Source organism: Leifsonia sp. ALI-44-B (assembly GCF_001984125.1).
Taxonomy (GTDB): domain Bacteria; phylum Actinomycetota; class Actinomycetes; order Actinomycetales; family Microbacteriaceae; genus Okibacterium.
The window spans coordinates 690,187-746,896 of the sequence record NZ_MTQL01000006.1; the positions used below are offsets into that span (position 1 = coordinate 690,187).

Sequence of the window (56,710 nt, forward strand, 5' to 3'; positions counted from 1 at the left end):
GCGGCGTTGAGTGCGAACCGCGCCGGGTCGTCGACCTCGAGCACGAAGGCGCCGTCACGCGTGATGCCAACGGGGATCACGTCATAACGCGTGCGGTCAATTGCCGCCAGAACCCCGCCCGCCGTGGCGCAGCTGATGGAGTGCTCGCTGGAACGGCCGCCAAAGAGAACTGCCACCGTCGGCTTGGGGTTCATCGTTCGTCCTTTCGCCCTGAGGTTCATCAGAGTCGGTGGTGAGGTGGGGGGCGATGTCTTTCGGGTTGAGAGTACCGTTCAGCACCTGTTCGACCTGTTGGACGATCGGCATGTCGACGCCGATGGTTCGCGCGAGTTCGAGAATGGGGGCCACGGATGCCAGGCCCTCCGCCGTCTGCTGCATCTGCTTCACGACGGCGTTGAAGCTGTAGCCCTGGCCGAGCAGCCGGCCCGCCGTGTTGTTGCGGGACAGCGGGGACTGGCAGGTGGCGATGAGGTCGCCGAGCCCCGCGAGACCCGACAGCGTTTCGGCTTTTGCCCCGTGGGCGACCGCGAAGTCGGTCATCTCGACCAGGCCGCGCGTGATGATCGACGCCTTGGTGTTCTCGCCGTAGCCGACGCCGTCGACGATGCCGATGGCGACGGCGATGAGGTTCTTGAGCACGCCGCCGAACTCGGTGCCGATGACATCCGTGTTGACGAATGTGCGGAAGTAGCGGTTGCGCGCGAGCAGGGCCACGGCTTGGGCGGTCTCGAGGTTCGACGACGAGATGACGGCCGCGGTGGGCTGTTCCTTCGCGATCTCGAGGGCCAGGTTGGGCCCAGAGGCCACGGCGATGCGGGAGGGATCGATGCCGAGACCCTCTTCGAGCACCTGGCTCATGCGCAGGCCCGTGCCCTTTTCGACGCCCTTCATGAGCGAGACGACGATGGTGTCGGGGCCGATGAGCGGCTTGAGAGCGACCAGGTTGTCGCGCAGCGTCTGGCTCGGCACCGAGACGTAGATCTGCGCGGCACCGCGCACGGCGGCGGCGAGATCGCTTTCGGCGGTCAGGTTCTCGGGCAGCGTGACGCCCGGCAGGTAATCGCTGTTGCGGTGGCGCAGGCGGATGTCGTCGGCCAGCTCGGGGCGGCGCGCCCACATCGTGACACTGGTGCCGCCGTCGGCGAGGATCTTGCCGAAGGTCGTGCCCCAGCTGCCAGCACCGATCACGGCGACGCGTGTCGCGCCGGCGGGTTTACGACTCAAAGCGGCCCGTCTCCTTCTGGTTGTGCTTGGACGGGTCCCAGCGTTCGGCCGGTGCCTTCTCGCCGCGCAGCTGCTCGAGCAGCTTCGTGATGTCATCCATCACCGCGGAGGTCGCCTCGGTGAGCGTTGCCGAGTCGAGCGGGCGGCCGGCGAAGGCCGACAGGTCGACGGGTTCGCCGAGCAGCAGGTCGATGCGCTTTGGCGGGAAGAAGTTGATCTTCTTCGAGTAGCGCGCCATGACCTTCTGCGTGCCCCAGTGCGCGATCGGGTAGACCGGGATGTCGTGGGTCAGCGCAATGCGCACCGCGCCCGTCTTGCCGCGCATGGGCCACATGTCGGGGTCGCGCGTGAGCGAACCCTCGGGGTAGACGATGACGCCCTGGCCGGCCTTGACGAGCTGCGCCGCGGCAGACACGGGGTCGTTGCCGCGCGTCGAGCCTTCGCGTTCGACCGGGATCTGCCCCGCCTTCTTCAGCGTCCAGCCGAGGAGCTTGTTCTTGAACAGCCCCGCCTTGGCCATGAAGCGCGGCGCGCGGCCGATCTTCCACACCGCGAGGGCGACCACAATGGGGTCGATCTCGCTGTAGTGGTTGGGCGCGAGAATGAAGGGCCCGGTGCGCGGAAGCATCTCGGGGTTGCGGATCTTGAGCCGCATCATCGACCACGACACCGGCACCACGATCGCCGCGAGGGGCCACAGGAAGGACGGTTTCGCCTTCTCGGGGCCCGCTCGCAGTCGGCCGGGTCGAGGGTTCAGCTCGGACTTCTGGTCAGGCATGGGTTCAGCCTTCGAGAACGAAGTCGGCTCCCAGCTGTTCCAGCTTGGTGATGAACTTCTCGTAGCCGCGGCTGATGATGCCGACGTTCGAGACGGTGGAGGAGCCTTCGGCGCTCAGGGCCGCGATCAGGTGCGAGAAACCGCCGCGCAGGTCGGGCACCACGATGTCGGCACCGTGCAGCTTCGACGGGCCGGAGATGACGGCCGAGTGGTTGAAGTTGCGCTGACCGAAGCGGCACGCCTGGCCGCCCAGGCATTCCTTGTGGATCTGGATGGTGGCACCCATGTCGACCAGGGCGTCGACGAAGCCGAAACGCTGTTCATACACGGTCTCGTGCACGATCGAGACGCCCTCGGCCTTGGTCAGGGCGACCACGAGGGGCTGCTGCCAGTCGGTCATGAAGCCGGGGTGCACATCGGTCTCGATGACCACGGGGCGCAGCGGCGTGCCGGGGTGGTAGAAGCGGATGCCGTCGTCGTGGATCTCGAACTTGCCACCGACCTTGCGGAACACGTTGAGGAACGTGAGCATCTCGGCCTGACGCGCGCCGCCGACGAAGATGTCACCGTCGGTGGCGAGGGCGGCAGCGGCCCAGCTGGCCGTCTCGTTGCGGTCGAAGAGAGCGCGGTGCGTGTAGCCCTCGAGGCGGTCGACGCCCTCGATGCGGATGACGCGGTCGGTGTCGACCGAGATGATCGCACCCATCTTCTGCAAGATGTTGATGAGGTCCATGATCTCGGGCTCGATGGCGGCGCCACGCAGCTCGGTGATACCCGCCGCGCGCACGGCCGTGAGCAGAACCTGCTCGGTGGCGCCGACGCTCGGGTAGGGCAGCTCGACCTTGGTGCCCGACAGGCCGTTGGGGGCCGTCATGCGGATGCCGCTCGGCAGCTTCTCGACCACGGCACCGAACTGGCGCAGAACCTCGAGGTGGTAGTCGATGGGGCGGTCGCCGATGCGGCAACCACCGAGGTCGGGGATGAAGGCCTCGCCCAGGCGGTGCAGCAGGGGGCCGCAGAAGAGGATGGGGATGCGGCTGGAGCCCGCGTGCGCATCGATATCGGCCATGTGAGCCGACTCGACGGCCGACGGGTCGAGCAGCAGCGTGCCCTCTTCGTCGCCCGGCGTGACCTTGACGCCGTGCACCTCGAGCAGGCCGCGCACGACCCGCACATCGCTGATGTCGGGAACGTCGCGCAGCACGCTGGGCGTCTCGCCGAGAAGGGCGGCGACCATGGCCTTGGTCACCAGGTTCTTGGCACCCTTCACCTCGATCCGTCCGCGAAGAGGCCGCCCACCACGAATGGTGATGCGGTCACCCTTGAGGCCGACGCTCGCGCCGGCTCGGGAGGAATCTTGAAGAAGAGTAGTCATTTTCACCTGTATTACTTCGTTATCTGGCGGGAAGAGTCTTCGGGCGCCAGGGTGCTCGGGTTTCTTCGAATGCGGTGATCTGTGCTTCGTTGCGCAACGTCAGTCCGATGTCGTCGAGACCTTCGAGCAGCCGCCACCTAGTGTAATCATCGATGTCGAAGGAGACTGTGAGGTCGCCCGCCGACACGGTCTGTGCAACCAGATCGACCGTGAAGCTTATTCCCGGCTGTGCGTCGATGACCGCCCACAGCTTTTCGATGTCTTCCTCGGCCACCTCGGCAGCCAAGAGGCCCTGTTTGCCCGAGTTGCCGCGGAAGATGTCGGCGAAACGGGGGCTCAGCACGACCTTGAAACCGAAGTCGCGGAGCGCCCAGACGGCGTGTTCGCGCGACGAGCCGGTGCCGAAATCGGGTCCCGCTACCAGAATGCTCGCGCCCTGGAAAGGGGCCTGGTTGAGGATGAACTCGGAGTCTTGCCGCCATCCCGCGAACAGCGCGTCTTCGAAGCCCGTCTTGGTGACGCGCTTGAGGTAGACGGCGGGGATGATCTGGTCGGTGTCGACGTTGGAACGCTTCAGCGGGGCCGCGATGCCCTCGACGGTGATGAATTTCTCCATGATCAGTTCTCCAGGTCGCTCGGGCTCGACAGGGTTCCGCGGATGGCGGTGGCCGCGGCCACGAGCGGCGACACCAGGTGCGTGCGCCCGCCCTTACCCTGGCGGCCCTCGAAGTTGCGGTTGCTCGTGGAGGCGCAGCGCTCGCCCGGGGCCAGCTGGTCGGGATTCATGCCGAGGCACATCGAGCAGCCGGCGAAACGCCAGTCGGCACCGAAGTCCTTGAAGATCTGGTCGAGACCCTCGGCCTCGGCTTCGAGGCGCACGCGGGCCGAACCCGGCACGACCATCATGCGCACGTTGTCGGCCTTCTTCTTGCCCTTGATGATCTGGGCGGCGGCGCGCAGGTCGTCGATGCGGCTATTGGTGCAGGAGCCCAGGAACACGGTGTCGACAGGGATCTGCTTCATGGGCGTGCCCGCGGCGAGGTCCATGTATTCGAGCGCCCGCTCGGCGGCGGCGCGCTCGTTGGGGTCGGAGATCTGCGACGGGTCTGGCACGTTCTGCGAGAGCGAGACGCCCTGACCGGGGTTGGTGCCCCATGTGACGAAGGGTTCGAGCTCGTCGGCGTCGAGGAACACCTCGGCATCGAACTGGGCGCCCTCGTCGGTCGGCAGCGTGCGCCAGTATTCGACGGCGGCATCCCAGTCGGCACCCTCCGGCGCGTGCGGGCGGCCCTTCAGGTAGGCGAACGTGGTCTCGTCGGGTGCGACCATGCCCGCGCGGGCTCCGGCTTCGATCGACATGTTGCAGATCGTCATGCGGCCCTCCATCGAGAGCGCGCGGATGGCGGAGCCACGGTATTCGAGCACGTAACCCTGGCCACCGCCCGTGCCGATCTTGGCGATGACGGCCAGGATGATGTCCTTGGCCGTGACACCCTCGCGGAGCGTTCCCTCGACGTTGATGGCCATGGTCTTGAACTCCTTGAGCGGCAGCGTCTGCGTTGCCATGACGTGCTCGACCTCGCTCGTGCCGATGCCGAACGCCATGGCGCCGAAGGCTCCGTGCGTGGAGGTGTGCGAGTCGCCGCAGACGACCGTGATGCCGGGCATGGTCAGGCCGAGCTGGGGGCCGACGACGTGCACGATGCCCTGCTCGATATCGCCCAGCGAGTGCAGGCGGATGCCGAATTCTTCGGCGTTGTTGCGCAGCGTCTGAATCTGGGTGCGGCTCGTCAGGTCGGCGATGGGCTTGTCGATCGCGACGGTCGGCGTGTTGTGGTCCTCCGTGGCGATCGTGAGATCGGGCCGACGCACGGGGCGCCCGGCGAGGCGCAGGCCGTCGAAGGCCTGCGGGCTCGTGACCTCGTGCACGAGGTGCAGGTCGATGTAGATGAGGTCGGGCGTGCCGTCCTCGCCTTTGACGACGAGGTGGTCGGCCCAGACCTTCTCGGCGAGCGTGCGGGGCCCACCGTTGTCGGCGGCGACAGCTGCGGCCGAGGCGTGCGCGTCGGCGACGACGGCATGCTCGGGCTGGCTCGTCTGATCGGGCTGACTCATCTGGTCGGGCTGACTCTGTCGATCGGGCTGCCCGGCGAGGTTCGCGGCGCCCGTCGTGGAATTAGCGCTCGCAACCGGCGTGCCGGATGCTGACGTGTTCGATGCTTGCTGCATTGACGTTTTCCTTCGAGAAAGGGGGTGGTCAGGCACCGGCAAACTCCGCGTCGAGGGATGCCTGGAACTAGGCCTCGTCGCGGCAGCTAAGAAGGAGCAGACCGAACAACATCCCGTCAGACTACCATCCTGCTGGTCGCCTAAGCGTCGTCGGAGGGCGCGTGTACGGGCGGGGCCGTGACGCCGCGCTTGCGGTCGCGGCGGTCCTTGATGAGGCTCGCGATGGTGGCGATGGCCATGGCGCCGATGATGACGCCGAGCGAGGTCCAGGTGTCGATCTCGGGGGCCCACTCGATGTGCTCGCCGCCGTTGATGAAGGGCAGCTCGTTCTCGTGCATGGCATGGAAGAAGAGCTTCACGCCGATGAACGCGAGGATAAAGGCGATGCCGTACTTGAGGTAGTCGAGGCGGTCGAGCAGTCCGCCCAGCAGGAAGTACAGCTGGCGCAGGCCCATGAGCGCGAACACGTTGGCCGTGAACACGATGAACGGGCTCTGCGTGATGCCGAAGATGGCGGGAATCGAGTCGATCGCGAAGATGAGGTCGGTCGTGCCGATGGCGATGAAGACCACGATCATGGGCGTGAAGAAGCGTTTGCCGTCGATGGTGGTGCGGATCTTCGATCCGTCGAACTCGTCGGTGACCTTGAGCTTGCGCTTCATGAAGGTCGTCAGGCGGGTCTCGCCGTCCTCGGCGTCGTCGTTGTGACCGAAGGCCTGGCGGAACGCCGTGAACAGCAGGAACGCGCCGAAGATGTAGAAGATGAAGCTGAACGATTCGATCAGCTGTGCGCCCAGAAGGATGAAGATTCCTCGCAGCACCAGCGCGATGATGATGCCCACCATGAGCACCTCTTGCTGGTATTTGCGCGGCACGCTGAAACGCGCCATGAGGATGACGAAGACGAAGAGGTTGTCGATCGACAGGCTGTATTCGGTGAGCCATCCGGCCAGGAACTGACCCGCGAACTCACCGCCCGCGAACTGCAGCATGAGGAACGCGAACACGAGCGCGAGCCCGACGTAGAACACCACCCACAGGGTCGCTTCCTTCATCGAGGGGATGTGCGGGCGCTTCACGACGTAGAGCAGGTCGAAGGCCAACACCAGCAGCAGAACGACGTACGAGCCGATCTCGAACGGGAGGGGCAGAACGGGATGCATGGTGGGCAGGGCCTTTCGAAGGGGTGTGCGCGTGTGCGGGATACCCCCTGCGCAAGGGTCAAGCATAGTGCCGGCAAGCGGCGCGGGAAGGGTCTTGCCACAGGCGGACACGGTGGTGCAGCAGCCGCTTGCACGACGACAGGGTGGATGCTCGAGCATCCACCCCGTCTGTGCGAAACCAGCAGCCCGAAGCGACTAGCGGTTGCGGTTGCGTTTGGCCGCTTGCGCGTCGGGGTCGGGAACGGGCAGCGATGCCAGCAGCGTGCGCGTGTAGTCGTTGCGCGGTGCCGTGAGGATCTGCTCGCTCGTGCCCTCTTCGACGAGTTCGCCGTGGTAGAGCACGCCGATGCGGTCGGCCAGGAGGTCGACCACGGCCAGGTCGTGCGAGATGAACAGGGCCGCGAAACCGAACTCGCGCTGGATCTCGGCGAAGAGTTCGAGCACGCGCGCCTGCACCGACACATCGAGCGCCGAGGTGGGCTCGTCGGCGATGAGCAGCTTCGGGTCGAGCGCGAGGGCACGGGCGAGGCTGGCGCGCTGACGCTGTCCGCCCGAGAGCTCGTGCGGGTAGCGCGCGCCGAACGCCTTGGGCAGCTGCACGGCCTCGAGCAGTTCGCCGACCTTCTTCTGCGTCTCGCGTTCGCCCAGCGAGCGCCGGTGGATGCGCAGCGGTTCGGCCACGCAATCGGCGATCGTGAGCAGCGGGTTGAAGCTCGATGCCGGGTCTTGGAACACGAAGCCGATGTCCTGGCGCGTCTTCTTGAAGTGACGCTCCTTGACACCGTTCATCTCCGTGCCGAGCACCGTGAGCGAACCGCCCGTGACCTGCGTGAGCCCGGCGATGGCGCGACCGATGGTGGTCTTGCCGCTGCCCGACTCCCCCACGAGACCCAGCACTTCGCCCGCGCGGATCTGGAACGAGACACCGTCGACGGCCGTGAACGAACCGCGGCCGAGGCGGCCGGGGTATTCGATGCGCAGACCGGATGCCTCGACGAGCGTTTCGGCCGTCTCGAGGGACTCTTTCTTGGCACGCTCCTCGGCCGAACCGTGCACGCGCTGGCCGATGCGGGGCACCGACTCGAGCAACTTGCGCGTGTAGTCGGCCTTCGGCGCAGCGAACAGCTCGCGCACGGGGGCCTCTTCCACCAGCTCGCCCTGATACATGACGGCGACGCGGTCGGCCAGGTCGGCCACGACACCCATGTTGTGGGTGATGAGCACGATGGCCGCACCGAACTCGTCGCGGCAGCGGCGCAGCAGATCGAGGATCTCGGCCTGCACCGTGACGTCGAGCGCCGTGGTGGGCTCGTCGGCCACGATGAGGCCGGGGTTCAAGACGAGCGCCATGGCGATGACGACGCGCTGCTTCTGTCCGCCCGAGAACTGGTGCGGATAGTAGTCGACGCGCGTCGACGGGTCGGGGATGCCGACCTTGCCGAGGATCTCGATGGCCTGCTGCCTGGCCTCTTTCTTCGAGACCTTGTTGTGGGCGCGGATGCCCTCGGCGATCTGCCATCCGACCGTGTAGACCGGGTTGAGCGACGTGGACGGCTCCTGGAAGACCATCGAGACGTCGCGGCCCCGCACCTCGCGCAGACCCTTGCGGTCGAGCGAGAGGATGTCGTGCGAATCGCTGCCGTCGCGGCGGGCGAGGATGACCGCTCCGCCGGCCGTCGCCGTCTCGGGCAAGAGACCCAGGATGGTCTTGGCCGTGACGGTCTTGCCGCTGCCCGATTCGCCCACGATGGCGAGGACCTCGCCGGGCGCGACGCTCAGGCTTACGCGATCGACGGCTTTGACCGCTCCCGCGTCGGTCGAGAACGAGACGTCGAGCTGCTCGATCGTGAGGACGGCGGCCGGACGGGTGGTGGAGGCATCCGCCCCGGGGGTTGTCGCTGTGGTCATGGCCTGGTCTCGATTCCGTCGTCGCCGAATGTCTCTCCCGATTCGAGGCCGCCGAGACCCGCGGGCCCGGCGGTCTGCACGCCACCCGGGACGACCGAGGTGGCGGCTACGGTTCCGGATGCCGCGGCGACACGTCGTCGCCCACGCAGGCGCGGGTCGGCCAGGTCGTTCAGGCTCTCGCCCACGAGCGTGACGCCGAGGACCGCGAGGACGATGGCAATGCCCGGGGGCAGCGCCGTCCACCACACGCCCGACGACACGTCGACGATGGCCTTGTTGAGGTCGAAGCCCCACTCGGCGGCCGAGGTCGGCTCGATGCCGAAGCCCAGGAAGCCGAGGCCCGCCAGGGTGAGGATGGCCTCGGAGGCGTTGAGCGTGAAGATGAGCGGCAGCGTGCGCGTGGCGTTGCGCAGCACGTGGCGGAAGATGATGCGCGCGTTGCTGGCACCCACGACCTTGGCGCTCTCGACATACGCCTCGGATTTGATGCGCACGGTCTCGGCGCGGATCACCCGGAAGTACTGCGGGATGAACACGACCGTGATCGAGATGGCGGCCGCGAAGACGCCACCCCACAGGCTCGACTGTCCGCCCGAGATGGCGATCGACATGACGATGGCGAGCAGCAGCGTGGGGAACGCGTAGATGGCGTCGCACACGACGACGAGCACGCGGTCGAGCCATCCGCCGAAGTAGCCCGACACGAGGCCGAGGAACACGCCGACGAAGATCGACAGGATGACGGCCACGATGACGACCGAGAGGGCCGTCTGCGCGCCCCAGATGGTGCGCGACAGCACGTCGTAGCCGCCGACCGTCGTGCCAAACAGATGCTCGGCGCTCGGGGCCTGCTGAGAACCGAAGGCTCCGTCGTCGCCGCGCAACTGCGAATAGCCGTAGGGGGCGAGCAGCGGCGCGAAAAGGGCCGTGAGAATGAACAGTCCCGTGACGACGAGGCCGGCCACGAGCATGAAGCGCTGGATGCCCATGCTCTGGCGCACCTGGTGCACGATGGGCAACCGCGACAGCAGGCTGCGCTTGCGGTCGGGGGCGTCGGGAACGGTTTTGGGGGTCGTGACGGTCATGTCAGTACCTCACCCTCGGGTCGATGAGCGCCGCGATGACGTCGACGATGAAGTTGGTCAGCGCCACGATCACGGCGAGCAGGGCGACGATTCCCTGCACGGCCACGAAGTCGCGCGCCTGCAGGTATTCGGCCAGCTGGAAGCCCAGACCCTTCCACTCGAACGTGGTCTCGGTGAGGACCGCTCCGCCGAGGAGGAGGGCGATCTGCAGGCCGATGACCGTGATGATGGGGATGAGCGCCGGACGGTAGGCGTGTTTGCGCACGAGCCGGAGCTCGCCGACGCCCCGTGAGCGCGCGGCATCCACGTAGTCGGTCGAGAGCGTGCCGATCATGTTGGTGCGCACGAGCCGGAGGAAGATGCCCGCCGTGAGCAGACCCAGCGTGATGCCGGGCAGGATGGCGTGGGCCAAGACGTCGCCGATGACGTCGGGGTTGCCGGAGCGCAGGGCGTCGATCAGGTAGATACCCGTCTTGCCCTCGAGCAACTGCAGCTCGAGCTCGGACGACGTCGTCGCCCGGCCCGACACCGGCAGCACCTTGAGCTGCACCGCGAAGATGAGCTTCATCAGCAGACCCGCGAAGAACACGGGCGTGGCATAGAACAGGATGGCGAGGATGCGCAGCACGGCGTCGGGGAACCGGTCGCGGAAGTAGGCCGCGACCATGCCGAGCGGGATGCCCACGATGAACGCCACGATGAGCGCGTAGAACGCGAGCTCGAGGGTGGCGGCGCCGTAGGTGAGCACGACCTCGATGACGGGGCGGTTGTCGCTGATCGTCTGGCCGAAGTTGCCCGTGAAGATCTGACCGAGGTACTCGAAGTACTGCACGATCACGGGGCGGTCGTAACCGGCCGCGACGATGCGCTCCTGCAGCTGGGCGCCCGAGAGACGACCGCCGAGGGCCGCCGTGATGGGGTCGCCCGTCGTGCGCATGAGCAGGAACACGAGCGTGACGAGGATGAAGACGGTGGGGATGATGAGCAGGAAGCGGACCAGGATGTAGCGGCCGAGGCCGCCCGATCGACGCTTCTTCGCCCGGGACGAAGACTGTGGTGCGGGCGCGGCCGGAGCGGCTGCGGCATCCGCGAGTGTGGAGCTCAGGAGGATGACCCTTCTTCTGTGCGGCGTGGGCCGCACTCAACTGTGTGAGGGGGTGGAGCGGCGGAACGGTGGAGCGGTGAAGCGGTGGAACGAGCCGGGCCGACCGGAGCCGGGGCCGACCGCGTGAACGATCGACCCCGGCTGACCGGCTGGTCCGTCGGCTACTCCCCCGAGAGGAAGCATCCGTCGGGAGTTGTTAGCCCTTGCTGAGCGGGGCGTAACGGAACTTGAACGACGCGTCGAGCGTGACGCCGTCGACGTCGGTGCCCGAAACGGCGACCTGGGCGCCCTGCAGCAGCGGCAGGGTGGACAGGTCGGCGGCCACGGCGGCCTGGATGTCCTCGATGAGCTGCGTGCGCTCGGCAGCATCAGGCGTGGAAGCCTGCTTGAGGATCATGTCGTTGACCTCGGTGTTGCTGTAGTGGTTGGCGAGGAAGTTCTCGGTGAGGAAGAACGGCGTCAGGTAGTTGTCGGCGTCGGAGTAGTCCGGGAACCAACCCAGCTGGTAGAGCGGGTAGACGTCGGCCGTGCGGTCCTTCGAGTACTGCACCCACTCTGTGGTCTGCAGGTTGACCGTGAACAGGCCGGACTCTTCGAGCTGCGACTTGATGAGCGCGTACTCGTCGCCCGAGGACGGACCGTAGTGGTCGTTCGAGTACTGCAGGTTGAGCTCGACGGGCTCCGTGATGCCGGCGTCGGCCAGAACCTTCTTCGCCTTGTCGAGGTCGGGCTTGCCCTCACCGTCGCCGTACAGGTCCTTCAGAACCGTGGTGGCACCCGTGAGGCCGTCCGGAACGTAGGAGTAGAGGGGCGTGTAGGTGCCCTTGTAGACCTCGTCGGCGAGTTCGTCGCGGTCGACCAGGTCGGCGACGGCCTGGCGCACGGCGAGAGCCTTGGCCGGGTCGGCGTCGTCGGTGGTGCCACCGAACGGCTGCGTGTCGAAGTTGAAGACGATGTAGCGGGTCTCGCCGCCGGGACCGGTGTGGACCTTGACGTTCTTGTTCTTGCTGAGGTCTTCGACATCGGTGGCCGACAGGCTGCGGTAGGCCAGGTCGATGTTGCCTTCCTGCACCTCGAGCTTGAGGTTGGAGGACTCGGCGTAGTACTTGACGTTGACCGTCTCGGTCTTCGCCTTCTCGAGCAGGCCCTTGTACTCGGGGTTGGCCTTGTAGGAGATGAGGTTGTTGAAGTCGTAGCTTGCGATCGTGTACTGACCGGCGAACGCGTCACCCTTCACGATGTCCTGGTCGAGCGTGAGAGCGTCGGCCGAGAAGACATCCTCGTCGACGATCGGGCCGGCGGGGCTCGAGAGGATCTGCGGGAAGACCTGGTCGTTCTCGCTCTTCAGCGTGAAGACGACGGTGAGGTCGTCGGGCGCCTCGGTCTTTTCGAGGTTGTAGAGCAGCGAGGACGGGCCGTTCTCGTCGGCGATCTTCAGCTGGCGGTCGAACGAGAACTTCACATCGGATGCGGTGAGCTCGTTGCCGTTGGCGAACTTGAGGCCCTCTTTGAGCTTCACGGTGTACTCGGTGGGCGCGGTGAACTCGGCCGACTCGGCGATATCGGGTTCGACGTCGGGGCTGTTCGACGGCGTGTTCATGAGGAACGGGAACACCTGGTTCTGCACGTTGAACGAACCGTTGTCGTAGGAACCCGCGGGGTCGAGCGTGGTGACCTTGTCGGTGGTGCCGATCGTGAGCGACTTGGAGCCGCCCGACGAGTTGGAGCTGGATCCTCCGGCACAGCCGGAGAGGGTGAGCGCTGCAATTGCGACGCCTGCTGTGGCGGCTGCGATTCGGCGACCGGTGCGTGAAGCGGATGTCATATCCGTCTACCTCTTTCTGGGGTGGCAAGGCGCGGCACGGGCACAGTTCAACCGCGGCCGCTTTGCTGTGGTTGGGGATCATGCTTACACAGATCGCGCTCCCACGTCGGTCATTCCGGCGTTTGGCGCACGGAAATAACATGACCGTAACCTGCCGAACAATGGCCGGAAACCTGGGATCGACCGCAATTGGGCATGAAAAAATCCCCCTCTGCGATTTCTCGAAGAGGGGGATTTTGATGCTGCGTTTCGTGAATGAATTCACTCGTGACCCCAGCGGGATTTGAACCCGCGTTACCGCCGTGAGAGGGCGACGTCCTAGGCCGCTAAACGATGGGGCCGTTTTTGCAACTTGACGATTATGACACGGATTCGAGGCACCGGGCAAATCGAGCGAGGAGGCATCGGCGAGGCTTGCTCACGGCCGCGCGGAGGGGTTAGCTCGAACCATGAGACTGACCAAGCTGGAACACGCCGGACTACTGCTCGAAGACACCAACAAGAAGCTCTTCGTCGACCCCGGCATGTTCACCACTCCCCTCACCGACGTGGCCAACACCCTCGCCATCGTGATCACGCACGAGCACCCCGACCACTGGACGCCCGAGCAGATCGAGCGCATCGTGTCGAAGAACCCCGACGTGCAGATCTTCGGTCCGGCGGGCCTCGCGCAGGCCGCCCCCGATCTGCCCATCAACGTGGTGCAGGCGGGCGACGCCGTCGAGGTGGGCCCCTTCCGGCTGCGGTTCTTCGGCGGCAAGCACGCCGTCATCCACTCGAGCATCCCCGTGATCGACAACGTGGGCGTGCTCATCAACGACACCCTGTTCTACGGCGGCGACGCGCTCGACGTGCCCGAGGGTATCGAGGTCGACCTGTTGGCCGCCCCCGTGGGTGCCCCGTGGCTGAAGATCGGCGAGGCCATCGACTATGTGCTCGCCGTGAAGCCCAAGCGCGCATTCCCCGTGCACGAGATGGTGCTGTCGAAGGCCGGCAAGGACATGGGCAACGACCGCCTCAAGTGGGCGACCGAGCAGGGCGGCGGCGAGTACTTCGCGGTGCAGCCCAACGAGAGCCTCGACCTGTAGCGGGCGAGAGAACGACAACGGCGAGGGTCGGATGCTAAGGCATCCGGCCCTCGCCGTGTCAGGGGTGTTGCGGGTGGGACGACCTAAGGGATGCGGTGCGACCCGCCGGAGGACACCGTGTCGTCGCCGCGAGCTTCGGAGGCCGCCAGGTGGGCGCCCGCACCCGGTTCGACGGGCTGGCCCTCCGGAACGGCGACCGTGGTTGCCAGCGGGATCTCCTTGACGAAGAACAGCAGCACGAAGGCGACGAACATGAGGGGCACGAGGATCAGGTAGACCGGGCCCAGGGCGCTGGCGTAGGCATCCGCAACGGCGTCGTGGATGGGGCCGGGCAAGGCGTTGATGGCCGCCGGGGTAAGGCCGTTGGTGTCGCCGACGGGAGCGCCGGCCGGGAGCTGCTCAGCAAGCTGCGTGGTCAGACGCGAGACGAACAAGCTGCCGACGATGGCCGAGCCGAACGTGGCGCCGATCTCGCGGAAGAACGCGTTGGCCGCGGTGGCCGTGCCCAGGTCTTTGTGCTGCACCGAGTTCTGCACGATGAGCACGAGAACCTGCATGGACAGGCCCAGGCCGAGACCGAGGATGGCGAGGTAGGTGCCGCTCAGCCACGGCGACGTATCGGCCGTCATGGTGGCGAACAGCGCGAGCGCCACCATCACGAGCGCGGCGCCCGAGATCGGCATCCACTTGTAGCGGCCCGTCTTGGTGATGAGGAAACCTCCGCCGATGGCGGTCAGCATGAGGCCGCCGAGCATGGGCAGCAACAGCAGACCCGATTGCGTGGCGTTGACCGAGTTGACCACCTGCAGGAACGTGGGCATGTAGCCGATGGCACCGAACATGCTGATGCCGATCATGAGGCCGGCGATCGTCGTGATCGTGAAGTTGCGGTCGCGGAACAGGTGCAGCGGGATGATGGGCTCGGGCGCGCGCGTCTCGGCCCAGATGAACAGGCCCGCGAACAGCACGGTCGAGACGATCAGGCCGATGATGAGCGGCGAATCCCAGTCGTATTCGGTACCGCCCCACGAGGTGACGAGCACGAGGCTCGTGGTCGCGATGGCGATGAAGACCGTTCCGAGGATGTCGAGCTGCGGTTTCTCGCGCTGCACCTTGGGCAGCTTGATGAAGACCATGGCCGTGACGATGGCCGCGATGCCGAGCGGAACGTTGATCCAGAAGGCCCAGCGCCACGTGAGCACATCGGTGAAGAGACCGCCGAGCAGCGGGCCGATGACGGCCGACAGGGCGAAGACCGAGCCGATGAAGCCGCCGTATTTTCCGCGATCCCGCGCGGGCACGACGTCGGCGATGATCGCCTGCGCGAGGATCATGAGCCCGCCGCCGCCGATGCCCTGGATGGCGCGACCCGCGATCAGCCACGGCATGTCCATGGCGAAACCGCCGACGATCGAACCGACCACGAAGATCGAGAGCGCCGCGATGAAGAGCGGTTTGCGCCCGATGAGGTCGCCCAGCTTGCCGTAGACGGGCATGACGATCGTGACGCCCAGGATGTAGGCCGTCGCGACCCAGAGCATGTGGTTGACGCCGTCGAGGTCGCCCACGATGGTGGGGAGCGCCGTGCCGAGGATCGTCTGGTCGAGCGATGAGAGGAACATCGCGACCATCAGGGCGATCAGGATCGGGATGACCTTGACCTGCGGGGTCGCCGAGGAGGCGTCGCCCGGCGCGCCGTTCCTGGCTCGTTTCCTACTGGCATCGGTGGGCGGCTGAGCCGTCGTGCTGTCGTGATTCGTCACGCTGTTTCCCTATCTCGAAGGATTCTGGTGGTGTTCTCGACGGCTCTGTCGAAGTGGACGGCGAGGGGCTCGCCGCCCAGGTCTTCGCCCCAGGAACGGAACGATTGGTGGAAGAACGCGCCCATGATCGCGAGGATCGTGTAGGAATCGCGTGCGATCTCGGCCTCGGTGTGACCCTGGCGCCGCATGACATCGGTGACGAACGACGTGAAGTCACGCTCGAGCGAGGTCATCTTCTCGAATTCGCGCTGCAAGAGCTCGGGATGCTGGGCCAGCACCTCGTGGCGCTTCTTGTTGACGCTCTGGATGGAGGCGTCCCCGTCGCGGTCGAGCGCGCGGAGCTTCTGCCGGAACACGTCGATGACGACCGTGAGGGTGTCAGCCCCGGAGTAGTCGGCCAGGTCGACCTCGGGCAGCGGCTCGCGCTCGCGGTGCACACCGAGGAAGGCGTCGTCTTTGTTGCGGAAGTAGTTGAAGAAGGTGCGCGGCGTGACGTCGGCGCGTTCGGCGATCTGCTCGACCGTGACGGACTCGAAGCCGTTGGCGTGCACGAGCGAAACCGCCGCGGCCTCGATGGCCGCGGCGGTTCGTTGCTTCTTGGTCTCACGAAGTCCGGGTTGTGTCACGCCTCCGATTTTTGCACAGTGTGCAATCTTTCACAACGTGAAAGTTAGCCCTTTGCGGCGGCGGGGACGGGGGTGTCGGCCGGTGCGGGCGTGGCGGCATCCGCACCGTCGGAGTCGACGCGGTCGATGGAGGCGCGCTCCCCCGGGTCGCCGTGGTCGTCGACGCTCATGGTGTTCTCGTCGAAGGGGCGGCGGCCGGCCAGCACCTCGCGCACCTGGTCGCGGTCGATCTGATGCGTCCACGTGCCGACCAGCATCGTGGCGACGGCGTTCCCCGTGAAGTTGGTCAGGGCGCGGGCCTCTGACATGAAGCGGTCGATGCCGACGATGACGCCCACGCCATCCACGAGGTCGGGGCGGTGCGCCTGCAGACCGCCGGCCAACGTGGCGAGCCCGGCGCCCGTGACCCCCGCCGCGCCCTTCGACGCGATCATCATGAAGAGCAGGAGTGAGATCTGCTCGCCGAGGGACAGCGGGGTTCCCATAGCGTTGGCGATGAAGAGCGACGCCATGGTGAGGTAGATGGCCGTGCCATCGAGGTTGAACGAGTAGCCCGTCGGCACCGTGATGCCCACGACGGGCTTCGACACACCCACATGCTCCATCTTGGCGATCAGCCGCGGCAGCGCCACCTCGCTCGACGACGTCGACACGATCAGCAGGTATTCGCGGCCCAGATACTTCATGAGGCGGAAGATGTTGACACGCGTGACGAGCATCAGGATGCCGCCGAGGACGATCACGATGAACAGGATGCACGTGATGTAGAACGCGATCATGAGCGTGCCGAGACCGATGAGCGCCTGCACGCCCGTGGCCCCGACGACGGCCGCGATGGCCCCGAAGGCGCCGATGGGAGCCACCCACATGATCATGGCGAGCACCCGGAACACGAGCGCCTGGATCTGACGGATCGCGTCGAGGATGGGGGCACCCTTCGACCCCATCTTCTGCAGCGCGAACCCGACGAGCAGGGCGACGAAGAGCACCTGCAGGATGTTGCCCGACGTGAACGACGAGATGAGCGTGGTGGGGATGACTCCGAGGATGAAGTCAGTGGTCGACTCGGATTTCAGCTCGGAGGTGTCGTAGCTCGCGCCCTGGATGTTGAGCGTGTCGCCCGGGTGGATCAGGTTGCCGACGACCATGCCGATGCCGAGCGCGAACGTCGACATGATGATGAAGTAGCCGAGCGCCAGGCCGCCCACCTTGCCGACCGTCGCCGCCTTGGCGATGGAACCGACACCGAGCACGATGGTGCAGAAGATGATGGGCGCGATCATCATCTTGATCAGCGCCACGAAGCCGTCGCCGATGGGCTTGAGCCCGACGGCGAAATCGGGGGTCGTGAGGCCGACCGTGATGCCCGCGGCGACGGCCACGATCACGAAGATGTAGAGGTAGTGCGAGCGGTCGAGCCGTCTGCGCGGCTTCTGGCCGCGGCCAAGCGGGGGGATGCGATGCGTCGTTGCCATGAGAGTTCCTCCTCCGCCGTCACTTCTTCGTAGACGGCGATCACGTTGGTCCCCAGTGTGCGGCGGCTCCGAGTGGTCCCCGACGTTGTGTTCATATTGTTCTCGCCGCGCGGCGGGCGGGTCGGGGGCGGGCGCTCTATCGTGAAGCGAGCAGACTTTTCCGACGGAGTGAGAGCGGCCATGACATCCCTGTTTCGACGCTGGAGTATTTCGGCGCGACTGTTCGCGCTGCAGCTCGTGTTCGTGGTGCTCGTGTCGGCCGTCGTGTCGGTGTGGCTGTGGCTCGACGCCCGATCGGATGCCGAGGCGGATGCGGCCGCGCACACCCGGGCGGTCGCGGCATCCATCGCCGACAACCCGTTCGTGCAGGATGCGTTGGCCGGCGCGTCGACGGCGGCCGGGCCCGCTGCGGCTTCTTCTGCGGCTTCTGCCGCTGCTGCGAGTGCGACCCTGCAGCCTTATGCCGAGAAGCTCATGCGCGACACGTCGACCGATTTCATCACCATCATGGCGCCCGACCGCACGCGCTACACGCACCCGGACCGCGGCGAGATCGGGCGCCCCTTCATCGGCACGATCGGGCCGGCGCTCGAGGGGCGCACCTTCTCGGAGACGTATGCGGGAACGCTCGGGCCGTCGGTGCGGTCGGTGGCGCCCGTCTATGCCGAGCTGCCGGCCGGGCCGAGCGAGACGGGCGGGTCGGATGGCGCGACCGTGACGTCTCCTCAGATCGTGGGGCTCGTGTCGGCCGGCGTCACGGTGGCGTCGGTGGCGGATGCCCTGCAATCGCGGCTGCCCATCGTGTTGGGCGCGGCCGCGCTGACGATCGTGGCGGGTGCCGCGGCGTCGTGGCTGCTGTCGCGGTATCTGCGCCGGGTGACGCGCGGGCGCGGGCCCGAAGAGATGGCGCGGATGTTCGGCTATTACGAGGGTGTGTTGCACGCGCTTCACGAGGGGCTGCTGTTGGTCGACCCGGCGAAACGGCTCGTGTTGTTCAACGACGAGGCCGCCGAACTGCTGGGGTTGCCGCAGGAGAGTCGCCCGGGTGCGGACCCGCGCGACACGGATGCCGTGCTCCTCGGCGCGCTCGACCTACCCGCCGAGCTGGACGACATCCTGGGATCCGGCGAGGTGGTCGTGGACCGCGTCGTCGTGACGCGCGACCGCGTGCTCGTGGTGAATCAGGAGGTCGCCTGGGACAGCACGGGTGGGTCGCGTTCGACGCGCCGCCCGCTCGGAACCGTGACGACGCTGCGCGATCACACCGACCTGCGGCGGCTGGCGGGCGAACTCGAGACCGCCCGCACGCTCACCGATGCGTTGCGCTCGCAGACCCACGAACACTCGAACCGGCTGCACACCGTCGTATCGCTGCTCGAACTCGGGCGCACGGCCGAGGCCATCGACTTCGCGGCCGATCAGCTCGACCGCGGGCAGGCGCTCGCCGACGACCTCATCGCGGGCGACACCAACCCCGTGCTGCAGGCGCTGCTGCTCGGGAAGGCCGCGCAGGCATCGGAGCGCGGCATTCGGCTCGTGGTCGAGTGGGAGGAGGGCGCGGGTGATGTGGCCGTGCCACCCGATGATCTGGTGACGATCGTGGGCAATCTGATCGATAACGGCATGGATGCGGCGGCCGCGTCGGTTGTGGCGGCCGCTGGATCGACGGCCGCTGCGGGAACGGAGGAGTTCCGGCCCGAGAAGCCGTGGGTGCGGATCGAGCTGGCGGCCGACGGGGTGCTGCGCGTGTCGGACAGCGGGCGCGGACGTCCCCTCGTCGAAGCAGGTCTCGACACCGCGCAGATCTTCGAACGCGGGACGACGTCGAAGGAGGACGAGAAGGGGTTCGGGCGCGGCATCGGGTTGGCGCTCGTGCGGCAGGCCGTCGTGCGGTCGGGCGGGTCGATCGCGGTTCTGCAGGGAGAGGACGGCCATCGCATGACCTTCGAGGTGCGGTTGCCGCTCGCCGTTTCCGCGGCGCAGACGGGGAGGGAATCGTGACCGACGTTCGAGTTCTCGTGGTCGACGATGAGGCTCTGACGGCCGAGGCCCACGCCGAATATGTGCGCCGTCTCGACGGGTTCGAGCTGGCGGGGGTGGCGACGAGCGGCACCGAGGCCATCCGGATGCTGCGCGACAGCGCCTCCGAGGGGCCGCACGTCACGGCATCCATCGATCTGGTTCTGCTCGACTTCACCATGCCGGACCTGCACGGGCTCGACGTGTGCCGCCGCATCCGCGCCGCCGGCCTCGAGATCGACGTCGTCGCCATCACGGCCGTACGCGACGTAAAGACCGTGCGGCAGGCCGTCTCGCTGGGTGTCGTGCAATATCTGATCAAACCCTTCACCTTTCGGGCCTTCGCCGACAAGATGCAGGGCTATCTGGCGTTCCGGCAGAGCTTCGACGAGGCGTCGGGCGCGACGACGCAGCGCGATATCGACCGCGGCATCGCGAGCCTGCGGACGCCCGGCCGCGAGACTTTGCCGACGGGCCTGGCCGGTGAGACGCTCGACCGCGTGATCGCGCTGCTGCGCACCTCGGAGGGCCTTTCGGCCTCGGAGATCGCGGCCAGGTTGAACCTCTCGCGGGTGACCGCCCGCCGATATGTGGAGCACCTCGCGGACTCCGGCGTCGTCGAACGCGGCGCGCGCTATGGGACCCCCGGCCGCCCGGAGGTGGAGTTTCGCTGGGTCTCGACAGCCCGTTCGTGATGTACTTCGAGAATCGATGCTGAAGGAGCCCGCATGACTGTCTTCCATCCCGATCTCGCGATCGGCCGCTTCATCCCGCCGGTGTCGGTCGGGCCCCGGCTGGCGACGCTGGCGCAACGGGGTGGGCGACGCGAACGGGGTATCCCCGAGGACATGCTGATCGACGACGTGCAGGTGCCGGGTGTGAACGGCGCTCCCCCGGTGAACGTGCGGCTCTATCGCCCGCGCATCCTGAACGGTGTGGCGCCGGCCCTGCTGTGGATCCACGGCGGCGGCATGGTGCTCGGCGATCACCTGCAGGATGAGGCCTCGAATATCGCGTTCGCGCGCACGCTGGGCATCACGGTGGCGAGCGTGAACTATCGGCTCGCTCCGGCCCACCCGGCGCCGGCCGCCGTCGAGGATGCGTACGCCGCGCTCTCCTGGCTGGTCGAGCATGCTACCGAGCGGGGCATCGACGCGTCCCGTATCGCTATCGGCGGCGCGAGCGCGGGCGGCGGTGTGGCGGCCGGTCTCGCTCTGTATGCCCATGACCGGGGCGACATCCGGCCCGCTTTTCAGCTGCTCGTCTACCCCATGATCGACGACCGCACGGTTCTGCGAACTGATATGGACACGAAGAACGTTCGGGTCTGGACGCCCGGGAGCAACCGGTTCGGCTGGACGTCCTATCTGGCTCAGGAACCCGGTTCGGCTGATGTGTCGCCGTATGCCGCCCCCGCGCGGCGTGAAGATGTCTCGGGCTTGCCACCCGCGTGGATCGGTGTCGGCACGCTCGACCTGTTCCACGACGAAGACCTGCGCTACGCCGAACGACTGGCGGCGGCCGGTGTGCCGTGCGAGATCACGCTCGTCGAGGGTGCGTTCCACGGTTTTGACGCGCTCTTCGCCCGCAAACCGGTGTCGCGCGAGTTCTGGCGTGCCCAGGCGGCCGCACTGCGGAGCGCACTCTTCGCCTGACGCCGGCCGGATGACTTACTTTCGGCCTTTGTAGCCGTAGCCGTAGCCGTAGCCGTAGCCGTTGCCGATCCTCACAGGCGGTCGACGGCCGACGACCAGACCCAGGCGCGCTGCACCACGCCATCCGAGTCGGTCCACTCGATGTGCACGGCGCGACTCGTCCACTCGATGGCCCGGCCCTCGATGCGCGCGGAGGTCTCGGGGTAGCGCGTCCACGCGCGCACGGGAATCGGCTGCCCGGGCCGGCGCACGGGATCGTGTTCGACGTCGAGCTCGGCGTCGCTCAGGCTCACGGGCTTGGGCCGGATGAGAATCTCGGACAGCCGTCGCTCCATGAGCTTGTCGTAGTGATGCGCGTAGCGACGATTCGTGCCCATGACGACAGAATAGCCCGATTCGAACATATGTTCTAACGCAGGGCTCGCAGGACGGATGGAGAGTTTGAATCTAAGGCCGAGCCGTAAACCGCGCGCATACCGGAAGGTCATCGCCCTTCCATGAGCGAAGAGACCATACTGCGCAGGATGCGGAGAGCCGCGGCTCGATCGGCGTCGGACAGGCCGCTCAGCATCCTGACCTCGACCGACCTGACGGCCGCCGTTGCTTGCTCGAGGGAGCGGCGGCCGCGCGGCGTGAGTTTCGCGGGCAGGACCTTGCCGACCGGAGCCTCGCTCGGCCTCGTCACGAAGCCGTCGCGTTCGAGCGCCTGCAGCAGCACGTTCATCGACTGCCGCGTGACGAAGGCACCTCGGGCGAGTTCCGAGTTGGATGATCCCGGCCGCTGCGCGAGCAGTTCCAGGCACGAATAGTGGGTGATCGTCATATCGAGAGGGCGCAGCACGTCTTCCATCGCCGCGCGCAAGGCGCTCGCCGCCTCTTTCAGCAGGTAGCCGAGGGATGTTTCGAGATCGATGCCCGGGTCGTCTTGACTCATGTCAATAGTCTGACATAGATTGATGCATGTCAGATAACTGACACCAGCTAAGGAGAAGCACGATGCCCGCCACCGGACCCGATTTCATCTCACTACAGGTACGCGACCTCGACGCTTCGCAGGCGTTCTACGAGAAGTATCTCGGCCTCGTGCGCTCGCCCGCCGGGCCGCCGCACGCCGTCGTCTTCCAGACCCAGCCCATCGCCTTCGCGCTGCGCGACATCGTGCCCGGCACCGACCTCGCCGCCGCGGCCCAGCCCGGAATCGGCGTGGCCCTCTGGCTGCACGGCACCGAGGTGCAGCAGATGCACGACGCGCTCGCCGCCGACGGGCACACCATCGTGCAGGCGCCCATCGACGGTCCCTTCGGCCGCACCTTCACGTTCGCCGATCCGGATGGCTATCACGTGACGTTGCACGACCGCGCCTAGTCCGCCCGCCCTGCACGGCCCGCTCCCCGAGTAGCCAGCCCCGCCTGGGCGCATGGCAAAGGGCCCGCTCTGAGCTTCTGCTCGGAACGGGCCCTTTTGTCTTACTCACCGCGGGGCGGTGCTCCCCGGTGACGCTCGAATGGGGAGGAGGAGGAATTACTTGGTGGCGACGGTGATCTTGGCGACACCGACGAGCATTCCGCCGGCGACCTTGTCGGTGCCGAAGGTCTCGTTCAGAAGCGCAGCAGCGTCGTCAGAGATGTGGACCGTGGTGCCCTCGAGGATCGCGTTGTCGCCGTCCATCTGGAGCGGCTTCAGCGTGCCACCGTGGAGGTCGAACAGGACGGCGTCTTCAACGGCGACGGTTCCATCGACGGACACGTCACCCATGAGCTTCGAGGTGCCCGGGTCGATCACGAAGTTGCTGAGCTCGACGACCTTCGCGCCGGCGGTCAACGACAGGCCGGAACCCTCGTGGTCGATGGTGCCCTGCACGTAGGGACGGTAGTCCTCCTGCGGGTCGTAGTAGTCAACGTTGCCACCCGTGATCGGGAACGAGAACGTGCCATCGGTGAACGTTGCCGTGCCGACGGTGCCGGGGGTCAGACCCAGCGAGGTCAGAGCGTCAACGAACGACGCGTCGACGGCGACCTGAGTGTCGACACCCTTCGAGAGGTCAGGGATCGACGCAACCGGAGTGGGCGTCGCGTCAGCCGACGACGAGGAAGAGCTGGAAGGCGAGGAGCTGGACTCGGTGGTCGTGCCACCGGTCGAGCACGCGGCCAGAGAGAAAGCGAGAGCGCCAGCAGCAGCAACTCCGAGAGTGGTCTTCATGTACTTACGCATGGTGTCAATCCTTCGTTCGTGTATGTGAGGCTGTGGGCGGAATGCCTGTGTGATGTGCCTGTGGTGCGTGGTGTTGATAGGGGTTCGGCACCCGCCCCTGAACGGATTGGTCTACCGCGCAAAAAAGTCTCCAACCCCCGGAAACATGCGGGAGTTGGAGACTTTCTCGGCGAACGGGTGGGCCTAGGCGCTGGTGGAACCCCAGGACGTGGACTCACCGGCAGGAGCCGTGGCGCGGGGCACCGACGACGGGTTGTCGTCGCGCAACTCGAGGGGCAGCATCCGGTCGGGGGCGCTCTGGAAGGCGACGGGTCGCAGGAAGCGGAGCAGGGCAGCCGTGCCGACCGAGGTGGACGAGTCGTTGGTCGTCGCGGGCCAGGGGCCGCCGTGTTGCATGGCCGGGGTGACGGCGACGCCGGTGGGCCAGCCGCCGAAGAGCACGCGCCCGGCGTGACGGCTGAGGGCGAAGACGAGGCGGTCGAGGTCGGGCGTCTGCTCGGTGTCGCCCGCATAGACCGTGGCCGTGAGGGAGCCCGGGAACAGGTCGGGCACCAGAGCGGCGAGATCGGTCGTGGCCGGATCGTATTCGACGACGATCGAGAGCGGACCGAAGGCTTCATCGAGCAGGTCTTCGCCCGCCGACCGCAGCGTGTCGAGGTCGACAGCGACGATCGTGGGCGTGACCCAGCCGTGGCCGTCGTCGTCGACCTCGACCGATCCCGAGGCGATGGCGCGCACGCCGTCGACGCCGAGGATCGTGTCACGGCGCTCGACGTAGCCCGACGTGATCTTGGGGTAGAGCAGGCGGTGGGCGGCTACAGCTTCGGCGGCCTCGCGGATGGGCGCGTCGAGCTGCGCAAGCGCACCCGTGGGAACGAAGAGGAACCCCGGTTTGGTGCAGAGCTGGCCGGCCGAACCCGAGACGCTCGCGACGAAACCGGCGGCGAGGGCATCCGCACCTCCGGCGGACACGAGACCATCGGCCGTGACGAACACCGGGTTGACGCTGCCGAGCTCGCCGAAGAAGGGGATGGGGGCGGGGCGCGAGGCGGCGATATCCGCGAGGGCGCGGCCGGCGTTCAGCGATCCGGTGAACGATCCGGCGGCGACGCGGGGGTCGCGTAGGGCCTCGATGCCGGCATCCTGGCCCTCGATGAGCTGGAAGGTGCCGTCGGGCATGCCGGCCTCGGCGAGCGCACGCACGACGACCTGAGCGGTGAGGCGCGAGAGTTCCGGATGCCCGGGGTGAGCCTTGAGGATCACGGGGCAGCCGGCGGCCAGGGCTGCTGCCGTGTCTCCGCCCGCCACCGAGAAGGCGAACGGAAAGTTGCTGGCGGCGAAGTTGACGACGGGTCCGACGGGCACGAGGTAGCGGCGCAGATCGGGTCGGGCCCCCAGGGCGAACCCGGGGTCGGCCTCGTCGATGCGCACGTCGAGGTAGTCCCCCGCGCGCACGGTGTCGGCGAAGAGGCGCAGTTGCACGACCGTGCGGTTGAGTTCGCCGCGCAGCCGTGCCTCGGCCAGGCCGGTCTCGCGCATGCCGACGGGCACGAGCGTGTCGGCGTCGGCCGCGAGGGCATCGGCCACGGCCACGAGGGCGTCGGCGCGGGCCCCGCGATCGGTGAGGGCGAAGGGCGTCGAGGCGGCGTGAGCGCGGGCAGCGGCATCGGCGGCGGTCGTGACGATGGTCGGGTCGGAAAGGTCGTGCGTCATCGTGTGTCTCCTGAGAGCTAGTGGCGTTAGAGCTGGAAGCCCGTGGGGAAGGGGTCGCTCGGGTCGAGGAGGTATTGAGCCATCCCCGTGACCCAGGCGCGACCCGTGATGGTCGGGATGACCGCGGGCACGCCCTCGACGTCCGTCTCAGCGATCAGGCGGCCCACGAACCGGCTGCCGATGAACGATTCGTTCACGAAGTCGGTGTCGAGGGGCAGCTCGCCGCGCGCCCAGAGTTCGGCCATGCGCGCAGACGTGCCGGTGCCGCAGGGCGAGCGGTCGAACCATCCGGGGTAGATCGCCATGGCGTGACGCGACAGCTCGGCCGTCGAACCGGGCGCGATGAACTCCACGTGGTGGCAGTGGTCGACGCCGTCGATCGTCGGATGCCGGGGCGGCGCCTGTTCGTTGATCGCCGCCATGATCGCGAGCCCCGCGTCGAGGATGTCGTGCTGCCGCGAGCGGTCGAACGGCAACCCGACCGCGTCGAGGTCGACCATGGCGTAGAAGTTGCCGCCGAACGCGATGCTGTAGGGCACCGAGCCCAGACCCGGCACCTCGATCACCTGGTCGAGCCGCTCGACGTAGCTCGGCACGTTCTCGAGCGTGACCGAGTCGGCGTGACCGTCGGACACCGCCACCCGGGCGACGACGACACCGGCCGGCGTATCCAGCCGGATCGTCGTCACGGGCTCTTGCACGGGCACCATGCCGGTCTCGACCAGGACCGTCGCCACACCGATGGTGCCATGACCGCACATGGGCAGGCACCCCGACACCTCGATGTAGACGACGCCCCAGTCGCAGTCATCCCGCGTGGACGGCTGCAGGATGGCGCCCGACATGGCCGAGTGCCCGCGCGGCTCGTTCATGAGGAACAGGCGCAGATCGTCGAGATGCTCGATGAAGTGCAGGCGTTTCTCGTTCATGGTCGCGCCCGGGATCACCCCCACTCCCCCGGTGACGACCCGCGTGGGCATGCCCTCGGTGTGGGAGTCGACGGCCTGGATGACCCGAGACGATCTCACGTGATGCTCCTCAGAGTGAACGAACGGTTGAACGGATGGCCGAGTGTTAGCGCGTGGCCAGGTAGTCGAGTGCGCGACGCGTCTCGTGTGTGACACGCTCGGCGTTCTCGGCGCTGAGCGGTCCGCGCGGCGGGCGCGTGGGTCCACCGTAGCTCTCGCCGGCGACATCGATCGACAGCTTGATGGCCTGCACGAACTCGGTCTTCGAGTCCCAGCCGAACACGGGCACCAATTCGCGGTAGAGCGTGCGCGCCTCGTCGATCTTGCCCGTGGTGACGAGCGTGTACAGCTCGACGGCCTCGCGCGGGAACGCGTTCGGGTAGCCGGCGAACCAGCCGGTGGCGCCCGCGACGAGCGACTCGAACAGCAGGTCGTCGGCACCGGCGATGACGTCGAGGTCGGTCTTGTCCTGGATCTCGAGCACGCGGCGGATGTCGGTCGAGAACTCCTTCACGGCGACGAGGTTCTCGAGCGACGAGAGCTCGGCCAGCAGGTCGGGCGTCAGGTCGACCTTGGTGTCGATGGGGTTGTTGTAGGCCATGATCGGCAGGCCGACCTCGTTGACCTTCGTGTAGTGCTCGATGACCTCGGAGCGGTTGGCGCGGTAGATGGTGGGCGGCAAGAGCAGCACGCCGTCGGCGCCGTCCTCGGCGGCCAGCTCGGCCCAGTGGCGGGCCTGGTGCCAGCCGACGCCGTGCACGCCGGCGACGACGAGGCCGCGGTCGCCAACGGTGTCGACGGCGACCTGGATGACCGTGCGACGCTCTTCATCGGTGAGGGACGAGTATTCGCCGAGCGATCCGTTGGGACCGACGCCGCGGCATCCGTTCTCGATGAGCCAGTTGCAGTGCGCCGCGAACTTGTCGTAGTCGACGGCGAGCCCGGCGGGGGCGTTGTCGTCGGGCTTGAACGCGAGCGTCGTGGCGACGATGACGCCGCCGAGATTGAGGGGGTTCTTGGCCATGGTGGCTGTTTCCTTCCGAGGATGTGTGTGAAAAAGGTGTCGTGCTGTGGGAGGTGGGTGTGACCGGTGCGGGGGTGGCCGCGGTCAGTCTTCGGCCGAGTGCGCGGGTCGCACGTCGGGGAGGTCGAGGGGATCGGGCGGGTCAAGAGAGTCCCGTGCGGGCCGGGCGGATGCCGCGAGCCCCGCCAATTCGCCGAGGCGAACGGGTGACACGATCGGTCGCCGATCGGTGCTCACGGGCGGGCGGACGGGGTCGGTGCCGGAGTCGCCGGGTGCCGACAGAGAAGCGTCGGGTGTGACGGCCGGGTGTTTCGCCGAGGCCTTCGTCGAGACGTGGGCCGGCGCAGCGTCGTGCTCGGCCGTGCGGATGAGCTCTTCGACCGTGCGCCCGCAGATGCGCGCCTGGCAGATGCCGAGGCCGGCCCGCGTGGTCAGCTTCACCGAGCGCACACCCGTCTGCGCCGTGCGGCGGACGGTCGAGCGGATGGTTCCGCACGACACCTCCTCGCAGCGGCACGCGATGGTGTCGTCGCGCAACCAGCCGGTCCACCCGCCGCGGATGCCGTGGGCGCGCTCGAGCCGAGCGGCGAACGCGGTGAAGGTGCGACGGCGGCGGCGATCGGCGCGCAGCGACACGTCTGCCGGATCACCGCCCGCCGCCACGTGTCCCGCCACGCTGCCCTCGGCCAGCGCGGCGTCGGCGCCGCCGATGCTCGTGATCTCACCCGCGGCGAAGACGCCCGGAACACTCGTGCGGCCGAGGTCGTCGACGCGTACGAAACGGTCCGAGGTGATGTCGCAGCCCGCGGCGATCGCGAGTTCGAGGCGCGGCGTGAAACCGTGGCTGACGGCGACGGCATCGGCCGCGATGCGACGACGCGTTCCCGGGATGGGGACCCATGAGGCATCCACCTTCTGCACGGTGACGCTTTGGACGCGGTCGGTGCCGTGTGCCTCGACGACGGCCCAGCCGGTGCGGTACGGGATGCGGTGGCGCAGGTGCCCGAGCGCGTACTCGACGAGTTCGGGGGCCTTGCCGCGGGCACCAATGAGTTCGAGGGGTTTCGACGACCAGCCGCGCAGGAGGCGAGCCGGGGTCGACGCCTCGAAGACGCCGACGACCCGCGCACCCGTCTGCGTGAGCGATTTGGCCACGGGCAGGAGGAACGGCCCGGCGCCGGCGATGACGACGCGGTCGCCGATCGAGACGCGCTCCCCCTTGGCGAGGGCTTGAGCCGCGCCGGCCGAATAGACACCGGGCAACTGCCATCCGGGGAACGGCAGCGTGCGGTCGTGGGCACCCGTCGCGAGCACGAGGGCGTCGGGGCGGTAGGTCTGGGGCGTGCGGTCGGTTCCGTCGGGCGGGCCGACGAGCACGTGCACGGTTACGGGGCTCGCAGCAGCGGCATCCCCGGTCTCGAGCGCCCACACCTGAGCTTCGGTCACGATCGTGCAGTCGGGATGCTGCGCCAAGACGCTCCGGCGCCGCACGAACCCCTGCCACCCGTGGTGCAGCCGTTCCTCGTGGGCCGCCGGACGAGCCGACGGCAGGTGCCGCCAATACTGTCCGCCCAGTTCATCCGAGGCGTCGAGCAGCGTCACCCGGGCCCCTGCGGCGAGCGCGGACTCGGCCGCCGCGAGACCGGCCGGGCCGGCACCGACGACGAGCACGTGTCGAGCATCCGTCATGACGTCACCTCGGGAAGTTCATCGTGTTGCGTGCGCACCACGTCGCCGTCCTGCGCACGCCGCTGGCAGGCCCGGATGTCGCGCACCCCGTTGACCTCGACGATGCAGTCGAAGCACACGCCGATGCCGCAGAACACGCCGCGCGGCGAATCGCCCACGCTCGTGCGCCGCCACGACAGCACGCCTTCGGCCAGCAGCACTCCGGCGATCGTCTGACCACGCACACCCTCGTGGGGCGTGCCGTCGAGCGTGAGCCCGATGCGGTCGGCGCCGAGCGGTTGCACGGGATCGTTCGATGCCCGGATCATGCGCGCGGCCATCACGCCACCTCCTCGAGGAACGGGGCCAGGCTCGGCCGGGACACCTGGAACGACGCGGCGTCGATGGATGTTGCGGCGCCCGTCAGCTGGTCGGCCAGGAGTTCGCCGGTCGCGAGCGACAGCCCGATGCCCGCGCCCTCGTGTCCCGTGGCGTGCCACAGCCCGGGCAGCCGGTGGTCTGCACCCACGAGCGGCAGGTGGTCGGGCATGAACGGGCGGAATCCGCCGTAGGCGCGCATGGCGCTGGCCGTCTCGAGGAATGGGAAGAGCCGCAGGGCCTTGGCGGCGACCTCGGCCAGCACATTGACGCGCAGGCTGTCGTCGAAGCCGATCTGTTCGCGGCTCGACCCGATGAGCACGGTGCCGGCCGCCGTCGATTCGACGACGCTGGAGGTCTGCAGGGCCGCGTCGCTCGACTGCGTGGCGCCGAAGTAGTCGCCGTCGTAGACCTTGTGGAAGACGCGGTGCGGCATGCGGGTGGTGACGAGCACCATGCCGCGGCGAGGGCGAACGGGCAGCGGCGCGCCCAAACACGCGGCGACCTCGCCCGACCAGGGGCCCGCGGCCACGATGACGGCGCCGGCGTCGAAACGCCCGGCCGAGGTCTCGACGCCGACGAGGCGGCCGTCGCTCCCCCGCACGGCGCCCGTGACGCTGACGCCCGGTCGCACGTCGGCTCCCGCGAGGCGCGCCGAGGCCAGGAGCGCCTCGGTGGCCGTGACGGGTTGCACCTGGGCGTCTTCGGGGTAGAACACCGCGGCCGTGATGTTGCGGCTGAGGGAGGGCTCGAGCGCGAAGGCATCCTCGGTCGGGATGATGCGCGCGTCGACGCCCGCCGTGAATTGCCCGCGGGCGAAATCTTCGAGGGGTGCCGCGCCCTGCTCGGTGGTGGCGACGACGAGGCCGCCCTTGCGCTCGAATTCGATCGAGGGGAAGTCGGGGCCGAGTTCGTCGGCCAGTTGCGCGGCGACGGTCGGCCAGAGCGACGAGGCGTACTGTGCCAAGACGAGCTCGGGGCCCGCGCCCTTGTCCGAGAGCAGCAGGTTGCCTTCCCCGGCGGCGCTCGTTCCGCTGGCCGCGGCCGCGCGATCGAGCACGAGCACCGAGAGGCCTCGGCGGGCGAGCGAGCGAGCCGTCGCGGCGCCCACGATGCCGGCGCCGACGATGATGACGTCCGTTGTCATGCTCCCGCCCCCTTCGTTCGGCTCGTTCGTCCCGGCATCCGTGCCGCGTCTCTGTCTTCTCAGTAATATGTCACACATTTACTCGGAGTGCACCGGTTTTCGCCGGAATGACCCCGACGTGTAACGCGCGCGTTACAAGACGGCGAGGTCGTCCTCGACCGTTTCGGCCCGGCCCGACCACCAGCCGAGCGCGTGATGGATGTGCCGGTGCATGAGCGCGCCCGCGGATTCGGCGTCGCCGGCCACGAGATAGCCGAGCAATTCGTGGTGTTCCGCGGCGGATTCGCTCAGTCGGTCGCTCTCGAGCATGGCCGCCAGGCCCACGAGCCGCGTGCGGCTGCGCAGGTCGGACACCATCTCGGTAAGCAGCGGATTGCCGAGCAGGGCCGTCAACTCGCGGTGGAAGACTTGGTCGGCCTCGAGGTAGGCCTTCAGGTCGCCCGTCTGCGCACCCGCGACGATGGCATCGGCACGCGCCGCATGCTCGCGGGCCTCATCCCTGAAGCCCCGGCGTGCGAGCTCCTCCATGGCGGGCGGCTCGAGCAGCTGCCGCACCTCGACGATCTGGCGCAGGTGTTCGTCGCTCACTGCCGTGACCCGGAACCCCTTATTGCGCACCGATTCGACGAAACCGCGCTTCTCGAGATCGAGCATGGCCTCGCGCACGGGCGTCGCCGACACGCGGAACTGCACGGCCAGCGTCGGCACCGACACGAGCGTGCCGGGGGCCAATTCGCCCGAGATGATGGCGGCCGATAGCGTTTTCTCGACCTGCGCGCGCAGGCTCGCCGGCTGCTCCGCTCGGTGGAGCGACGTGATGGTCACGGTGCGTATCCCCTCTCAGCCCGCCGTGCGGGAGCCGGTCGGGGCGGCGCGGTGCCGACGCATCCATTCTTCGATTCCGGACGCGTCGATGGGAAGCGCCTCCGACAAGACGTCGGAGCCCGACGGTGTTACGAGAATATCGTCCTCGAGGCGCACGCCGATGCCCCGCAATTCGGGGGGTACGGTCTCGTCGAACGAATGGAAGTAGAGACCGGGTTCGACGGTCAGCACCATGCCGGCCTGCATCGTCGATCCCTGGTAGGCGTCGTAGCTCGATTTGGCGCAGTCGTGCACGTCGAGACCGAGGTGATGGCCGATGCCGCAGACCAGGTAGCGGCGGTGCTGCTGGCCCTCGGCGCTCAACGCCTCGTCGACCGACACGGGCAGGAGGCCCCAGTCGTCGAGGCCCTGCGCGATGACCTCCATGGCGGCCGTGTGGAAGTCTGTCCACGCTCGGCCGGGGCCGACGGCGGCGAGACCCGCGCGGTGCGAGCGCTCGACCAGATCGTGCACGGCGCGCTGTTCGGTGCTCCACGTGCCCGAGACGGGGAAGGTGCGCGTGACATCCGCCGTATAGAAGGAGCGCGCCTCGACGCCCATGTCCAGCAAGATGGCTTCGCCCTCGTTCACGTCGCCGTCGCAGCGCACCCAGTGCAGCGTCGGGGCGTGCGCGCCCGAGCCCACGATGGTCGAATAGCCCACGCCGTTGCCGTGGGTGCGCGCGTGGCGGTCGAACGTGCCCTGCAACCAGCGTTCGCCGCCGCCCGCGATGGCCTCGTCGAACTGGCCGATGACGGCCTCGAAGCCGCCGACCGTGGCGTCGATGGCGTGGCGCAATTGGCCGAGTTCCCACTCATCCTTGATCATGCGCAGCTCTGAGAGCGTCTGCCAGAGGGCCGCGGATGCCTGGACCCCCGTCAGCGCCTCGTGCACGTGGGCCCCGGCCAGGGTCGCGAGAACGTCGCGTTCGCCGGCCAGGTCGGAGTCGAGCGACGCGAGATCGCGCACCGTCACCTGGAGCGCCTCAGCCCAGTCGCCGAAGCCGGGAGCAGAGCCGACCCACAGTTCGCCGTGCGCGGCGTCGGCGAAGAAGCCGGTCTCGCCGGGGTAGGCGGGGGCGGGAATATAGAGGACCGCATCGTGGCCGCTCCCCCGCGCGAACAGCACGACGACGGCATCCTCGGCCGTGCAGCCCGTGAGCCAGAAGAAGTTGCTGTCCGGCCGGAACTCGTAATAGGCGTCGTTGCTGCGCACGGGTGCGCGGCCCGCCGCGACGACGAGCGTGCGGCCCGGGAAGGCGCCCGACAGGCGTTCGCGGTGCTGGGCGGATGCGGCGGCCACACCGTCGACGGTCGGCGGCGTGCGGTCGGGGGTGCCCCAGCCCGTTGCCATGAAGTCGCGGAATGCCGCAACCTGGGTGAGACGCGGCAGGCGCGGATCCTTCGTCGCGGGGGCCGGCATCGACGACGCGGTTGCGGATGCCTCGGCGGGGGCTTGCCCGGCCGTTACCGTCTGTGCGGCTGTCGTTTCGGCCGCGGCCGTCTCGTCGGTTGTCGTTTCGTCGCTCATCGCGTCTCCTCGTTTGTCGCCGCCGCAGTCGTTGCCGCTGCAGTCGTTGCCGCTGCTGTCGATGTTGCCGCGGCCGCCGGTTCCACCGCATCCGTCACGGTCACTTTGCCCACGACCCGCGCCATCGTCTCGGATGTCGCCTCCTCGGCGAGCGCCCCGCCCCGTTCGGCGATCATCTGCCGCAACCGCGGGAACACGCGCGGCGAGCCGATGCCGTCGTGTTCGTATTCGTTGGTCACCCAGGCGTGCGCGTTACCGACGTGCGCCACGGTTTCGAGCTGCAGCCCCGCGTCGACATACATATCGTCGTAATACACGGCGGCGGCGAGCGGAACCTCGTTGGCGGCCAGCCGGTCGAGATCGTAAAGCGGCTCCCAGTCGGTGCGCTGGGCCAGCAGATTCACGGCGTCGGCGAAGGGGCGCAATGCGCGGATCTCGTCGAACATCCAGGGATACATCATTTCGCCCGTGAAGGTGAGCGGCCGGGCCGTTTCGGCAAACTCGAGCCGCGTGTCACGCTCGGCCTGCGCTGCCCAGCCGGTGGCCCCGGAGGACGCCTGCCCGTAGATGCTCTCTTGCAGCGCGGCGAACAGCGGGTTGTCGTCATAGGAGGACCGCGCCAGCACCTGCGCCAGGAAGGTCTCGGTGAGCCCCGTCTCGGTGCGGTCGTCGAGCGCCTCGTCGACGAGCCAGTGCATGCGCTCATAACCTGGCTTCATTCCGAAGTCGATGCCGAGGCTCTGGAAGCGCCGCACGGTCAGCACATCGCCGTCGGGCAGTTTCACGTCGCCGCTCGCCAGGCGGTCGGCGATGCGTGCGATCTGGTCGACATCGTGCGGGTAGCGCTCGTAGAACTCGGCGTTCTTGGCGACCACGCGCGGGTAGGTGCGGCGATACACCTCGCGGGCATCGGGTCGGATGCTCGCGAGCCCGCCGGTCACGTGGCTGGCGCTCAGGCCCTGCGGCGCCTGCGACAGGTAGGTGAGCGTGAGGAATCCGCCATAGCTCTGGCCGAGGGTCTGCCAGCGCCGGCCGCCGTAGAGCGTCTGGCGCAGGTGCTCGGCATCCTTGACGATCGAGTCCGCGCGGAACATCGACAGGTAGGCGGCCTGTTGCTCGACCGTGCCGCGGGCGCGCAGGATGCCGCCCTCGATGCGCGTGCTGCGCCCCGTGCCGCGCTGGTCGAGCAGCAGCACGCGGTAGGACTTGAGCGCCTCGCCGATCCAGCCGTCGGGCCCCGTCGGCCGGGGACCCTTCCCACCCGGGCCTCCCTGCAGGTAGACGAGCACTGGCAGATCTTCGCGCTGCCGCACGGGGTCGACGAGCTCGCGGGCGAAGAGCGTGATCGTCTCGCCGCCCGTGTGGCCCGCCGCATCCGCCCGCCAGTCGAGGGGAACGGGCACGGCATGATCGGTGACCCGGATGCCGGGAATCAGGTAGCTCGTCGAGGTGCCGGAGGTGCCGGTCGTGCCGGCTGCGCTGGTCGTCATCGTCTCACTCTGCCAGTTCTTCGGCCAGGATCATCTCGGCGCGGCGACGCTCCCACTCGGGGTCGATCGTCGGAACCGCGCGCAGCAGATCTTTGGTGTATTCGTGTTGGGGGTTGTCGAAGATCTGCTCGCGGTCGCCCTGTTCGACGATCGTGCCCTGCGTCATGACGGCCACGCGGTCGGCGATCTGGCGCACGACGGCGAGGTCGTGCGCGATGAAGATGTAGCTGAGGCCGAGTTCGGATTGCAGGTCGCGCAGCAGCGTGATGACCTTGGCCTGGACCGATACGTCGAGCGCCGAGACGGCCTCGTCGCACACCACGATCTTGGGGTTCACGGCGAGCGCGCGCGCGATGCCGATGCGCTGGGCCTGCCCGCCCGAGAATTGGCCCGGGTAGCGCTGCACGTGGTCGGGGTTGAGGCCGACGCGGTCCATGAGATCGCGCGCGAGCTTGGTGTAACCCTGGGGCGCTTTGACGCCCTGGTAGACGAGCGGCGCCGTGATGAGCTTCTCGACGGTGTGCCGCGGGTTGAGCGAGGAGAACGGGTCTTGGAAGACGACCTGCACATCGCTGCGGAAGGACTTGAGCGCCGCACCCTTGGCGCGCGAGACATCCTCGCCTTCGAAGAGCAGCGAACCGCGCGTGATGTCGAGCAGCTTGGCTGCCATGCGAGCGGTCGTCGATTTGCCCGACCCCGACTCGCCCACGATCGCGAGCGTCTTGCGCGCCGGCACCTCGAACGAGACGTCGTCGACGGCCACGAATGTGCGCTTGCCGGCGATGAAGGCGCCGTCGCCGCGGGTGGTGAATTCCTTCGTCAGCCCGCGGGCCTCGAGCAGCGGTGTGTCGCTCATCGGAGGCCCCCGTCCCGGCTGACGCCGAGCTCTTCGAACGGATCGTCGATGCGCGGCAGGGCGTCGAGCAGCGCCCGCGAGTAGGGATCGCGCGGGTTCGAGAAGATCTCCTCGGCCGTGCCGAACTCCACGGGGTCGCCGTTCCGCATGACCAACACGTCGTCGGCCACCTGGCTCACGACGGCGAGGTCGTGGGTGATGAACACCATGCCCATTCCGGTCTCCTTCTGCAGCGTCTTGAGCAGGCTGAGGATCTGCGCCTGCACGGTCACGTCGAGTGCCGTGGTCGGTTCGTCGGCGATGAGCAGATCGGGTTCGAGGCACAGGGCCATCGCGATCATGATGCGCTGGCGCATACCGCCCGAGAACTGGTGGGGGTAGTGGTCCACGCGTCGCGCGGCATCCTTGATCTGCACGCGTTCGAGCGCCTCGACGACCACCTGACGGGCGGCCTTGCGGGTGCCGCCGCGGTGCGTGCGATACGCCTCCTCGATCTGCAGCCCCACCGTGTAATAGGGGTTGAGCGAGGACAGCGGGTCCTGAAAGACCATGGCCATGCGCTCGCCGCGGATCTTGCGGGACTCCCGCTCCGGCAAGCCGAGCAGTTCTCGGCCGCCGAGCGCGATGCTGCCCTGCGTCACGCCGTTCGACGGCAGCAGGCCCATAATCGCGAGCGAGGTCATCGACTTGCCCGACCCCGATTCGCCGACGATGCCGACCGTGCGGTTGCGTTCCACCTGGAACGAGATCTTCTTGACGACATCCGTGTTGCCCGACGAGGTCGGGAACGTGACGGTGAGGTCGCGCACCGACAGCAGCGGGGCGTCGGAGGGTGCGGCATCCGCCTGGCGTCGCCGGGCACGGAAGGACCCGGTCGGCGTTTTCTCGATGTGTTCGCTCATCGTGACTTGATCCTCACTCGGGGGTCGAGCGCCGTGTAGGCGAGGTCGACGACCACGTTGCCCACCACCACGAAGGCGGCGGCCAGCAGCGTGACGCCCAGGATGACCGGCTGATCGTTCTTCGAGATCGAGTCGGCCGCGAGCTTGCCCACACCGTTCAGGCCGAAGACCGTCTCGGTGATGAGCGCGCCGCCGAGCAACCCGGCGAAGTCCATGCCGAAGAGCGTGACCACGGGGGTCAGCGACGGTCGCAAAGCGTGACGGCGCAAGATGAGTCCGGTCGGCAGGCCCTTGGCGCGGGCCGTGCGCATGAAGTTCTCGCCGAGGGTGTCGATCACATTGGCGCGCACGAGGCGGGCGTACATCGACGCATATGCGAGGGCGAGAACCATCCACGGCATCAGGTAGGACGCGAACCAGAGACCCGGGTCGTCGCCGAAAGTGACGGCGGTCGGGAACGGCAGGATCTGCAGCTGCACCACGAGCACGTATTGCAGGATGAGGGCCACGAAGTAGTTCGGCAGGCTGATGCCGGCGAGGGCGACCATCATGGCGCCGCGGTCCCACCAGGTGCCCTGCTTGACGGCGCTGAGCAGGCCGCCCGAGACACCCACGAGCAGCCACAGGATGGCGGCGCCGATGGCGACGGTGGCCGAGACGGGCAGGCGGCTCGTGATCATGTTGAGCACGGACTCGTTGGTCTGGAAGCTGTAGCCGAGGCACGGGGCCGCGCACGAGATCGCCGAGGCGCCTTCACCATAGGTGCGGCCGACGAACAGCCCTTGCAGGAACTGCCAATACTGCGCCCAGAACGGCTGGTTGAGCCCGAGGTTCTCGCGAATCTGGTCGATGCGCTCGGGCGTGCAGGTCTTTCCGCAGATCTGCACGGCCGGGTCGGGCGACAGCACGAAGAAGATGACGTAGGTGAACAGGCTGATCAGCAGCAGAATGCCGATCGCGGCGAGCACGCGCCGCACGAGATAAAGCACCATCAGGCAGCATCCCCCGCATCGATTGCTTTGCGCAGGTGGTCACCGAAGACGGTGAACGACAGCACGGTGAGGAACAGGAACATGCCCGGGATCACGAAGAACATGGGGTCGACCGTGTACCAGCCGACCGAGGTCGCGATCATCTGACCCCAGGATGGCGTGGGCGGGATGACGCCGACGCCGAGGAACGACAGGCCGGCCTCGGTTCCGATGTAGCCGGGCACGGCCAGTGTGGCGATGACGATGATCGTTCCCCTCAGGTTGGGCAGGATCTCGCGGAACACGATGCGGGCCCCCGACGCGCCGGACGCCTGGGCGGCCTCGACGAATTCGCGGTTGCGCAGCGACATCGTCTGACCGCGGATGACGCGCGCGGTGTACGGCCATCCGAAGATGCTCAGCACCAGCACAAGAAGAACGGGCCGGTTGCCGGCGGGCAGCGCCGAGAGGAGGGCGATCATGAAGATGAGGGACGGGAAGGCCATGAGGAAGTCCATGACGCGCGAGATGACCTGGTCGACCCAGCCGCCGTGGTAGCCCGCCAGCATGCCGAGCACGACGCCCACCGTGGTGGTGACGACCGTGGCCGAGGCGGCGATGAGCAGCGAGACCTGGGCGCCGTAGGCGATGCGCGCGAAGATGTCGCGGCCGTTCTGCGGTTCGACGCCGAACCAGTGCTGGGCGCTGATGCCGCCGAGCTCGCCCTTGGGGATGCCGCCGAGGTCGGAGTCGATGGCCGACGAGTCGAACGTGTATGGGCCCCAGCCGGTAATCGCGGACAGCCACGGCGCGAAGACCGCGAGCAGCACGACGAAGGCGAGGAACGAGACGGAGAGCACGACCGCCGGGGATCGGCGCAATTCGCGGATGACGCGGCGGGCGGGTGTGGGGGCGCCGCCCGTCGAGGGGCCGCCCTTCTCCCCCGCCTCGACGGCGAGATCGCTCGGGACTGTCGACATGTGAACCGTCTTTCGTAGTTGCTGTCGGAGTGTGAGGTCTCGGGGCCGGCCGGCTAGGCGCTCGGCCGGCCGGCCCCGAGGGCGATGGACTACTTCTTCGGGTCGGAGAGTCCGACCGACACGAGGTCGATGCCACCGGAGAACGCGGCGTCGGAGTAAGCCCCGGCAACACCCTCACCGACGACCATCACGGCCTTCTCGAACAGCAGCGGAACGGTCGGGGCCAGTTCGGCGATCTGCTCGTCGAGGGCACCCCAGGCCTTGTTGGCCTCGTCGGCGTCGGTCATGGCGTAGATCTCGTCGATCTTGGCGTTGACGTCGGCGTCGTTGAGCTGGGCGATGTTCGAGTTGCCCTTCTCGTAGATCTGGCGGCCGTCGAACAGCGGCGGCAGGAACGTAGATCCCGACGCCCAGTCGGGGCACCAGCCGGTGATGGCGGCGTCGTGCTGCTGCGACGTGGTTCCGATGACCTCGTAGTAGGTCGCCGAGTCGATCAGGTTCAGCTCGACCGTGATGCCGGCCTTCGAGAGGGCCTGCTGCACGGCTTCGGCCTGCGCCTGCATCTTCGGCTGCGAGCGGATGTCCATGGTCATGGTGAATCCGTCGGGAAGACCGGCCTCGGCCAGCAGTTCCTTGGCCTTCTCGGGGTCACCCTTCGAGTCCTTCGACGCGTACAGGTCGAAGTCGGTCTGGCCGGCAACCGTCGGGGGCAGCATGGTGGTGGCGACCTCGGCCAGCTGCGAGCCGCCCGTGGCATCCTTCACCGACTGCTTGTCGATGGCGTAGTTGATGGCCTGGCGCACGAGCGGGTTGTCGAGGTTCGGCTTCGTCGTGTTGAGGCCCATGTAGGTGGTGCAGCCCTGCACGCCCGAGATGGTGCGATCCTTCAGGGCGGGCGTCTGGATGCGGGCGATCGACGAGGCCTGCACGGTTCCGGCGATGGCATCCTTGTCGTTGCCCTGGCCGGCGATCATGCGCTCGTCGATGGTGGAGGCGTCGAGCCCGAACGTGAAGTCGAAACCGTCGGGGTACGCGGCGCGCACGTCGTCGGTCTTCTTGTCCCAGTTCTCGTTGCGCTCGAGCACGAGCTTCGAGCCCCGCTGGTAGCTGGCCACCTTGTAGGGGCCGGAGGAGATGGGCTGCTGATCGAGCGACGTCGTCGTGACGTCACCGTCGGCGGGGAACGGCGTGAACACGTTCTGCGCGGCGGCCGACGGGAAGTCGGCGAACGGGCGGTTGAGCTTGAACGTGATGGTCTTGTCGTCGGGGGTGACGATCGAGTCGAGGTCGCCCGTGATGTAGGGGCCCTCGTAGCCGTCGGTGTCGGCGAGCAGCAGCTTGGCGTAGGGCGAGCCGATCGACAGCGCCGGGTCGAACGAGCGCTCGACGCCGAACTTCACGTCGGCCGAGGTGATGGGCGAGCCGTCCTCGAACTTGACGCCGTCCTTCAGCGTGAACGTCCACTCGGTGGCGTCCTCGTTGGGCGTGCCCAGGTCGGTGGCGAGGTCGGGCACGATCTCGGTGCCCTTCGCGCCCTCGCCGACGCCCGTGGTGGTCAGCTGGCGGTAGATCAGGCGGTAGAAGTTGTTGACCCCGCCGTCGAAGCCCATGGTCGGGTCGAGGTGCGAGAAGTCGGCGTTCTGCAGCACGTAGAGCGTGCCGCCCTCTTTCGGCGTGCCGCTGACGCCTGAGCCGCCCCCGGTGGAGGCGCCCCCTCCGCCCGTGCATGCGGTGAGCGCCAGGGTGGCGGCGAGGGCGAGCCCGGCCGCTGCGTAGCGTTTCTTCATGGGTGTCTACTTTCGTTCGGTGGTAACGGAAGGGATGTCGCGGCGCAGCCAGACCCGCATGGTGAGCGGTTCTCGGTTGCCCCAGAGGTAGTACGGGATGAGCGCCAGCTGGGTGGGCGACGCGTCAAGGGTGTTGGCGGATGAGTCGGCGGTGCCGGCGGATGAGTCGGCGGTGGCGGCCGTGTCGGCGGTGTCGGCGGTGTCGGCGGTGTCGGCGGCGGCAGACGAGGTGGCGCTCTCAGCGGATGCTGCGCCACCCGGCGTGAGCTCGGGATACAGTTCCGCGTTGGCGGCGGTCGTCGCGATAGTCGCGGGCACAATGATGCCGACCGCCCGAGTCTCGGCATGACCCTCGAGATCGGTCGGAACGACACGAGCCCGGCTCACGTCGTCCACGCTCACGACGATGTCGTCGAGCGGCGCTTCGTTGTCTTCCTGCTCGGCGGCGAAGACGAGCGGGCCGCGCGCGATGGCGATCGCTCCCCGCGTGCCGTCGACGGCCGGATGCGAGCCATGCGCCCGCACGGGCATGTCCAGGTGCAACTCGATGGTGTCGCCGACCGCCCACTCGCGCTCGATGCGCAGCCAGCCATCGGTGGTCGCGACTCCGGCGGGCACGCTCTCGCCGTTCACGGTCACGGTTGCGGAGTGGCACCACGCCGGCACGCGCAGGGCGAGTGTTCGTGACGCTTCGTTGCCCGGGCTGGCGGTCACGGTCAGCCGGATGTCGCCTTCGAACGGGTACGACGTCGGCATGTCGAGGCTCAGGCCATCCGAGACGATGCTCGCCGTCGTGTACTGGCCGATGTACAGCGTGTTCCCGTCGGCGCCCACACCGGTGGTGGCGACGTAATCTTGCAGCTCCGACATCCAACGCACGATGTTGGGCGGGCAGCACGGGCACACGAACCAGGCGCGGCGCAGAATCTCGCCGTCGGGTTCGGCGCCGGTGCGCTGCTGGTGGTCGGGGCGGCGCTGCAGCGGGTTGTCGTAGAAGAAGGCGCAACCGTCGCTCGAGAGTCCGGCGGCGTAGGCGTTGTAGAGCACGGTCTCGAACGCGTCGAGGTAGTGTGCGTCGCCCGTGGCCAAGTGCAGGCGCCACGCCCACTGCATGGTGGCGATGGCGGCGCAGGTCTCGCTATAGGAACGCTCCGACGGCAGCTCGAACCGGTCGCCGATGGCCTCGTCGGAGTGCCTGCTGCCAAGCCCGCCCGTGATGTAGAGCTTGGTGCGGCTCATGTCCCGCCACAGGCGCTCGGATGCCTCGAGCAACGTCTCGTCGCCGTTCTCGAGCGCCACATCGGTCGCCCCGGCGGCCAGGTAGGCCATGCGCACGGCGTGCCCGGTCACCGAGTCCAGCTCACGGAACGGTGCGTTGTCCTGGAAGTACTCGGCCGGGAACACCCGCAGCTCCACCGTGCCGTGCCCGCGCCGGTCGACCAGCAGCTCGGCCAACGTGAGGTAGTCGCGGTTGCCGGTCTCGCGGAACAACTCGACGAGCGCCATCTCGGCCTCGGGATGTCCGTCCACGGCGTTCTGCCCGTCGGGCCCGAGCTTCCGCACGGCCAGGTCGGCGAACCGGCTCGCGATGTCGAGCAACCGCCGGTCCCCCATCTGCCGCGATGCCGCGACCGCCGCCTGGATCAGGTGCCCCAGGTTGTAGAGCTCGTGTCCCCAGGCCAGGTCATCCCACGGCTGCTTGTCCACGGTCTCGGCCTGGAAGTAGGAGTTGAGGTAGCCGTCGTACTGCTGCGCCGACTCGAGTAGCGCGACGGCTTCCTCGAAGAAGTCGCTCGTTTCGGCGTCGGCCTCGCCGCGGCCGATCTCGTAGGCGATGCCCTCGAGCGTCTTGAACACGTCGGTGTCGAGGAACGGGTAGCGCCCGCGATACTCGGTCGGCGCGGCCCCCTGGGCCTCGCGCTCGATGGCAACGGGCGATCCGGGCTGGGCAACGGCCCGCAGATTGTCGAGGTTTCCTGCCGCCCGAACCTCACGAATGGTGTGATGGATGGTGCGGCTACGGTTTCTCTCCTGCCACACGCCCCACAGCCCCTCGCCGCCGAGCCGCACGTTCGCGGTTCCCAACGGCCGCCGCGCGCCGCGCTTCGTCAGCACCGCGCTCACGCCCTGCACCCCGCTAGGACGCTCAGATGCATCGCTCGCGCCGGGTGTTTCGACGACAACATTGTCAGTCATATCCAGGTCAGGCCTTTCTGTACCGTGTGACACATTACTGTACCCCAGTTCCTCGCGTTCGGTAGTGGGTGACACATTACTCTCGCCGAAAGCGCATTCTGCGTCTCGAAACAAACCCTTAACGCAACGGCAACAGAGCCGCCTCGCGAGTCTTTATTGCCGGGCCCTCGCTCCCGCGTCTGATTTTTGGCAACAAAAAAGCCCCCGCCGAAGCGGAGGCTTTTACTGCTGGGGTACCTGGACTCGAACCAAGAACAACTGAACCAGAATCAGTCGTGTTGCCAATTACACCATACCCCACGGGCCTCGGATAACTCCTCGGCACGAGTATCGACTTTACCCTAGGGAACCGGTCGACACCAAACTGACGCGCTACCGTTTTGCGTGAACCGCGTCCGACAGGATCGCGGCCGACACTTTGGCGCCCGCGCCGGCAGCCACGATGAGCTGCTGCGGGCCGGGCGGCGTGATGTCTCCGGCTGCGTAGACGCCTGAGAGCGAGGTGCGGCCGACGCTGTCGATGCGCACGAGTCCGGCATCGTCGCGGTCGAGCGGCAGGGCTGCCAGGTAGTCGAGCGGCGCCGTCCACACGGGGCGGATGAAGCCGGCGCGGATGTCGAGCGCGGTGCCGTCGTCGAGCGTGATGCCCGTCATGCCGGTGCGGTCGCCCGTGATCTCGGCGATAGGTCGGCGCTCGACCGCGACACCGGCCGCGCGCAAGGTTTCTTCGCCGACGACACTCAGCGCGACATCCGACCCGTTGGTGAAGGCCGTGACGGTGTCGCTCCAGCTCGTGAGGAGCAGCGCGCGCTCGGCGAGATCGTCGGTTTCGCCGATCATGGCGAGCGGCTGGTCGCGCTTGTCGTAGCCGTCGCATTCGAGGCAGCTGTGCAGTGCAGTGCCGTAGTAGGAGCGGATGCCCTGGATGCGCGGCAGCGTTTCGGCGAGGCCCGCCGTGACGACGACGCGGCGTGCGGTGACGTCGCGGTCGGCACTCCCCCGCACGCCGGATGCCCGCACGCGGAAGTGTTCGCCCTCTTGTTCGACGCTCGACACGAGCGCGAACTGAATCTCGGCTTCGTCGTAACTCGAGACTTCATCGCGGGCGAGCTGGCGCAGGTCGAGCGGCGAGACGCCGTCGCGCGTGAGGAAGCCGTGCGATACGAGCGTGGCGGAGTGCCGCGGGCGGTTGCTGTCGAGGACGAGCGTGCGCTTGCGCGCCCGCACGAGGTTTAACGCAGCAGACAGACCCGCCGGCCCTCCCCCGATGACGACGACGTCGTACTCGGGCGCGCTCATGACGCGTGCGAGGCGGCCAGCGCCTCCAACCGGGCGAGGGTGTCTTCCTTGCCGAGGATCTCCATCGACTCGAAGAGCGGCGGCGAGACGCGGCGGCCCGAGATGGCGACGCGCAGCGGACCGTAGGCGATGCGCGGCTTCAGCTCGAGACCCTCGATGAGCGCGCCGGCGAGCACGCTCTGCAGGCGCTCGGTGGCCCAGTCGGCGTCGTCGATGCCCTGGAGCGCGCCGATGGCGGCCTGCAGCACCTCGCCGGTGTTGACGGGCAGGCTCTTGGCGGCGTCGGCCTCGATGACGAGGTCGGAGGTCTTGGTGTAGAGGAAGCCGAGCATGCCGGGCGCCTCGCCGAGCAGGCCGATGCGCTCCTGGATGAGCGGCGCGGCCTGATCGAGGATGTGCTTCTCGCGGTCCCCCAGGGGCACGTTCACGAGGTCGGCCTCGACGAGATAGGGCACGGTGCGCTCGGCGAAGTCCTCGACGTCGAGCTGGCGGATGTGGTCGCCGTTGATCGATTCGGCCTTCTTCAGGTCGAAGCGCGCAGGGTTGGGCAGCACATCGACGACGTCGAACGCGGCGACCATCTCGTCGATGCTGAACACGTCGCGGTCGCCGGTGAGCGACCAGCCGAGCAGCGCCAGGTAGTTGATGAGGCCCTCGGGGATGAACCCGCGGTCGCGGTGGTGGAACAGGTTGGACTCGGGGTCGCGTTTCGAGAGCTTCTTGTTGCCCTCGCCCATGACGTAGGGCAGGTGGCCGAAGCGCGGGATGGCGGCGGCCACGCCGATGTCGATGAGCGCGTGGTAGAGCGCGATCTGGCGCGGTGTCGACGACAGCAGGTCTTCGCCGCGCAGCACGTGCGTAATGCCCATGAGCGCGTCGTCGACCGGGTTGACGAGCGTGTAGAGCGGGTGGCCGTTGGGGCGCACGACGACGAAGTCGGTGAACGACCCGGCGGGGAAGGTGATCTCGCCGCGCACGAGGTCGTCGAACGACAGGTCGGTGTCGGGCACGCGCAGTCGCAGCGCGGGCTCGCGGCCCTCGGCGCGGAACTCGGCACGCTCTGACTCGGTGAGGTCGCGATCGAAGTTGTCGTAGCCGAGCTGCTTGGCGCGGCCGTTGGCCTCGTTGCGAGCGTCGATCTCTTCGGCGTTGGAGTAGGACTCGTAGACGTGGCCCGAGGCCTTCAGCTTCTCGATGACCTCGAGGTAGATGTCGGTGCGCTCGGACTGACGGTAGGGGCCGTGCGGGCCGCCCACGTCGATGCCCTCGTCCCAGTCGAGCTTCAACCAGCGCAGCGCCTCGACGATCTGGCCGTAGCTTTCTTCGCTGTCGCGCGCCTGGTCGGTGTCTTCGATGCGGAAGACGAGCTTGCCGCCCGTGTGGCGCGCGTAGGCCCAGTTGAAGAGGGCGGTGCGCACGAGGCCGACGTGCGGGGTGCCGGTCGGCGAGGGGCAGAACCGGACGCGAACGTCGGCGCCGGTGGCGGTGGTCACGGGGTGCGTAGTGGTGTCAGACATCGTCGCCAATCCTACCGGGCCGGGCTGGTCGCCGGCCGGTCAGGCGACCGGGTTGGACAGCGTGCCGATGCCCGTGACTTCGACCTCGACGCGGTCACCCGACACGATCGGCCCAACACCCGCGGGCGTGCCCGTGAGAATGATGTCGCCGGGCAGGAGCGTGAACACCGCGGACGCGTATTCGATGATGTCGGCGACCGAGTGGATCATGTCGGAGAGCGGAGCCTGCTGACGCACATCGCCGTTCACACGGGTGGTGATGGTGGCACCGCCGAGCGCGAACTCGGTCTCGATAACGGGGCCGACGGGGCAGAACGTGTCGAACCCCTTGGCGCGCGCCCACTGGCCGTCGGCCTTCTGCAGGTCGCGTGCCGTGACATCGTTGGCGATCGTGTAACCGAAGATCACATCGGCGGCGTCGGCGTGCTTCACGTTCTTCGCCACGCTGCCGATGACGATCGCCAGCTCACCCTCGTGCTCCACTTGCTGCGACTGCGGCGGCAGCACGATGCGGTCGTTGGTGCCGATGACCGACGTGTTGGGCTTGAGGAACAGCAGCGGCGCCTCGGGCGCTTCTCCGCCCATCTCCTTGGCGTGGTCGTGGTAGTTCTTGCCCACCGCAACGACCTTCGAGCGCGGGATGGCCGGGGCCAACAGCACGGCGTCGGCGAGCGGCACTCGCTCGCCCGTCGTGTCGAAGCCCGCGAACATCGGGTCGCCGGCGAGCACGACGATGTCGGATTCGTCGACAATGCCGAAGTTGATGCTGCCGTTGTGGCTGAAACGTGCGATCTTCACGAAAGTTCTCCTCGTGGTTGTGTCGTAAGAGGGTGAATGGCCGAACGCGCGGCTCAGGCGTCGAGGCGCGTGAGCCAGCCGTGGCGGTCGGGCAGGCGGCCGTACTGGATGTCGGTGAGCTCCTGGCGGATGGCCATCGTCAGCTCGCCCGCGGGCGCCTCGGCGTCACCGATCGTGAAGTCGGGCGTCTTCAGCTGGGCGATGGGGGTGACCACGGCGGCCGTGCCGCACGCGAACACCTCGACGATCTCGCCGGCTTCGGAGTCGCGCTTCCATTCTTCGAGCGAGAAGCGACGCTCCTCGACCGTGTGGCCGCGGTCTTTCGCGAGCTGGATGATGCTGTCGCGCGTGATGCCCTCGAGGATGGAGCCCGTGAGCGCGGGTGTGACGAGCGTGCCGTCCTTGTAGACGAAGAACACGTTCATGCCGCCGAGCTCGTCGACGTATTTGCCCTCTTCGCTGTCGAGGAAGAGCACCTGCGCGCAGCCGTTCTCGTAGGCCTCGGCCTGGGGCAGCAGCGACGACGCATAGTTGCCGCCACACTTGGCCGCACCGGTTCCGCCCTTGCCGGCGCGCGAGTATTCGGTGGACAACCAGATCGACACGGGCTTCACGCCGCCTGTGAAATAGGCGCCGGCGGGGCTGGCGATGACGTAGTAGCCGACCTTCTGCGCGCTGCGCACACCGAGGAACGACTCGTTGGCGATCATGAAGGGGCGCAGGTAGAGGCTCGTCTCGGGGGCGTCGGGCACCCACTGGCCGTCGGCCGCGATGAGCTGCTTGATCGACTCGACGAAGTCGTCGACGCCGAGCTCGGGCAGGGCGAGGCGGCGGGCCGAACGCTGCAGGCGCTCGGCGTTCTTCTCGGGGCGGAAGGTCCAGATCGAGCCGTCAGCGTGGCGGTAGGCCTTGAGGCCCTCGAAGATCTCCTGCGCGTAGTGCAGAACGGATGCAGCGGGATCGAGCATGAGCGGGCCGTAGGGCGTGACGCGCGCGTCGTGCCAGCCGGTCTCGATGTCCCAATCGATCTGCACCATGTGGTCGGTGAAGTGCTTGCCGAAACCGGGGTCGGCCAGGATGATCTCGCGCTCGGCCTCGGCGCGGGCGGTGCTCGAGGGGTGGTGCGTGAAGCTGAGGGGGAATGTGGTTTCTGCGGTGGTCATGATGTGTCCTCTGGGGATCGGTCGGGGCGAAGGCCCGAGATCAATAGGTGCGGGCAGAGCCCGAAGAATCGGTTGCCGACGTTTAGCTGACAGAAGCGAGTCGCTCGACGATGGCGTCGCCGACCTGCGTCGTGGTGCGGCTCTCGGTGCCGCGTTCGGCGATGTCGGCCGTGACGGCCTCGTTCACGAGTCGCGCCTCGTCGGCGAGCCCGAGGTGCTCGAGCAGGAGGGCGACCGACAGGATCGCGGCCGTGGGGTCGGCCTTCTGTTGCCCGGCGATGTCAGGAGCGGACCCGTGAACCGGCTCGAACATGCTGGGGAAGCTGCCACTCGGGTTGATGTTGCCGGAGGCCGCCAGACCGATGCCACCCGAGATTGCGCCCGCGAGGTCGGTGAGAATGTCGCCGAAGAGGTTGTCCGTGACGATGACGTCAAACCTAGCAGGGTCGGTGACCAGGAAGATCGTGGCGGCATCGACGTGCAGGTAGTCGACCGTGACCGCAGGATATTCGGCCGCTACCTCGTCGACGACGCGCTTCCACAGCCCACCCGCGAAGGTGAGGACGTTGGTCTTGTGTACGAGCGTGAGCTGGGAGCGACGAGCCGCCGCGGCCTCGAAGGCATAGCGCACGACACGCTCGACGCCGTAGGCCGTGTTGACCGAGACCTCGTTGGCGATCTCGGCGGGCGTGCCCTGGCGGATCGCACCGCCGTTGCCCACATAGGGACCCTCGGTGCCCTCGCGCACGACCACGAAGTCGACGTTGCCGTGCTCGGCCAGGGGGCTCTTGACGCCCGGGTAGATCTTGGTGGGCCGCAGGTTGACGTAGTGATCGAGGCTGAACCGCAGATTGAGCAGCAGCCCGCGCTCGATGTTGGCGCCCGCCAGGCGCGGGTCGCCCGGCGTGCCACCGACGGCGCCGAGCAGAATGGCGTCGTGCGCCGCGATGGCCGCGAGATCGTCATCGGTGAGCACATCACCCGTCTCGAGGAACCGACCGGCGCCCAGCGAATAGTGGGTCTGCTCGAACACGACGTCACCCGACGCCGTCACCGCCTCGAGCACCTTGATCGCCTCGCCGACGACCTCGGGGCCAATGCCATCACCGGGGATGACTGCGAGTGAAACGGTGCGCGACATGGGGCTCCTGCCTTCAGAAGTTGAGTGCTCTCAGCCTATCGCCGCGGTTCGGGCGGGATCGAGCGCACCCGCCGATCTGTGGAGGGAGAAGCATCCGTGGCGCCTGTGGAGAACGATGTGCAGCCCCGGAGGCGACGCGACCTAGCGCACGCGGCGCAGGCTGGTTGCCGCGACGACACCGGCGGCGACGATGAGCGCGACGCCGATCCAGGCGGCCACACCCACACCACTGTCGAAGGCGTGTCGGGCCGAATCGAGGAGGGCGGCTGCGGCATCCGCGGGAACCTGGCCGGCCACCGAGACCGCGCCACCGAGCGTTTCGCCCGCTGCCGTGCGCTGCGCCTCGCTGAGCCCAGAAGGCAGAACCACGTTGGCCCGGTAAGACGCCGTGAGGATCGTGCCCAAGATTGCGGTGCCCAGAACGGCCCCCAACTCATAGGCAGTCTCGGAAACAGCCGACGCCGCGCCCGCCTTCTCGACCGGCGCGCTCGCGATGATGAGCTCGTTCGAGACCGTCTCGGCCGCGCCGATGCCCACGCCCAGTGCGATGAATGCGAACGCAAGCCCCGCCGCCTGGATGTTTCCGCCCGACAGGGCGACGGCCGAATAACCCGCCGCCGAAATCGCCAGCGCCACCGGGATGACGACGCTCGGCCGCACCCGTTTGGCGATCGGCACGATGACCAACCCCGCGATGATCATCGCCACGAGACCCGGAAGCAATGTCAGCCCGGCTTCGAGCGGCGCGAGACCCAACACCAGCTGCAGATGTTGCGTCACGAAGAACAGCCCGCCCACGAACGCGGTGACGCTCAGCAGGTTGACGCCCACCGCCCCACTGAACGAACCGCGGGTGAACAGCGTCATATCGAGCATGGGCGTTTCGACCCGGCGCTGGCGACGCACGAAGAGGAACCCGGCGACGATGCCCACGACGATGGCGACGATGCCCAGCGGGTCAGCACCCTTCTCGGCAATCGACTTGATGCCGAAAACGATGGGCAGCATTGTGAACAGCGACAACAGGATGCTCGGCACATCGATGCGCCCGGGATTCGGGTCTTTCGACTCGGGCACCAGGAGCGGCGCGAGGATGACGAGCGGGATGAGCACGGGCACCGCGAGCAGGAACACCGAACCCCACCAGAGGTTCTGCAGGAGCAGGCCGCCCACGATCGGGCCGAGCGCACTGCCCGCCGCGAAGCCAGAGGCCCACACCGCGATGGCCATGCGGCGCTGATCGCGGTCGAGGAAGATGCTGCGCAGAAGCGACAGCGTCGAGGGCATGAGCATGGCGCCGAAGAAACCGAGCGCCGCGCGAGCCCCGATCAATGCCTCGGCGCTGGGGGCGAAGGCCGCGAAGATCGAGACGCCCGCGAAACCCACCGAACCGATGAGCAGCAGTTTGCGCCGCCCGATGCGGTCGCCGAGCGAACCCATCGACACGAGGAGACCCGCGAGCACGAGCGGGTAGATGTCGACGATCCACAGCAGACCCGTGCCGCTCGGGCGCAGGGTCTCGGAGATCTGCGGCAGCGCGAAGTTCAGCACCGTGTTGTCGACCGAGACGAGTAGAACCGGCAGCATGAGCACGCCCAGCGCGAACCACTCTCGAACGCCGGCGCGGGGAACGGCGGTGGATGAATCGAGGGTGTGGGTGGTGCGTGACACGAGAGCTCCTCGCCGCACGGGGCGGCAGTCGGGGTGTGGATGGAAAGCAAAAAGGCCGACGTCAACGCCGACCAGCTCATTCACTATACCGACTGGACGGTATAGAGGTCAACCGACAACGAGTACGATCGGGTCATGAGCAAACCCGCCGGCACCCGCGAACGCCTGCTCGACGCCTATGAAGAGTTGCTCATCGAGCACGGCGAACGCGGCGCCACCCTCGACGCCGTCGCCCACCGCGCCGACGTGTCCAAGGGTGGCCTGCTCTACCACTTCGGCTCGAAGGATGCTCTCACCCAGGGCCTCGTCGACCGCCTGCAACGCCTCACCGACCAGGACGTCGAGACCATGCGGCAGGCGCCCGGCGGGCCCGTGGATTACCTCATCCGCAGCTCGATCAACACCAACTCGCCGCTCGATGCCGCGATCACGGCCGTTGCGCGTCTGGCTCAGACATCCGCCCCGCGTGTGAGCGAGGCCCTGGCCGAGATGCGCCAGAAGTGGCTCGACCTCATTCTCGAAACGGTTCCGGATGCCGCGACCGCCCGTGCCATCGTGCTCATCAGCGATGGGCTCTACTACAACTCGGCCCTGCTGGGTGTGGGCTTCGACTCGGGCGAGGTCACGCAGGCCGATCTCGACGATCTCGTGCGCGTCGTGCGGCGCCTGACCGACTAGCGCCGTGCAACCCCTACCTCGGGGGCTCGCGGACACCCTATGCTGTGGCCATCGCCGTCTACAGAAGGAGCTCCCATGAGTCTCGGTGCAGGTATTTTCACATTCGTCGTCGGAGCCATCCTCGCGTTCGCCGTGAACATCACGGTTCCTTGGGTCGACCTCCGCCTCGTCGGCTACATCCTGATGGGTGCGGGCATCGTCATCATCATCATCGGCATCGCGCTGCTGGCCCGCAAGCGCAGCTCCGTCACCACCACGCGCGAGGGCATCGACCCCGTTACCGGTGCCCGCGTGCGTCAGTCGGAGCGCGACGACCGCATCTAGGTTTCGCTCAGGCGCAGAAGACACAGAAGGCCCCCGTTCACCGAATGGGGGCCTTCGTCGTGCGAGCGCCTGAGCGCCTTTACTTCATCACGCCTACGCCTCGGTGATGTCGATCTCGCGCAGCAGCGACGAGTCGATCACGCGGGCGACATCGGCGAGGATGTCGTCGGTCACGGGCGAGTCGACGGTCAGAACCGAAAGCGCCTCTCCCCCGGCCTCGCGGCGCGCGATCTGCATGCCGGCGATGTTGATGCCGGCTTCGCCGAACTTCTGGCCGTAGACGGCGACGATTCCGGGGCGGTCGGTGTAGACCATGACGATGTGGTGCGCCGCGATGGGCACCTCGACGTCGTAGCCGTTGATCTCGACGACCTTCTCGATCTGCTTGGTGCCCGTCAGGGTGCCCGAGACCGACACCTGCGTGCCATCGGACAGCGCGCCGCGCAACGTGATGAGGTTGCGGTATTCCTCGGAGACCTCGTCGGTGATCTGGCGCACCTCGATGCCGCGCTGTTCGGCGAGCAGCGGCGCGTTCACGTAGGAGACCGATTCGGAGACGATGTTGGTGAAGATGCCCTTGAGCGCGGCGAGCTTCAGCACGCTCACGTCGTAGGCGGCGAGCTCACCGCGCACCTCGACGTCGACGCTCGTGAGGGGCGACGAGGCGGCGAGGGCGGCGAAGACCTGGCCCAGCTTCTCGACCAGCGGGATGCCGGGGCGCACGTAGGGGTCGATGACGCCACCGGCCACGTTGACGGCGTCGGGCACGAGCTCGCCGCCGAGGGCGAGACGCACCGACTTGGCGACCGAAACGCCGGCCTTCTCCTGAGCTTCGTCGGTCGACGCGCCGAGGTGGGGCGTGACGATGACATTCTCGAGCGACAGCAGCTTCTGGTCGGTGGGCGGCTCGGAGACGAACACGTCGAGGCCCGCGCCGGCGATCTCGCCCGAGACGAGCGCCTCGTAGAGCGCATCTTCGTCGATGAGGCCGCCGCGCGCGACGTTGACGATGTAGGCCGTCGACTTCATGAGCTTGAGCTGATCGGTCGAGATCATGCCCGTCGTCTCGGGGGTCTTGGGCATGTGGATGGTGATGAAGTCGGACTGCTGCAGCAGTTCGTCGAGCGTGACGAGCTGCACACCCAGCTGCTGGGCGCGGGCCGACGTGACGTAGGGGTCGTAGGCGATGACGTTGACGCCGAAGGCCTGCAGGCGAGCCGTGATGAGCGCGCCGATGCGGCCGAGGCCGATGATGCCGAGCGTCTTCTCATAGAGCTCGGTGCCCGTGTACTTCGAGCGCTTCCACTGCCCCTGCGCCAGCGCGGCGTGCGCGGCGGGAATGTGGCGAGCCAGGCTGAGGATGTGACCGACCGTCAGTTCGGCGGCCGAGATGATGTTGGATGTCGGGGCGTTCACGACCATGACACCCGCCGTGGTCGCGGCCTTGATGTCCACGTTGTCGAGCCCGACACCGGCGCGCGCGATGACCTTGAGCGACGGAGCGGCCTGGATCGCCTCGGAATCGACCTTGGTCGCGGAGCGCACCAGGATGGCGTGGGCATCGGCCAGGGCCTCGAGCAGCGCGGGGCGGTCGGTACCGTCCACCTGGCGGATCTCGAAGTCGGGGCCGAGCGCATCGACGGTGGCGGGTGAGAGTTCTTCAGCGATCAGCACGACCGGTTTTGACACGGGTGTTTCCTTCGGCTTGCGGGCGACGGGAGAGATCGCGCCACAGACGCCGGGGCGCGGATGCTTAAACCCTAGTGCAGCGCCCACGCACGCCCGGCCGTGTGACGTGATGGAATGGCGACTATGACGTTAGAGACCATCCAGTGGATCGTGCGCATCCTGCTCGCGGCGGCATTCATCCTCATGGGTGTTCTGCACTTCGTTCCCGGCCCTGCCCGCGGGATGGCGGCGATGATCCCGGCACCCCTGCGCTTTCGCAAACCGTTCGATCCGCGCTTCCTCGTCGCCTTCACGGGTCTGTGCGAGATCGCGGGAGGTGTCGGTTTGTTACTTCCCGCGCTGCACACGCTGGCCGGCATCCTGCTCTGCGTCTTCCTCGTCGCCGTCTTCCCCGCCAACGCCTACGCCGCCCGCCGACCCGAGAAGTTCGGCAAGATGGCCACGCCACTCGTGCCGCGCCTCATCGGCCAGCTCGTATTCATTGGCCTCTGCGCCTTCGCGGCCTGGCCGCTCTGACGATCGAGCACTGATGGTTGCGGTCACCGATAGCCGGCGTCAGCGAGGATGCCGAAGCCGGCGGCTCTAAGCGATGATGCTGGCGCTGGAGAACAGCGTCACGATGCTGAGGTACAGGGCCGAAGCCGCAGCCCAACCGGCCGCATAGATCAGGATCTGCAGGAAGAATGCTCGGCGTCGGGCAATGAGGAAAGCCGCCACGAAGAGCAGCACGGGCGCAAGCACGACGAGGATGAGCGATGCCCAACCGGTGCCCGTCACGGTCGTGTCGAGGCTCGCGGCGCCTTGCACGTTGAGAACGAGCCAGTCGAGACCCTCCCACACGTCATAGGCATAGAGCAGTCCGAAGACGACGGCCAGGCTCGTCGCGCCCCAACGACGGCTGACTCCGGACGTGGTCCGCGGCGCGCCAGGGCGCGTCGAGACGGGGCCCGTCTGCACGTCTTTCGGCAGGATGGGGGCGCGTTTGCGGACCGGCTCTCGCTGGGGTGTGGTGTCGCTCATCAGCGGGCTCCGATCACGAACGGCCAGGGAATCAGCACGAAGGCGCCGACGATGAGGGCCAGCACGAACCAGCGCGACTGGCGCCCGCGCGTGGCGAAGAAGCTGGCGGCGAACCACAGGGGCGCTGCCGCGACGGCGAGCACCTGGCCCACCGTGAACATGAGCGTGCGCAGGCCGTCGGAGGCTCCTGTGCCGATGCGCTGCACCGAGACGAACCAGCCGATCGTATAGAGAAGGAAGATGCCGCCCAGCACGCTGACGGCGATGAGCGCAACGGATGACATCTGCTCACGAGGGGCCTCGGCCGGGGAGGCTGTCGCGGCGCCCGTAGCCGAACCGGTACCGGCAACCGCAGTCGCGTCGACATCAGCATCAGCATCCGCTCGGGCGTGCGCGGTCTCGGAGCGGGCGGGCGCAACCTCCCAGGCCGACACCTCGTCGACGTCTCCGACGCTGACACCGGATGCCCGCGGATCGTCGGATGCCGGGCGGGCCGCCGGAGCGTCGGTCGGCGTTGTTGTCGGGACTCCGGCGGCGGACGGACGGTCGGTGGGCTCGAGAGGCGGCAGGGGCTCTGCCCGCTCGTCGACGCGACGTTCACCCACGTCGAGCGTGGGGTCGTCGTCGCCCGCCCAACTCAGGGCGTCATCGTCTGGTTGCGCCGGCTGCCTGCTCATTCCCTCAGGATACTCGCGCAACCTCGGCCCCTTCGCCCCTTGCGCCCGGCTTAAACACCGATGCGCCCGCACTCAGGCGGACGCATCGGTCAGAAACAACTATCAGCTAGCGACTAGCGTGCAACGCTGCCATCGACGCGGCGGACGCTCTCGGCGTCCCCCGCCACCAACGCAGTGTCGCCGTGACGGCTACGCCGATGTCAGCGTGCAACGCTGCCATCGGTGTAGTCATCGTCAGCCGAGTTCCACGCGAAGAGCTTGCGCAGTTCGCGACCGGTCTGCTCGATGGGGTGGCCTTCGCCCTTGGCACGGAGTTCGAGGAATTCGGGGGCGCCGGCATCCTGGTCTTCGATGAAGCGCTTGGCGAAGGTGCCGTCCTGGATGTCGGACAGCACGGCCTTCATGTTTTCCTTGACGTCGGGGCTGATGACGCGGGGGCCCGAGACGTAGTCGCCGTATTCGGCCGTGTCGGAGATGGACCAGCGCTGCTTGGCGATGCCACCCTCCCACATGAGGTCGACGATGAGCTTGAGCTCGTGGAGCACCTCGAAGTAGGCGATCTGCGGCTGGTAGCCGGCCTCGACGAGGGTCTCGAAACCGTACTGGACGAGCTGCGAGGTGCCGCCGCACAGCACGGCCTGCTCGCCGAACAGGTCGGTCTCGGTCTCTTCGGTGAACGTGGTCTTGATGCCGCCGGCGCGCAGTCCGCCGATGGCGAGGGCGTAGGACCAGGCGATGTCCCAGGCCTTGCCCGAGGCGTCCTTTTCGACGGCGACGATGACGGGAACGCCGCGGCCGGCCTCGTATTCGCGGCGCACGGTGTGGCCGGGGCCCTTGGGGGCGATCATGATGACGTCGACGCCTTCGGGCGCTTCGATGTAGCCGAAGCGGATGTTGAAGCCGTGGCCGAAGACGAGCACCTTGCCGTCGGTCAGGTTGTCTTTGATCGAGTCGGCGTAGATGTGGCGCTGGTGCTGGTCGGGCGCGAGGATGACGATGACGTCGGCCCATTCGGATGCCTCGGCGACGCTCTTGACGGTGAAGCCCTGCTCCTCGGCCTTGGCGATCGACTTCGAGCCTTCCTTGAGGCCGATAACGACCTCGACGCCGGAGTCGCGGAGGTTGAGCGCGTGGGCGTGGCCCTGCGAGCCGTAGCCGACGACGGCAACCTTTTTGCCCTGGATCAGGCTCAGGTCGGCATCGGCGTCGTAGAAGATCTCGGTCACGTGGTTTTCTCCTTGGATTCGTGTCGAGGATGCGCGAGCATCCCTCGTCTGTTCCGTCGGGCTGGCGGCCCGGCGGTGGTGGGTGTTAGTTCTTGTAGACGCGTTCGCTGATGGATTTGGGCCCACGGCCGATGGCGAGCAGACCCGATTGGGCCATCTCTTTGATGCCATAGGGCTCGAGCACCTTGAGGAGCGCGTTGGTCTTTCCCGAGTCGCCCGTCACTTCGATGACGAGCGAGTCGGTGGCCACGTCGACGACGCGGGCGCGGAACAGCGTCACGGCTTCGAGCACCTGCGACCGCGTGGTGTTGTCGACGCGCACCTTGATGAGCAGGTGTTCGCGTTGCACCGACTGGTCGTAGTCGAGCTCGACGATCTTGATCACGTTGATGAGCTTGTTGAGCTGTTTGGTGATCTGTTCGAGGGGCAGGTCTTCGACGTCGACGACGACCGTGATGCGGCTGAGGCCGTCGATTTCACTGGCGCCCACGGCGAGGGAGGTGATGTTGAAGCCGCGGCGCGCGAAGAGGCCGGCGACGCGCGTGAGGAGGCCGGGCTTGTCTTCGACGAGCAGGCTGAGCACATGGGTGGACACGGTTACGCCTCCTCATCGAACGACGGGCTGTGGTCTCGTGCGTACTGCACGTAGGAGTTGCTGACACCCTGCGGCACCATGGGCCACACCATCGAGTCGGCCGAGACGACGAAGTCGATGACGACGGGTCGGTCGTTGGTCTCGATGGCCAGCTTGATGGCCGCGTCGACTTCTTCCATCTTGGTGACGCGGATGCCGAGCGCACCGTATGCCTCTGCCAGCTTCACGAAGTCGGGCACGCGCACGGTGTCGTGCCCCGTGTTGAGGTCGGTGTTGGAGTAGCGGCCGTCGTAGAACAGCGTCTGCCACTGTCGCACCATGCCAAGCGACGAGTTGTTGATGATCGCCACCTTGATGGGGATCTTGTTGATGGTGCAGGTGGCGAGCTCTTGGTTCGTCATCTGGAAGCAGCCGTCGCCGTCGATCGCCCACACGGTGCGGTCGGGTTGGGCCACCTTGGCGCCCATGGCGGCGGGCACCGAGTAACCCATGGTGCCGGCACCGCCGGAGTTGAGCCAGGAGTTGGGGCGCTCGTACTTGATGAACTGCGCCGACCACATCTGGTGCTGGCCGACGCCCGAGGCGAAGATGCCCTCGGGTCCGGTGATCTCGCCGATGCGCTGGATGACGTGCTGCGGGGCGAGCAGGCCGTCGGTCGGGGGCGTGTAACCGAGCGGGAATTCCTCGCGCAGCCCGTTGAGGTAGGCCCACCATTCGGCGATGTCGGTGGGGGCCGACACCGTGGCGTTGGTGAAGGCTGCGGTGAGGTCGACGATGACGTCCTTGGCATCGCCGACGATGGGCACATCGGCGAACCGGATCTTCGAGATCTCTGCCGGGTCGACGTCGACGTGGACGACTTTGGCGTTGGGCGCGAAGAGCGCGGCGTTGCCCGTGACGCGGTCGTCG

General features: G+C 67.6%; 52 protein-coding genes and 2 tRNA genes (2 of these 54 running past the window's edge). 8 read left to right on the forward strand and 46 right to left on the reverse strand.

The window, feature by feature from the left end; genetic code table 11:
• From ALI44B_RS04215 to ALI44B_RS04270, 12 genes are all read right to left on the reverse strand, one after another.
• Window positions 1-194: the 5' portion of a D-alanine--D-alanine ligase family protein gene (locus tag ALI44B_RS04215; RefSeq protein ID WP_077053441.1), read on the reverse strand. 901 nt of this gene lie to the left of the window's left edge; only the first 194 of its 1,095 coding nucleotides appear in the window; the start codon lies at window positions 192-194; its stop codon lies beyond the left edge, outside the window.
• Window positions 97-1,188, reverse strand: coding sequence for an NAD(P)H-dependent glycerol-3-phosphate dehydrogenase (locus ALI44B_RS04220; protein ID WP_496507427.1), 1,092 nt, complete (start codon window positions 1,186-1,188; stop codon window positions 97-99). The genes ALI44B_RS04215 and ALI44B_RS04220 overlap by 98 nt, the downstream gene beginning before the upstream one ends.
• A gap of 25 nt (window positions 1,189-1,213) precedes the next feature.
• Window positions 1,214-2,002 carry a lysophospholipid acyltransferase family protein gene (locus ALI44B_RS04225; RefSeq protein WP_077053443.1) on the reverse strand — a complete coding sequence of 263 codons (789 nt, stop codon included), beginning with the start codon at window positions 2,000-2,002 and terminating at the stop codon, window positions 1,214-1,216.
• Between the two features lie 4 nt (window positions 2,003-2,006).
• Window positions 2,007-3,377: a UDP-N-acetylglucosamine 1-carboxyvinyltransferase gene (murA, locus tag ALI44B_RS04230; RefSeq protein ID WP_077053444.1), complete on the reverse strand. Its 1,371-nt coding sequence runs from the start codon at window positions 3,375-3,377 to the stop codon at window positions 2,007-2,009.
• 19 nt (window positions 3,378-3,396) lie between these two features.
• Window positions 3,397-3,993 (reverse strand): 3-isopropylmalate dehydratase small subunit, encoded by a 597-nt coding sequence (gene leuD, locus ALI44B_RS04235; RefSeq protein WP_077053445.1) that lies wholly within the window; start codon window positions 3,991-3,993, stop codon window positions 3,397-3,399.
• Window positions 3,994-3,995: 2 nt separating this feature from the next.
• Window positions 3,996-5,606: a 3-isopropylmalate dehydratase large subunit gene (gene leuC, locus ALI44B_RS04240; RefSeq protein ID WP_238592051.1), complete on the reverse strand. Its 1,611-nt coding sequence runs from the start codon at window positions 5,604-5,606 to the stop codon at window positions 3,996-3,998.
• Window positions 5,607-5,746: 140 nt separating this feature from the next.
• Window positions 5,747-6,769 carry a TerC/Alx family metal homeostasis membrane protein gene (locus ALI44B_RS04245; protein WP_077053446.1) on the reverse strand — a complete coding sequence of 341 codons (1,023 nt, stop codon included), beginning with the start codon at window positions 6,767-6,769 and terminating at the stop codon, window positions 5,747-5,749.
• A 195-nt stretch (window positions 6,770-6,964) separates the two neighbouring features.
• Window positions 6,965-8,677 (reverse strand): ABC transporter ATP-binding protein, encoded by a 1,713-nt coding sequence (locus tag ALI44B_RS04250; protein WP_077053447.1) that lies wholly within the window; start codon window positions 8,675-8,677, stop codon window positions 6,965-6,967.
• Window positions 8,674-9,762 carry an ABC transporter permease gene (locus tag ALI44B_RS04255; RefSeq protein WP_077053448.1) on the reverse strand — a complete coding sequence of 363 codons (1,089 nt, stop codon included), beginning with the start codon at window positions 9,760-9,762 and terminating at the stop codon, window positions 8,674-8,676. Before ALI44B_RS04255 ends, ALI44B_RS04250 begins: the two co-directional genes overlap by 4 nt.
• 1 nt (window position 9,763) lies before the next feature.
• The gene (locus ALI44B_RS04260; RefSeq protein ID WP_077053973.1) at window positions 9,764-10,867 is read right to left on the reverse strand and encodes an ABC transporter permease; all 1,104 of its coding nucleotides are present in this window, start codon (window positions 10,865-10,867) and stop codon (window positions 9,764-9,766) included.
• A gap of 196 nt (window positions 10,868-11,063) precedes the next feature.
• Window positions 11,064-12,692 (reverse strand): ABC transporter substrate-binding protein, encoded by a 1,629-nt coding sequence (locus ALI44B_RS04265; RefSeq protein ID WP_077053449.1) that lies wholly within the window; start codon window positions 12,690-12,692, stop codon window positions 11,064-11,066.
• Window positions 12,693-12,960: 268 nt separating this feature from the next.
• Window positions 12,961-13,033, reverse strand: a tRNA-Glu gene (locus ALI44B_RS04270).
• A gap of 108 nt (window positions 13,034-13,141) precedes the next feature.
• Here ALI44B_RS04270 and ALI44B_RS04275 point away from each other — a divergent pair.
• A complete protein-coding gene (locus tag ALI44B_RS04275) occupies window positions 13,142-13,780 on the forward strand; it encodes an MBL fold metallo-hydrolase (protein ID WP_077053450.1) in 639 nt (212 codons plus the stop codon).
• Window positions 13,781-13,863: 83 nt separating this feature from the next.
• On the opposite strand, the gene ALI44B_RS04280 is transcribed toward ALI44B_RS04275, so the two are convergent.
• From ALI44B_RS04280 to ALI44B_RS04290, 3 genes are read right to left on the reverse strand one after another with little or no spacing between them, the layout of a single operon-like run.
• Window positions 13,864-15,543 carry an MDR family MFS transporter gene (locus ALI44B_RS04280; RefSeq protein WP_238592053.1) on the reverse strand — a complete coding sequence of 560 codons (1,680 nt, stop codon included), beginning with the start codon at window positions 15,541-15,543 and terminating at the stop codon, window positions 13,864-13,866.
• Window positions 15,540-16,169 (reverse strand): TetR/AcrR family transcriptional regulator, encoded by a 630-nt coding sequence (locus ALI44B_RS04285; protein WP_077053451.1) that lies wholly within the window; start codon window positions 16,167-16,169, stop codon window positions 15,540-15,542. The genes ALI44B_RS04280 and ALI44B_RS04285 overlap by 4 nt, the downstream gene beginning before the upstream one ends.
• Before the next feature lie 44 nt (window positions 16,170-16,213).
• A complete protein-coding gene (locus ALI44B_RS04290) occupies window positions 16,214-17,644 on the reverse strand; it encodes a cation:dicarboxylate symporter family transporter (protein ID WP_077053452.1) in 1,431 nt (476 codons plus the stop codon).
• A 180-nt stretch (window positions 17,645-17,824) separates the two neighbouring features.
• Between ALI44B_RS04290 and ALI44B_RS04295 the strand changes: the two genes are divergently transcribed.
• From ALI44B_RS04295 to ALI44B_RS04305, 3 genes are read left to right on the forward strand one after another with little or no spacing between them, the layout of a single operon-like run.
• On the forward strand, window positions 17,825-19,645 hold the full coding sequence (locus ALI44B_RS04295) for a sensor histidine kinase (RefSeq protein ID WP_077053453.1): 1,821 nt from the start codon (window positions 17,825-17,827) through the stop codon (window positions 19,643-19,645).
• Window positions 19,642-20,358 carry a response regulator gene (locus ALI44B_RS04300; RefSeq protein WP_077053454.1) on the forward strand — a complete coding sequence of 239 codons (717 nt, stop codon included), beginning with the start codon at window positions 19,642-19,644 and terminating at the stop codon, window positions 20,356-20,358. The genes ALI44B_RS04295 and ALI44B_RS04300 overlap by 4 nt, the downstream gene beginning before the upstream one ends.
• Before the next feature lie 33 nt (window positions 20,359-20,391).
• Entirely contained in the window at window positions 20,392-21,318 is a 927-nt protein-coding gene (locus ALI44B_RS04305; RefSeq protein ID WP_077053455.1) for an alpha/beta hydrolase, read from the forward strand.
• 71 nt (window positions 21,319-21,389) lie between these two features.
• On the opposite strand, the gene ALI44B_RS04310 is transcribed toward ALI44B_RS04305, so the two are convergent.
• Complete coding sequence (locus ALI44B_RS04310; protein WP_079727317.1) at window positions 21,390-21,695, reverse strand: hypothetical protein; 306 nt, start codon at window positions 21,693-21,695, stop codon at window positions 21,390-21,392.
• A gap of 107 nt (window positions 21,696-21,802) precedes the next feature.
• A complete protein-coding gene (locus tag ALI44B_RS04315) occupies window positions 21,803-22,252 on the reverse strand; it encodes a MarR family winged helix-turn-helix transcriptional regulator (protein ID WP_077053456.1) in 450 nt (149 codons plus the stop codon).
• Between the two features lie 62 nt (window positions 22,253-22,314).
• Here ALI44B_RS04315 and ALI44B_RS04320 point away from each other — a divergent pair, with 62 nt between their 5' ends.
• Window positions 22,315-22,683 (forward strand): VOC family protein, encoded by a 369-nt coding sequence (locus ALI44B_RS04320; RefSeq protein ID WP_077053457.1) that lies wholly within the window; start codon window positions 22,315-22,317, stop codon window positions 22,681-22,683.
• 156 nt (window positions 22,684-22,839) lie between these two features.
• On the opposite strand, the gene ALI44B_RS04325 is transcribed toward ALI44B_RS04320, so the two are convergent.
• From ALI44B_RS04325 to ALI44B_RS04435, 23 genes are all read right to left on the reverse strand, one after another.
• The gene (locus ALI44B_RS04325; protein WP_077053458.1) at window positions 22,840-23,529 is read right to left on the reverse strand and encodes a hypothetical protein; all 690 of its coding nucleotides are present in this window, start codon (window positions 23,527-23,529) and stop codon (window positions 22,840-22,842) included.
• A 183-nt stretch (window positions 23,530-23,712) separates the two neighbouring features.
• Complete coding sequence (locus tag ALI44B_RS04330; protein WP_077053459.1) at window positions 23,713-25,242, reverse strand: aldehyde dehydrogenase (NADP(+)); 1,530 nt, start codon at window positions 25,240-25,242, stop codon at window positions 23,713-23,715.
• 26 nt (window positions 25,243-25,268) lie between these two features.
• Window positions 25,269-26,270 (reverse strand): proline racemase family protein, encoded by a 1,002-nt coding sequence (locus ALI44B_RS04335; protein WP_077053460.1) that lies wholly within the window; start codon window positions 26,268-26,270, stop codon window positions 25,269-25,271.
• 46 nt (window positions 26,271-26,316) lie between these two features.
• Window positions 26,317-27,234, reverse strand: coding sequence for a dihydrodipicolinate synthase family protein (locus tag ALI44B_RS04340; RefSeq protein ID WP_077053461.1), 918 nt, complete (start codon window positions 27,232-27,234; stop codon window positions 26,317-26,319).
• 84 nt (window positions 27,235-27,318) lie between these two features.
• Entirely contained in the window at window positions 27,319-28,923 is a 1,605-nt protein-coding gene (locus ALI44B_RS04345) for an FAD/NAD(P)-dependent oxidoreductase (protein ID WP_077053462.1), read from the reverse strand.
• The gene (locus ALI44B_RS04350) at window positions 28,920-29,243 is read right to left on the reverse strand and encodes a (2Fe-2S)-binding protein (RefSeq protein WP_077053463.1); all 324 of its coding nucleotides are present in this window, start codon (window positions 29,241-29,243) and stop codon (window positions 28,920-28,922) included. Before ALI44B_RS04350 ends, ALI44B_RS04345 begins: the two co-directional genes overlap by 4 nt.
• Window positions 29,243-30,427 (reverse strand): NAD(P)/FAD-dependent oxidoreductase, encoded by a 1,185-nt coding sequence (locus ALI44B_RS04355; protein ID WP_077053464.1) that lies wholly within the window; start codon window positions 30,425-30,427, stop codon window positions 29,243-29,245. The genes ALI44B_RS04350 and ALI44B_RS04355 overlap by 1 nt, the downstream gene beginning before the upstream one ends.
• 132 nt (window positions 30,428-30,559) lie before the next feature.
• Entirely contained in the window at window positions 30,560-31,252 is a 693-nt protein-coding gene (locus ALI44B_RS04360) for a GntR family transcriptional regulator (protein ID WP_077053465.1), read from the reverse strand.
• Window positions 31,253-31,267: 15 nt separating this feature from the next.
• Window positions 31,268-32,713, reverse strand: coding sequence for an aminopeptidase P family protein (locus ALI44B_RS04365; RefSeq protein ID WP_077053976.1), 1,446 nt, complete (start codon window positions 32,711-32,713; stop codon window positions 31,268-31,270).
• A 104-nt stretch (window positions 32,714-32,817) separates the two neighbouring features.
• Entirely contained in the window at window positions 32,818-34,311 is a 1,494-nt protein-coding gene (locus tag ALI44B_RS04370) for an alpha/beta fold hydrolase (protein WP_077053466.1), read from the reverse strand.
• A 4-nt stretch (window positions 34,312-34,315) separates the two neighbouring features.
• Window positions 34,316-35,167, reverse strand: coding sequence for an ABC transporter ATP-binding protein (locus ALI44B_RS04375; protein WP_077053467.1), 852 nt, complete (start codon window positions 35,165-35,167; stop codon window positions 34,316-34,318).
• A complete protein-coding gene (locus ALI44B_RS04380) occupies window positions 35,164-36,069 on the reverse strand; it encodes an ABC transporter ATP-binding protein (RefSeq protein ID WP_083709519.1) in 906 nt (301 codons plus the stop codon). Before ALI44B_RS04380 ends, ALI44B_RS04375 begins: the two co-directional genes overlap by 4 nt.
• Window positions 36,066-37,061 carry an ABC transporter permease gene (locus ALI44B_RS04385; RefSeq protein ID WP_077053468.1) on the reverse strand — a complete coding sequence of 332 codons (996 nt, stop codon included), beginning with the start codon at window positions 37,059-37,061 and terminating at the stop codon, window positions 36,066-36,068. Before ALI44B_RS04385 ends, ALI44B_RS04380 begins: the two co-directional genes overlap by 4 nt.
• Window positions 37,061-38,020 carry an ABC transporter permease gene (locus tag ALI44B_RS04390; RefSeq protein ID WP_077053469.1) on the reverse strand — a complete coding sequence of 320 codons (960 nt, stop codon included), beginning with the start codon at window positions 38,018-38,020 and terminating at the stop codon, window positions 37,061-37,063. Before ALI44B_RS04390 ends, ALI44B_RS04385 begins: the two co-directional genes overlap by 1 nt.
• A gap of 89 nt (window positions 38,021-38,109) precedes the next feature.
• Entirely contained in the window at window positions 38,110-39,807 is a 1,698-nt protein-coding gene (locus ALI44B_RS04395) for an ABC transporter substrate-binding protein (RefSeq protein WP_077053470.1), read from the reverse strand.
• Window positions 39,808-39,813: 6 nt separating this feature from the next.
• Window positions 39,814-42,003, reverse strand: coding sequence for a glycoside hydrolase family 127 protein (locus ALI44B_RS04400; protein ID WP_077053471.1), 2,190 nt, complete (start codon window positions 42,001-42,003; stop codon window positions 39,814-39,816).
• Between the two features lie 228 nt (window positions 42,004-42,231).
• A tRNA-Gln gene (locus ALI44B_RS04405) sits at window positions 42,232-42,303 on the reverse strand.
• A 72-nt stretch (window positions 42,304-42,375) separates the two neighbouring features.
• A complete protein-coding gene (locus ALI44B_RS04410) occupies window positions 42,376-43,302 on the reverse strand; it encodes an NAD(P)/FAD-dependent oxidoreductase (protein ID WP_077053472.1) in 927 nt (308 codons plus the stop codon).
• A complete protein-coding gene (gltX, locus tag ALI44B_RS04415) occupies window positions 43,299-44,819 on the reverse strand; it encodes a glutamate--tRNA ligase (protein WP_077053473.1) in 1,521 nt (506 codons plus the stop codon). Before gltX ends, ALI44B_RS04410 begins: the two co-directional genes overlap by 4 nt.
• Before the next feature lie 39 nt (window positions 44,820-44,858).
• A complete protein-coding gene (locus ALI44B_RS04420) occupies window positions 44,859-45,617 on the reverse strand; it encodes a fumarylacetoacetate hydrolase family protein (protein WP_077053474.1) in 759 nt (252 codons plus the stop codon).
• Between the two features lie 53 nt (window positions 45,618-45,670).
• Window positions 45,671-46,780, reverse strand: coding sequence for a branched-chain amino acid aminotransferase (locus tag ALI44B_RS04425; RefSeq protein ID WP_077053475.1), 1,110 nt, complete (start codon window positions 46,778-46,780; stop codon window positions 45,671-45,673).
• Window positions 46,781-46,862: 82 nt separating this feature from the next.
• A complete protein-coding gene (locus ALI44B_RS04430) occupies window positions 46,863-47,921 on the reverse strand; it encodes a 3-isopropylmalate dehydrogenase (protein ID WP_077053476.1) in 1,059 nt (352 codons plus the stop codon).
• Window positions 47,922-48,062: 141 nt separating this feature from the next.
• A complete protein-coding gene (locus ALI44B_RS04435; RefSeq protein ID WP_077053477.1) occupies window positions 48,063-49,592 on the reverse strand; it encodes an MFS transporter in 1,530 nt (509 codons plus the stop codon).
• 135 nt (window positions 49,593-49,727) lie between these two features.
• Here ALI44B_RS04435 and ALI44B_RS04440 point away from each other — a divergent pair, with 135 nt between their 5' ends.
• Together ALI44B_RS04440 and ALI44B_RS04445 are read left to right on the forward strand one after the other, a co-directional pair.
• Window positions 49,728-50,270 (forward strand): TetR/AcrR family transcriptional regulator, encoded by a 543-nt coding sequence (locus ALI44B_RS04440; protein WP_077053478.1) that lies wholly within the window; start codon window positions 49,728-49,730, stop codon window positions 50,268-50,270.
• 75 nt (window positions 50,271-50,345) lie between these two features.
• Entirely contained in the window at window positions 50,346-50,594 is a 249-nt protein-coding gene (locus tag ALI44B_RS04445; RefSeq protein WP_077053479.1) for a DUF6458 family protein, read from the forward strand.
• A gap of 93 nt (window positions 50,595-50,687) precedes the next feature.
• On the opposite strand, the gene serA is transcribed toward ALI44B_RS04445, so the two are convergent.
• The gene (gene serA, locus ALI44B_RS04450) at window positions 50,688-52,283 is read right to left on the reverse strand and encodes a phosphoglycerate dehydrogenase (protein ID WP_077053480.1); all 1,596 of its coding nucleotides are present in this window, start codon (window positions 52,281-52,283) and stop codon (window positions 50,688-50,690) included.
• A 123-nt stretch (window positions 52,284-52,406) separates the two neighbouring features.
• Here serA and ALI44B_RS04455 point away from each other — a divergent pair, with 123 nt between their 5' ends.
• Complete coding sequence (locus ALI44B_RS04455) at window positions 52,407-52,799, forward strand: DoxX family protein (protein WP_238592057.1); 393 nt, start codon at window positions 52,407-52,409, stop codon at window positions 52,797-52,799.
• Between the two features lie 66 nt (window positions 52,800-52,865).
• Here ALI44B_RS04455 and ALI44B_RS04460 read toward each other — a convergent pair whose 3' ends face one another.
• The 5 genes from ALI44B_RS04460 to ALI44B_RS04480 all read right to left on the reverse strand — a co-directional run.
• Window positions 52,866-53,303: a hypothetical protein gene (locus ALI44B_RS04460; protein ID WP_083709521.1), complete on the reverse strand. Its 438-nt coding sequence runs from the start codon at window positions 53,301-53,303 to the stop codon at window positions 52,866-52,868.
• Window positions 53,303-53,980, reverse strand: a complete 678-nt coding sequence (locus tag ALI44B_RS04465) for a hypothetical protein (protein ID WP_077053482.1) — start codon at window positions 53,978-53,980, stop codon at window positions 53,303-53,305. The genes ALI44B_RS04460 and ALI44B_RS04465 overlap by 1 nt, the downstream gene beginning before the upstream one ends.
• A 200-nt stretch (window positions 53,981-54,180) precedes the next feature.
• The gene (gene ilvC / locus ALI44B_RS04470) at window positions 54,181-55,206 is read right to left on the reverse strand and encodes a ketol-acid reductoisomerase (protein ID WP_077053483.1); all 1,026 of its coding nucleotides are present in this window, start codon (window positions 55,204-55,206) and stop codon (window positions 54,181-54,183) included.
• 85 nt (window positions 55,207-55,291) lie between these two features.
• Entirely contained in the window at window positions 55,292-55,801 is a 510-nt protein-coding gene (ilvN, locus tag ALI44B_RS04475; RefSeq protein WP_077053484.1) for an acetolactate synthase small subunit, read from the reverse strand.
• A 2-nt stretch (window positions 55,802-55,803) separates the two neighbouring features.
• Window positions 55,804-56,710 carry the 3' end of an acetolactate synthase large subunit gene (locus ALI44B_RS04480; protein ID WP_077053485.1) on the reverse strand. The gene runs 926 nt beyond the window's last position, so the window shows 907 of its 1,833 coding nt (coding positions 927-1,833); its start codon lies beyond the right edge, outside the window — the gene reads right to left on this strand; the stop codon is at window positions 55,804-55,806.

Excerpts from the sequence above, each read along its gene's own strand:
- ALI44B_RS04225 (WP_077053443.1), bottom strand. The coding sequence starts at position 2,002 with ATGCCTGACCAGAAGTCCGAGCTGAACCCTCGACCCGGCCGACTGCGA.
- murA (WP_077053444.1), bottom strand. The coding sequence starts at position 3,377 with ATGACTACTCTTCTTCAAGATTCCTCCCGAGCCGGCGCGAGCGTCGGC.
- leuD (WP_077053445.1), bottom strand. The coding sequence starts at position 3,993 with ATGGAGAAATTCATCACCGTCGAGGGCATCGCGGCCCCGCTGAAGCGT.
- leuC (WP_238592051.1), bottom strand. The coding sequence starts at position 5,606 with ATGCAGCAAGCATCGAACACGTCAGCATCCGGCACGCCGGTTGCGAGC.
- ALI44B_RS04245 (WP_077053446.1), bottom strand. The coding sequence starts at position 6,769 with ATGCATCCCGTTCTGCCCCTCCCGTTCGAGATCGGCTCGTACGTCGTT.
- ALI44B_RS04250 (WP_077053447.1), bottom strand. The coding sequence starts at position 8,677 with ATGACCACAGCGACAACCCCCGGGGCGGATGCCTCCACCACCCGTCCG.
- ALI44B_RS04255 (WP_077053448.1), bottom strand. The coding sequence starts at position 9,762 with ATGACCGTCACGACCCCCAAAACCGTTCCCGACGCCCCCGACCGCAAG.
- ALI44B_RS04265 (WP_077053449.1), bottom strand. The coding sequence starts at position 12,692 with ATGACATCCGCTTCACGCACCGGTCGCCGAATCGCAGCCGCCACAGCA.
- ALI44B_RS04275 (WP_077053450.1), top strand. The coding sequence starts at position 13,142 with ATGAGACTGACCAAGCTGGAACACGCCGGACTACTGCTCGAAGACACC.
- ALI44B_RS04290 (WP_077053452.1), bottom strand. The coding sequence starts at position 17,644 with ATGGCAACGACGCATCGCATCCCCCCGCTTGGCCGCGGCCAGAAGCCG.
- ALI44B_RS04295 (WP_077053453.1), top strand. The coding sequence starts at position 17,825 with ATGACATCCCTGTTTCGACGCTGGAGTATTTCGGCGCGACTGTTCGCG.
- ALI44B_RS04305 (WP_077053455.1), top strand. The coding sequence starts at position 20,392 with ATGACTGTCTTCCATCCCGATCTCGCGATCGGCCGCTTCATCCCGCCG.
- ALI44B_RS04310 (WP_079727317.1), bottom strand. The coding sequence starts at position 21,695 with ATGGGCACGAATCGTCGCTACGCGCATCACTACGACAAGCTCATGGAG.
- ALI44B_RS04315 (WP_077053456.1), bottom strand. The coding sequence starts at position 22,252 with ATGAGTCAAGACGACCCGGGCATCGATCTCGAAACATCCCTCGGCTAC.
- ALI44B_RS04320 (WP_077053457.1), top strand. The coding sequence starts at position 22,315 with ATGCCCGCCACCGGACCCGATTTCATCTCACTACAGGTACGCGACCTC.
- ALI44B_RS04325 (WP_077053458.1), bottom strand. The coding sequence starts at position 23,529 with ATGCGTAAGTACATGAAGACCACTCTCGGAGTTGCTGCTGCTGGCGCT.
- ALI44B_RS04330 (WP_077053459.1), bottom strand. The coding sequence starts at position 25,242 with ATGACGCACGACCTTTCCGACCCGACCATCGTCACGACCGCCGCCGAT.
- ALI44B_RS04340 (WP_077053461.1), bottom strand. The coding sequence starts at position 27,234 with ATGGCCAAGAACCCCCTCAATCTCGGCGGCGTCATCGTCGCCACGACG.
- ALI44B_RS04345 (WP_077053462.1), bottom strand. The coding sequence starts at position 28,923 with ATGACGGATGCTCGACACGTGCTCGTCGTCGGTGCCGGCCCGGCCGGT.
- ALI44B_RS04350 (WP_077053463.1), bottom strand. The coding sequence starts at position 29,243 with ATGGCCGCGCGCATGATCCGGGCATCGAACGATCCCGTGCAACCGCTC.
- ALI44B_RS04355 (WP_077053464.1), bottom strand. The coding sequence starts at position 30,427 with ATGACAACGGACGTCATCATCGTCGGCGCCGGCATCGTGGGCGCCGCG.
- ALI44B_RS04365 (WP_077053976.1), bottom strand. The coding sequence starts at position 32,713 with ATGCCGGCCCCCGCGACGAAGGATCCGCGCCTGCCGCGTCTCACCCAG.
- ALI44B_RS04370 (WP_077053466.1), bottom strand. The coding sequence starts at position 34,311 with ATGACGACCAGCGCAGCCGGCACGACCGGCACCTCCGGCACCTCGACG.
- ALI44B_RS04375 (WP_077053467.1), bottom strand. The coding sequence starts at position 35,167 with ATGAGCGACACACCGCTGCTCGAGGCCCGCGGGCTGACGAAGGAATTC.
- ALI44B_RS04380 (WP_083709519.1), bottom strand. The coding sequence starts at position 36,069 with ATGAGCGAACACATCGAGAAAACGCCGACCGGGTCCTTCCGTGCCCGG.
- ALI44B_RS04385 (WP_077053468.1), bottom strand. The coding sequence starts at position 37,061 with ATGGTGCTTTATCTCGTGCGGCGCGTGCTCGCCGCGATCGGCATTCTG.
- ALI44B_RS04390 (WP_077053469.1), bottom strand. The coding sequence starts at position 38,020 with ATGTCGACAGTCCCGAGCGATCTCGCCGTCGAGGCGGGGGAGAAGGGC.
- ALI44B_RS04395 (WP_077053470.1), bottom strand. The coding sequence starts at position 39,807 with ATGAAGAAACGCTACGCAGCGGCCGGGCTCGCCCTCGCCGCCACCCTG.
- ALI44B_RS04400 (WP_077053471.1), bottom strand. The coding sequence starts at position 42,003 with ATGACTGACAATGTTGTCGTCGAAACACCCGGCGCGAGCGATGCATCT.
- ALI44B_RS04410 (WP_077053472.1), bottom strand. The coding sequence starts at position 43,302 with ATGAGCGCGCCCGAGTACGACGTCGTCGTCATCGGGGGAGGGCCGGCG.
- gltX (WP_077053473.1), bottom strand. The coding sequence starts at position 44,819 with ATGTCTGACACCACTACGCACCCCGTGACCACCGCCACCGGCGCCGAC.
- ALI44B_RS04425 (WP_077053475.1), bottom strand. The coding sequence starts at position 46,780 with ATGACCACCGCAGAAACCACATTCCCCCTCAGCTTCACGCACCACCCC.
- ALI44B_RS04430 (WP_077053476.1), bottom strand. The coding sequence starts at position 47,921 with ATGTCGCGCACCGTTTCACTCGCAGTCATCCCCGGTGATGGCATTGGC.
- ALI44B_RS04440 (WP_077053478.1), top strand. The coding sequence starts at position 49,728 with ATGAGCAAACCCGCCGGCACCCGCGAACGCCTGCTCGACGCCTATGAA.
- ALI44B_RS04445 (WP_077053479.1), top strand. The coding sequence starts at position 50,346 with ATGAGTCTCGGTGCAGGTATTTTCACATTCGTCGTCGGAGCCATCCTC.
- ALI44B_RS04455 (WP_238592057.1), top strand. The coding sequence starts at position 52,407 with ATGACGTTAGAGACCATCCAGTGGATCGTGCGCATCCTGCTCGCGGCG.
- ALI44B_RS04460 (WP_083709521.1), bottom strand. The coding sequence starts at position 53,303 with ATGAGCGACACCACACCCCAGCGAGAGCCGGTCCGCAAACGCGCCCCC.
- ALI44B_RS04465 (WP_077053482.1), bottom strand. The coding sequence starts at position 53,980 with ATGAGCAGGCAGCCGGCGCAACCAGACGATGACGCCCTGAGTTGGGCG.